Raw genomic sequence first — 54,189 nt, forward strand, 5'->3', positions numbered from 1 at the left:
TCGCAGGCGGCCATGGCCGGGTTATCGCCCAAATGCCGGCTCTTGTCATGCCGGACGGGCCGGCCGCCCGGCCGCGGGGGGTGTTTCACGTGAAACACCCCCCGCTCAAGGGGGGCCCGGCTCAGTGTTCGGCCGGGGTTTCCTCCAGCACCGACCAGGCCAGGGCGGCGAAGCCGAGCATCTGCAGCACGGTGTTGAAGGCATGGCCCAGCTCCCAGCGCAGCCGCCAGGATGCCCAATCCGGCGGGACATGGCCGCCCAGCCAGGTGGCGAGCTGGACATTCGCCGGCGCCACGAGGATGAACCAGAAGACCAGCGCCAGCAGGTACATCAAGGCCGCGAAGATGGCCAGCCAGCGCACGACGATGCGGTGGCGGTACAGCCGGATCGCCAGGGTGACGAGGACGATGACGTTCAGCACGACGATCACGGCGCCGAGGCTGCCGAACATCTGATACAGCCCGCCCTCCACCGTGCTGCCGACCCAGAGATCGGCGCTCCAGTTGATCCGGGCCGGCAATTCCATCAGATGGCAGAATCCCATGCCGAGGCTGAGCGCCGAGAGGATCAGGGCGGCGTAGCGCAGGGTTTTCAGAGACATCATGCGGTTTCTTCCGGTTTTCCAAGGATAACCCGGCTGGCCGAGGGGTGTTTCACGTGAAACAGCCCGGCCCGGCATGGTCCGGCGCGGCACTACTCGGCGGCGTCGGTCGCCGTCCCGGTCCGCCCGGGCGCCGGCCGGTTGCGGGCCAGCCGCCGGGTCTTTTTCACATAGCCGAGCAGCGCCGAGAGCGAGGCCGGCGTGACGCCGGAGATGCGGGCGGCCTGGCCCAGCGTGGCCGGCCTGTGCTCGGCCAGCTTGGCGCGGACCTCGTTCGACAAGCCGCCGATGGCGGCATAATCGAGGTCCTCCGGCAGGGCCAGCCCCTCGTCCCTGCGGAAGGCCAGAATATCGGCCTCCTGGCGCTCCATATAGCCGGCATAGCGGCCGTCGATTTCGAGCTGCTCGACGATTTCCGGCGCCAGCCCGCGCAATTCCGGCCAGATTTCCGCCAATTTCGCTACGGTCATGTCGGGATAGCCCAGCAGCATCGCCGCCGAGCGGACCTGGCCGTCCTGATTCACCGGCAGGCCGCGCCTGGCCAGTTCCGGCGGCGTCATCTTCAGGCCGCGGACCAGGTCCCGGGCGGCCTGCAGGGCGGCGGCCTTGGCGGTATAGGCTGTTTCACGTGAAACACCCACGCAGCCGATGGCCAGCCCGAGCGGGGTCAGCCGCTGGTCGGCATTGTCGGCGCGCAGGCTGAGGCGGTATTCCGCCCGGCTGGTGAACATGCGATAGGGCTCGCGGGTGCCGAGGGTGACGAGATCGTCGATCAGCACGCCGATATAGGCATCCGCCCGGTCCAGCACGAAGGTCCTGGCCTCCCCGCCCGGCGCGGCGCCGAGATGGCCGGCCGCCAGGGCCGCATTGATGCCGGCGATCAGGCCCTGGGCCGCCGCCTCCTCGTAGCCCGTGGTGCCGTTGATCTGGCCGGCGAAATAAAGGCCCGGCTGGCGCTTGGTTTCCAAGGTGGGCTTCAGCTCGCGCGGATCGACGAAATCATACTCGATGGCATAGCCCGGCCGCAGCATCACCGCCTTTTCGAGGCCGGGGATGGTCTTCAGCAGCTCGGCCTGCACGTCGCGCGGCAGCGAGGTCGAAATGCCGTTCGGATAGACGGTGTCGTCGTCCAGCCCTTCCGGTTCGAGGAAGATCTGATGCCGCTCGCGCTGGCCGAAGCGCACCACCTTATCCTCGATCGAAGGGCAATAGCGCGGCCCGGTGCTTTCGATCTGGCCGGAATACATCGGCGCGCGGTGCAGATTGGCGCGGATCAGCTCATGGCCCCGCGGCGAGGAATAGGTGATGCCGCATTCGATCTGCGGCGTGGCGATCGCCCGGGTCAGGAAACTGAACGGCACCGGCGGATCGTCGCCGGCCTGCATTTCCAGCGCGGCCCAGTCGATGGTCCTGCCATCTAGGCGCGGCGGCGTGCCGGTCTTCAGCCGGCCGAGCGAAAAGCCGCATGTCTCAAGGGTTTTCGACAGGCCGAGCGAGGGCGCCTCGCCGACGCGGCCAGCCGGGATCTTCTCTTCGCCAATGTGAATGAGCCCGCGCAGGAAGGTGCCGGTGGTGAGGATCACCTTGGGCGCGGCGATGAAAGTGCCGTCGGCGCAGAGAACCCCCTTCACCGCGCCGGCCTCGATGCGGATATCCTCCACGCTGGCTGCGCGGATGGTCAGGTTCGCCTGCTCCTGCAACATCGCCTGCATGGCCTGGCGATAGAGCCTGCGGTCGGCCTGGGCGCGCGGACCGCGGACCGCCGGGCCCTTCGAGCGGTTGAGCAGGCGGAACTGGATGCCGGCGGCATCGGCGACGCGGCCCATCACCCCGTCCAGCGCGTCGATCTCGCGCACCAGATGGCCCTTGGCCAGGCCGCCGATCGCCGGATTGCACGACATCTCGCCGATCGTCTCGATCCTGTGCGTAAGCAGCAGGGTGCGCGCGCCCAGCCGCGCCGCGGCGGCCGCGGCCTCGCAACCGGCATGGCCGCCGCCGATCACGATCACATCGAAGGCTGTCGGGAAAACATCCGTCATGGGCGCGGGTTTTAGGGCAGCCATCCACAGGCGTCAAAGGGATTCGCCGCCGGCTCGCATCAGGCTGTTTCACGTGAAACATCCCCCGCGTTCCGTTGGGTCCCGTCATCCCGGGCGAGCGCCATCGTTCATGGCGCGAGACCCGAGATTTCATTCAGGCTGACCGCTGCAAATAGGGTCCCGGCTCGCGCGGCGCAAACAGGCGCCGCTTGGCCGGGACGACGAAAAGCCGGGGGATGTTTCACGTGAAACACCCTGCAAAGAGCCGTATGTACCTGTTTTGTTCAAGATATTTATGCTCCTAAACACATCGTATAGCCCGGCAGGAACAAACCGCTATTTCGCCCGGCTGAACGCCAGCCAGAGCCCGCCGCCCATCAGCACCGCGCCGCTGCAGCGGCTGGCGAGCCGCAGCCGCCGGGCCGAAACGAACCGGCCCGCCCGCGCCGTCAGCACCGCATAGGCACTGTCGAAGACCAGCGCGCAGGCCATGGCCGTCAGCCCCAGCAGCAGGATCTGCGGCGCGGCGGCGGCATCGGCGCGGATGAATTGCGGAATGAAGGCGCCGAAGAACAGCAGCGTCTTCGGATTGCTGAGCGTGACGAGGAAGCCCTGCAGGAAAAAACCGCAGCGCGGCTTCGGCATCGCCGCCGCCGATCCCGCTTCCGCCGCCGGCGCGCGCAGCAATTTCCAGCCGAGCCAGATCAGATAGGCCGCGCCCGCCAGCCGCAACCAGTCGAACAGCGCGCCCATCGCCGCGATCACCGCCGCCAGGCCGGCCATGAGGATGCCGATGAAAACCGCAAGGCCGGCCTGCGTGCCGGCGACATTGGCAAGGCCGGCCCGCAGACCGTGATTGAGGCTGTTGGCGACGATGAGCGTTGCCGTCGGCCCGGGCACGATCACCACCGCAAGGCAGGCGGCGAGATAAGCGAGATACAGTTCGACGGGCATGGCTCCCCCCTTTTTTGCGGCCGGCCGAGAGTGATCGCGGGCGCGCGGTTATGCAAGCGCGCGCTTTGCGCGGTACCGGGCAGGAACCGCGGCGCGATCCAGCGGGTTTTCATTCCGATGCCGACAGCAAGGAGGCCCGCCATGCGCAATGCGTCCTGGTTCCTGCGCTTTTCCACGCGCACATCGCAGATCGCCGGCTCGTCCTGGACCTTCATGATCGCGGTCGGGCTGGTGCTGGTCTGGGCGCTGAGCGGCCCGGTCTTCGACTATTCCTCCGACTGGCAGCTCACCATCAACACCGGCACCACCATCGTCACCTTCCTGATGGTGTTCCTGATCCAGAACACGCAGAACCGCGATTCCGTCGCCATGCAGCTCAAGCTGGACGAACTGATCCGCACCTCGAAATCGGCGCATAATTACCTGCTCGATATCGAGAAGATGTCGGAAGCCGAGCTGGAGCGCCTGCGCGTCGCCTTCGGCAAGCTGGCGAAGCATACGCATCAGGCGGAGTCCGGAGCCGAAGGCCGCGGAGGCCGCTGACTTGGGCCGCGCCCGTCCGCGCCAGGCCGGGCATGCCGCCGCCAGGCGGGCCGGCCTGGTGCATGTCTCCGATGCGGCGCCGGGCCTGATCCGCCGCCGCGCCGGCAAGGGCTTCGCCTATCTCGACGATGAAGGCCGCGCAGTCCGCGCCGCCGCGACCCTGGAACGCATCCGCAAGCTGGCGATCCCGCCGGCCTGGAGCGAGGTCTGGATCTGCCGCGATCCGCAGGGCCATCTACAGGCGACCGGGCGCGATGCCCGGGGGCGCAAGCAATACATCTATCATCCGGAATTCCGCGCCCAGCGCGAGGCGACGAAATACCACGGCATCGCCGCCTTCGCCCGCCGCCTGCCGGCGCTGCGCCGGCGGCTCGCCGAGGACATGGCGCGGCCCGGCCTGCCGCGCGAAAAGGTGCTGGCCACGGTGGTGCATCTGCTGGAGACGACGCTGATCCGCATCGGCAATGCCGATTACGCCCGCCAGAATGACAGCTACGGCATCACGACTTTGCAGGACGAGCATGTCGCGGTGCATAACGGCGGCGGCGAGCTGCGCTTCCGCTTCACCGGCAAGAGCGGACGCTCCTGGCGCCTGCGGCTGCGCGACCGCCGGGTGACGCGCATCGTCAAGGCCTGCCAGGACCTGCCGGGCCAGCACCTGTTCCAGTATATCGACGCGGCGGGCGAACAGCGCAGCGTCACCTCCTCCGACGTCAACGCCTATCTGCGCGCGGTCGCCGGCGATGCCGTCACCGCCAAGGATTTCCGCACCTGGGGCGGCACGCTGCTGGCCGCCCTGGCCTTGCAGGCCTTCCCGGCGCCGGCGAGCAAGGCGGCGGCCCGGCGCAATCTGCGCGCCGCCATCGACCTGGTCGGCGGCCGGCTCGGCAACACGCCGACGATCTGCCGCAAATGCTACATCCATCCGGCGGTGATCAGCGCCTATGAGCGCGGCGCGCACCGCCTGCGCATCCGCGCCACCGGCGGCACGGCGCTGCGGCCGGAAGAAGCTGCCGTGCTGGCGCTGCTGGAAGGCGGGCGCGTCAGTAGGCGAGATCGAGCAGCACGCTTGCGACGGCGAACATCTGCACGCCGTTGATCGCCATGCTCAGGCGATGCAGCTTGCGGAATTTCGGCCGCGCATCGTCCTCGCCCCAGCGCACCGCGTCATGCAGGCTGTGCATGCGCGGCATCAGCCCCTGATGCACGAAGGCCGCCAGCACCGCGACGAAGCCCATGGTGCCGGCGAGAATGTTGTCCTGCAGCGCCACCAGGGCCAGCGCCGCCAGCGTCGCCATGCCGGCGATCACCATGTAATAGAGCGATAGCAACGCGCGGATGAATTTCAGCGCCGGCAGCGGGTCGAGCTTGAGGAAGACCATCGGAGTGATCAGGAAGGTATGGAACAGCATCGCGCCGAGCAGCAGCCCGGTGGCGAAGACGGCGACGATGATCAAGATTCCTTCGACGTACATGCCCTCTATCCGGCGGCATTATACAAATTTAGCCGCCGTGCAAGACCCCCTTAGCCGGGACCGCGCGCAGCTTCCCGAGCGAAAGCGCGCCATCCGCGCCATTTTGCCGGCAGCGGGCAAGGAGAGCGGTGGCAATGCTAAGACCAAACCCGCCGCGGTAGCAGAAAACGGCACCGGACGCGGCGGGATGGACGCTGGCATGAAAGTGCACCCGGACAATTCCGCCGCGGCGCGGCGATTGACCAAAACCGCGCCGTTGCGCATCGTCGCGCCATGACCGAGACCACGACCGCCACGCTCGCCCGCATCGTCCGCTTCCCCGTCAAGGGATTGACCGCACAGCCGCTCGACCAGGCCCTGCTCGCGCCGGACCGGCCGCTTCCCGGCGATCGCCGCTTCGCCCTGGCCCATGGCGCCTCGGCCTTCGATCCGGCGCAGCCCGCCTATCAGAAGAAGGGGCATTTCCTCACCTGGGTGCGCAATCCGCGGCTGGCCGCCCTGCATTGCAGCTTCGATCCGGCGGGCCAGCGCATCACCGTCGCCGATCCGGAGCCCGAAACCTCGGATGACGGCATCGACAATGCCGACCTGACCACGCCGTCCGGGCGCGCGGCGCTGGAAAAGCTGGTGCTGCGCCTGCTCGGCGAGGAAACCCGCGGCAGCGTGCGCGTCGCCGCGGCGCCAGACGTGTGGTTCACCGACAAGCAGCAGCCGTATATCTCGATCCAGAACGCGGCGACCATGGCCGATCTCGGCCGGCATCTCGGCCCGACGCATGGCGGCGCGCCGGCCGACTGGCGCCGCTTCCGCGCCAATCTGCTGCTCGACGGCTTCCCGGCCTGGGCCGAACTGGGCTGGATCGGCAAGCGGCTGCACATCGGCGAGGCGGTGCTGGAAGTGGCCGAAACCATCGGCCGCTGCGCCGCCACGCATGTCAATCCCGACACCGCCGAACTGGACGAGGACGTGCTCGGCGCGCTGCGCCGCCAATACGGCCATACGCAATGCGGCGTCTATGCCCGCGTCGTCCAGGGCGGCACGATCCGGCGCGGCGATGCCGTCGGCCTGGCCGATGCGTGACGCCGGCGCGTGAGACGGATCCGCCTCGCCACCCCTGCCGATATTCCGGCCCTGCCCGGGATCGAGCAGTCGGCGGGCGAGGCCTTCCGCGCCACCGCGCATGCCTGGGTCGCCGACGAGCCGAACCTGGCCGCCGAGGCCTATCCGCCGCTGATCGCCGCCGGCCGGGTCTGGGTCGCCGAGACCGATGGCGGCCTGGCCGGCTTTCTCCATGCCTGGCCCGCGGCGGACGGCGATTTCCATATCTGGGAATTGGCGGTGCGGCTGCCATGGCAGCGGCGCGGCTTCGGCCGGGCGCTGATCGACACGGCACGGCGCCAGGCCCTGGCGCAGGGCTGCACCGCCCTGACGCTCACCACCTTCCGCGACGTGGCGTTCAACGCCCCCTATTACAAGGGCCTCGGCTTCGCCATCCTGACCGATCCGCCGCCGCGCCTGGCGGCCATTCTCGCCGCGGAGGCCGCGCGCGGCCTGACCAGCCGCTGCGCCATGCGCGCGGCGCTGTCCTGAGCAGCGCGGATGACGGCGCGGAATTCGCAAAAAAGTCACATTAAAAGTCACACGAAAAGTCACGGCCGCGCCGACACGGTGCCGCAGCTATTGTGTTGAAGGATCGTCGTCCGATCCCATTTACCGGTGACCTGCCTCGCGATGAACCGCTTCGCCGCTCTCATTCTCATGGCTGTTCCAGCCGGCCTTGCCCTGCCGGCCCAGAGCCTGGCGCAGACACAATCCGCGCCGCAATCCGCACAGGCGGCCTCGCCGCCGCAGCCGCGGCTGGACGCGCCGGGCGGACCGCCGCTCGGCTCGCTGTCGCTGTCGCAGATCATCGTCAAGATCGAGGGCGAGCCGAATTTCGCCTATGTCAGCCGCCTGGACTGGAAGGACGGCAAATACGCCATCCGGTATGTCACCCGCGACGGCGAGACGCGCGACGAGCTGATCGATCCGCGCACCGGGAAGGATACCGGCAAGACGCCGGCCAGCGCGCCCTAGCTGCAGCCCTGGCCGCAGCCCCGGCGCCGCAGCCCGTCCGTTACGCCAGGGCCGTGCCGCCGCCCGCGCCCGGCGCCGCAGCGCGCTGCGGCCATTCCGCGCGCAGCAGCGCGAAGAGGTCGCAATCGCGCCACTGCCCGCGCACGAAGAAATTCTGCATCAGCCGGCCCTCGCGGCGAAAGCCCAGCTTTTCCAGCACCGCATGGCTGCGCGCATTCTCGACATCGGCCAGGGCCGTGATGCGATGCAGTTCCAGAACCTGGAAGCCGTAATCCAACAGGGCGCGCATCGCCTCCGAGGCATAGCCCCGGCCGCGGATCGCGCCGTCCAGCGAGAAGCCGATATTGCCCTGGCGATGCTCGGGCGAGGCGATGCTCAGGCGCACCATGCCAATGGCGCGCCGCATAGAGGTTTCCTCGACGGCGAAGACCCAGTCGCGCCCGGACGGATTCTCCGCCTCCGCCAGCCGCGCGGCGATGAAGCGCGTCACCAGCTCGGGCGTCAGCGCCGGCCCGGGCAGGAAGCGCCAGAAATCCTCCGCCGTGGCGAAGCCCTGGAACGCGGCTTCGTCCTCGGCCTTGAAGCCGCGCAGCAGCAGGCGGGCGGTACGCAATTCGGGGAAAGCGGATGCATGCATGTCCGGTGCCGCCTCGTCACTTCCCGATGCAGAAATCGCGGAAGATCACATCGAGCAGATCCTCCACCTCGATGCGGCCGGTGATGCGGCCGAGCGCGCGCGCCGCCAGCCGCACATCCTCGGCGGCGAGTTCCGCCGCGGAGGTATCGGCCAGAAAGCGGTCGAGCGAAGCGACGCAATCCTGCAGCGCCAGGCGATGGCGCTCGCGCGTCAGGCTCGCGCCGGCGCCGCCGCCAAGCCGCGCCGTCACCGCTTCCTGCAAGGCCGCGAGCAGGTCGGTCATGCCGGCGCCGGTCTTCACGGACAGCCTGATCGGCGCGCGGCCGGCAAAGGCCAGATCCGGCGGCAGGTCGGGCGCCGCATCCACCTTGTTGACGACGACGATGGCATTCTCGTCGATCAGGGCCGCCGTCTCCTCGGCCAGCGTCTCGCGCAGCCGTGCGGCATCCAGCACGACGAGTTTCAGATCGGCACCCTCGGCGCGCTTCAGGGCGCGGTGGATGCCTTCGCGCTCGATGCGGTCGGCGGCGGTCTCGTCCTTGGCGCGCAGCCCGGCGGTATCGGCCAGCACGACGGGATAGCCGCCGAGATCGAGATGCGCCTCGATCACGTCGCGCGTCGTGCCGGGAATCTCCGAGACGATCGCCACATCGCGCCGCGCCAGGGCGTTCAGCAACGACGACTTGCCGACATTCGGCGCGCCGAGGATCGCCACCATCAGGCCCTCGCGCAGAATCTCGCCGCGGCGGTTGTCGGCCAGATGTCCGGCGATCTCCTCGCGCAGCCGGGCGATCTGCGGCTTCACCTCGGCCGCCACGCCTTCGGGCAGATCCTCGTCGGGGAAATCGATCTCGGCCTCGAGATGCGCCAGCGCATGCGTCAGGCGGTTGCGCCAGCCCTCGTAGAGATTGCCCAGGGCGCCCTGCATCTGCTGCAGGGCCTGGCGGCGCTGCGCTTCGGTCTCGGCATTGATTAGATCGCCCAGCGCCTCGGCCTGCGTCAGATCGAAGCGGCCATGCTCGAAGGCGCGGCGGCTGAACTCGCCGGGCTCGGCCAGGCGCAGGCCGGGCAGCTTCGCCAGGGCGTCGAACAAGGCCGCCAGCACGGCGCGGCCGCCATGCACATGCAGTTCGGCGACATCCTCGCCGGTGAAGCTGTGCGGCTTCTCGAACCACAGCACCAGCGCCTCGTCGATCAGCACGCCGTCCGCGTCCCTGAGGCGGCGCAGGCTGGCGGTGCGCGGCTTGGGCAGATCGCGGCCGGTCAGCGCCAGCACGGCATCGGCGGCCTGCGGGCCGCTGAGGCGGATCACCGCCACGCCGGCCCGGCCCGGCGCGGAAGACAGCGCGTAGATGGTCTGCGGAGTCATCGCCAAAGCCCGAGCGCACCTTCGGTCATTCGTCCTCCCCCTTGCGCGGACGGCCGGGCCGGATGCTCGGGCTTGGCCCGGGCATGACGAGGCAGGGAAATGGAGAGGCTGGCCGTCACTTCTTCTTCGCGGAATGATCAGGGCCGTCTTCGGGTTGCAGCATCAGGCGGGCGACCCGGCCGCCATTCTTCACATGCACCTCCAGGATTTCGTCGATATCGGCGAAGGTCTCGGCGCGGTACCAGATGCCGTCGGGATAGATCACGACGGTCGGGCCCAGTTCGCAGCGCTCCAGGCAGCCGGCATTGTTGACCCGCACGCCGTCGGCGAGGTCGAGGCCGAGTTCCTTGGCGCGGGCCTTCATGTAATTGCGCAGCTTTTCCGAACCCTTGCGGGCGCAGGAGCCGCGCGGATGGTTCTCCGGGCGCTCGTTGGTGCAGACGAAGATATGGGCGCGGTAGAACGGCTTGGGATCGCCGGGCAAGGCTGTCATGGGCGGGCTGCTTTCACTGGAACCTATTCGAATACCGTCACTTCTTCTTATCTGACGCGCCGCCCGCGCCGGGAAACTGGCTGAAGAAGAATTTCTGGATCTGCTCCAGGTTCTGCAGGCCCAGCGGCGCCCAGGTCTTGAGCAGGGTTTCCGGGTCCATGGCGTTGAGCGACGACATCACGCGGTCCTGCATCTGCTGCATCACCGCCGATTGCAGCGGCTGGACATCCGGCAGGCCGAGAAAGGCGCGGGCTTCTTCTGGCGTGCAATCGACATTGACTGTTATTTTCATGGCTGCACCATAGATGGGGTGAAACGCCCGAAATCGACGGCAGGACAAATACCTAGCATGGCCGCAGACTCCTTGTCAGGAAACAATCGCGCAACTCCGGCCCGTGAGCGTCTGGTCCGGAACAACCTGGATCGGGCCGCCTCGCCCTATCTGCGCCAGCATCGCGACAATCCGGTGCATTGGCAGGTCTGGGGTCCCGAGGCGCTCGCCGCGGCGCAGGCGCTGGACAAGCCGATCCTGCTCTCGGTCGGCTATGCCGCCTGTCACTGGTGCCATGTCATGGCGCATGAAAGTTTCGAGAATCCCGAAATCGCGGCGGTGATGAACGAGCTGTTCGTCAACATCAAGGTCGACCGCGAGGAACGGCCCGATATCGACGCCATCTACATGAACGCGCTGCATCTGCTCGGCGAGCAGGGCGGCTGGCCGCTGACCATGTTTCTCACGCCCAAGGGCGAGCCTTTCTGGGGCGGCACGTATTTTCCATCCGAGCCGCGCTATGGCCGGCCCGGCTTCGTCGAGGTGCTGCGGAAAGTCTCCGAGGCCTATCATCAGAACCGCGCCGCCATCGCGCAGAACGTGAAGATGCTGGTCGGCGGCCTGCGCAACCTGGCCAAGCCGCAATCGCGCGACCGCCTCGCGCTCAGCAACGATGTGCTCGATCAGGTGGCGGCGCAGCTGCTGACCCATGTCGATCCCGAGCATGGCGGCATCGGCGGCGCGCCGAAATTCCCGCAGGTCGGCCTGTTCGACCTGCTCTGGCGCAGCTATCTGCGCACCGGCAGGACCGACTATGCCGAAGCGGTGATCAACACGATCACCCGTATGGCGCAGGGCGGCATCTACGATCATCTCGGCGGCGGCTTCGCGCGCTATTCCACCGACGCGGAATGGCTGGCGCCGCATTTCGAGAAGATGCTCTACGACAATGCGCAGCTGCTCTCGCATATGGCGCTGATCGACGCCGAGCTCGACAATCCGCTGCTGCGCCAGCGCATCTTCGAGACCGTCGGCTGGGTGCTGCGCGAGATGGTGGCGCAAAAGGACGGCGCGGCGGGCGGCGGTTTCGCGGCGACGCAGGATGCCGATTCCGAAGGCGAGGAAGGCAAGTTCTATGTCTGGCGCAAGCCGGAGATCGAAGCCCTGCTCGGCCCGGAGGAGGCCGCGCTGTTCTGCGCCGCCTACGACGTGACCGATGCCGGCAACTGGGAGCACAAGACGATCCTGCGGCGCTCGCTCGCGCCGGAACTGCGCGACGAGGCGACCGAGGCGAGGCTGGCGGCGGCGCGCGAGAAACTGTTCGCGGCGCGCGAGACGCGCATCAAGCCGGGCTGGGACGACAAGGTGCTGGCCGACTGGAACGGACTGATGATCGCGGCGCTGGCCGACCTCGCCATGCAATACGAGCGGCCCGACTGGCTGCAGGCGGCCGAACGCGCCTATGGCTTCGTCACCGCGACGATGACGGTCGGCGACAAGCTCGGCCATAGCTGGCGCGACGATCAGCTCGTCTTCCCCGGCCTGCTGGACGACTACGCCAACATGATGCGTGCGGCGCTGGCGCTGTTCGAAGCCACCGGCCAGCCGGATTATCTCGCGCAGGCCGGACGCTGGGGCGAGGTGCTGGAAAGCGATTACGCCGATACGGTCAACGGCGGCTATTTCTTCACCGCGAAGGAGGCCGAAAGCCTGGTGGCGCGCACGCGCAGCGCGGCCGACAATGCCACCCCCGCCGGCAACGGCACGCTGGTCGGCGTCTTCGCGCGGCTGTGGTATCTCACCGGCGAAGTGGTCTGGCGCGAGCGGGCGCAGAACCTGCTCGATGCCTTCGCCAGCGAGGTGGCGCGCAACTTCTTCCCGATGGGCGCCTATCTGAACGGCTTCGACCTGTTCAACAACGCCGTGCAGATCGCGATCATCGGCCAGCGCGGCGAGGCGAATACCGAGGCGCTGGTCAGCGCCGCCTACAAGGTCTCGCTGCCCAACCGCATCGTCGCCGTCACGCCGCCCGATGCGGCCCTGCCCGAGACGCATCCGGCGAACGGCAAGACCCAGGTGAACGGCGCGCCGACCGCTTACGTTTGCGTCGGCCCGACCTGCGGCCTGCCGGTGACGAGCCCGGGCGAGCTGATCGCCGCGCTGAAGGCGACCAGGGCGGTGTGACACAGCGCCGACAATCCGCCTGTTCCGCGCCAGAACCACCACGGCGAAAGCCTGCCCTTGTATTGCAAAACGCACTACAGGGCGGTACCATCCGGGACGAAGGGAGGACGTGGCGGCGATGCTGAAAAAAAAGGAATATCCGATCTCGATGCGGCTGCCCGAACCCGATGTGGCGCTGATCGATCGCGCAGCCGGCCTGCGCGGCCGCTCGCGCACCGATTTCCTGCGCGACGCCGCTGTGCGCGAGGCCGAGCAGGTCATCATGGAAAACACCCTGCTGCGCATGAACCCCGAAGGCTTTGCCGCCTTCAGCCGCGCGATAGCCGCGCCGGGCCGCGCCGTTCCCGCCATGGTCGACGTCTTCAAGCGCCAGGCACCCTGGGAGGCACCGCGCAAGACGGCCCGGAAAAAAGGCTAGCGCTTGACACTCTCGTCGCCGGAGCCGCTGAGTGCGGAGCATGACGTTGCGCCGTTTTCCTGCGGCAAGCCGGCGCTGGACACCTGGCTCAAGACCAGAGCATTGTCGAACCAGGAGAAGGGCTTCACCGCCGTCATCGTGGTCCACGACAACAAGCGTGTCGTAGGCTATTACGGCCTCGCCCCGACGGCCGTCCTGCCGGCCCGTTTGCCACGCGCAATCCGCACCGGGCAGCCGCCCGATCCCGTCCCCTGTCTTTTGCTCGGACAACTGGCGACCGATCGGACCTGGGCCGGCCGAGGCGTCGGCACCGGGCTTTTGCGCCATGCCCTGATCCGGTCGGTGACCGCCGCTCACCTGATCGGCGGGCGTGCCCTGGTGGTCAAGGCGCTGGATGCAAAAGCCGCCGGCTTTTGGGGCCGACGCGGCTTCCTGCCGTCCAAGGACGATCCGCTGACACTGTTCCGCTCGATGCGGGACATCGCCGCTTCGCTGGCGGCCAGCGGCATCAGGCCGCCGGCCTGACGATCCGGCATCATCCCGCCGCCATCGCCATGCGGCCCTTGGCGCCGCGGATCGCCAGGGCGATCAGCGCGGCCACCACGCCGGTTACGCCGGCGATGATGAAGGCATCGAAATAATTGCCCTGCTCGGTACGCAGGAAGCCGGCGAAATAGGCGGCCGAGGCGGCGCCGAGCTGGTGCCCGGCGGCGATCCAGCCGAATACGACCGGGCCGTCGCGCTCGCCGAAGGCCTCCACCGACAGCCGCACCGTCGGCGGCACGGTGGCGATCCAGTCGAGCCCGTAGAAGGCGGCGAAGATCGACAGCGAATAGAGCGAGAAATCCGAATAGGGCAGATAGATCAGCGACAGGCCGCGCAGCCCGTAATACATGAACAGCAGCTTGCGCGGATCGAAGCGGTCGGTCAGCCAGCCCGAGCCGGTGGTGCCGACCAGATCGAAGATGCCCATCAGCGCCAGCAGGCCGGCGGCCTGCACTTCGGCGATGCCCTGATCGCCGCAGAACGAGATCAGATGCGTGCCGACCAGGCCATTGGTCGTGAAGCCGCAGATCCAGAAGGTGGCGAACAGGAACCAGAAATCGCGCTTGGCGCTGGCGCGGCGCAGCGCGCCGAAGGCGAGATTGAGCGGATTCTGCGCCGCCGCCTGCGCCGGCGGACTGGCCGGATCGGCGCCGAAGGGAACCAGGCCGATATCGCCCGGCCGCTCGGGCAGGAAGAGCAGCACCAGCGGCACCATCAATGCCGTGCAGGCCGAGACCGCCAGCACCACCCAGCGCCAGCCGCCGGCTTCGGCCAGGGCGGCCAGGCCGGGCAGGAAGATCAGCGTGCCGGTCGCCGTGCTGGCGGTGAGAATCCCCATGACGAGGCCGCGATGGGAAACGAACCAGCGGTTGACCACGGTGGCGCCGAGCACGATGGCGACGCAGCCCGAGCCGATGCCCGACAGCACGCCCCAGGTGGCGATGAGCTGCCAGGGCGCGCTCATGAAGCTGCTCAGCGCCGTCGAGGCCGACATCAGAAGCAGCGCCAGCACCAGTGTGCGCTTGATGCCGAAGCTCTGCATCAGCGCGGCGGCAAACGGCCCCATCAGGCCATAAAGGAAAATGCCGATCGCCGCCGCCGCCGAGATGATCTCGCGGCTCCAGCCGAAGGCGCCTTCCAGCGGCAGGATCAGAACGCCCGGCGCCGCCCGCAGGCCGGCGGCGGAGAGCAGCGACAGGAAGATCACGCCGACGACGACGAAGGCGTATTTCTGGCCGAGGATCTTCTGGCCCAGAAAATGCCGGCCGGAGAAACGCCGGCCAGAGAGCGCTTGGTGCTGGGGCGGTTTTTGTGCTATGTTCATGTGACTAACCGGTACGTTGCGGGTTGCATCATATACGTACCGATCGGTTACATCGTCAAGTTCGAAAATTGCACCGGTGCAATAAAGCGATGGCAGGCAAGGGACAGGCAGCCGAGGAACGGATGGAGCAGAAGGCGGCAGCCGGCGGCAGGCCGCGCGCGGCCGACAAGATCCGCCGCACCGCCCGCGAGCTGTTCTACCGCGAAGGCATCCGCGCCGTCGGGGTCGACGAGATCGTCACCAAGGCGGGCGTGACCAAGCCCAGCCTGTATCGCAGCTTCCCCTCCAAGGATGCCCTGGCGGCGGCCTATCTGCGCGATTACGAGACGGAATTCTGGCGCCGCTTCGATGCCGCCCTGACGGAAACCGGGAGCGGACCCGGCGCGCCGGATTTGCGCCAGCGGCTGCTGGCCTATCTGTCGCAACTGGGCGAGCGGGCGGCGACAAGCGGCTATCGCGGCTGCGGGCTGACCAACGCCGCGGTCGAATATCCCGCCGCCGGCCACCCGGCCCGCCAGGTCGCGGTCGAGCATAAGCGCGCGCTGCGCCGCCGGCTGACCGAGATGGCGGCGCAACTGGGCGCGGACGATCCTGCCCTGCTCGGCGATGGCCTGCTGCTGCTGATCGAAGGCGCCTTCGTCAGCGGTCAGCTCTTCGGCGCCGGCGGCCCGGCGCGCTCGGTCGCCGCCGCCGCCGATCGGCTGATCGAGGCGAGCGTCAGGCGCTAGGGCGATCCGGCCAACCGGCTAGAGCGCCGCCTTGGCCAGACCGGCCGCGCCGAGCCCCGCGGCGCGCAGGCCGCCCGCCAGCACCGGCAAGCCGGATGCCGGCAGGCCGCCGCTGAATACGGCGCGATGGTTGCTGCGGTCGGCGGCCTTGAGGATATCCTCCGCCGGATTGCCATCGACCAGCAGAAGATCGGCGCGCGCGCCCACGGCCAGCACGCCATGCTGCGGCAAATCGAGGAGTTCGGCCGCCAGGCTGGTGCCGGCGCGCAGGGCGTCGAGCGGCGTCACGCCGCAGGCGACCATGTATTCCAGCTCGCGCGCATTCTCGCCATGCAGGTTGAACGGCGTGCCGGCATCGGTGCCCAGCGCGACCTTGCCGCCCGCCTCGTAGAAGCGCTTGAAGTTCTTGCGGTGGATTTCGAAGACGCGCTCGGCCTTCTCGACCGCCCAGGGCGGAATGCCCTTGTCGCGGTTGTTCACGATGTTGCGCACGGCGGCCAGGGTCGGCACCAGGAAGGTGCCGCGTTCCAGCATCGCCTTGAGGCATTCGTCATTCATGAAGATGCCATGCTCGATCGAGCTGACGCCGCCCAGCACCGCGTTCAGGATGCCTTCGGCGCCCTGCGCATGGCTGGCCGAGCGCTTGCGGAAGCGCCTGGCCTCGGCCAGGCCGGCCGCCATCTCCTCGCGCGTGTAATGCGCATCCTCGGGATCGACGCCGGGCGTCATCACGCCGCCGGTCGCCATGATCTTGATCACATCGGCGCCGGCATGGATCTGCTCGCGCACCGCCTTGACCACCTCGTCGACGCCGTCGGCGATCCGGCCGGTGCGGTTGCCGTGGCCGCCGGTCATGCAGATGATGCGGCCCGAGGCGCGGATGGTCGGGCCGGGAAATTCGCCGCGCTTGATCGCATCGCGCACGGACAGCTCGATGTAATCCTTGCCGCCGCAATCGCGCACCGCGACGACGCCGGCACGCAGGGTTTCCTGGGCGCGCTCCAGCGTCTTGAGCGTCAGCGCCGCCGGGCCGAGCTTGGATTGCGCCGTGCCGGGATCGCCCTCGCCGCCCATGGTCAGATGCACATGGCAATCGATCAGGCCGGGCATCAGCGTGCCGCCGCTGGTATCGACCGTCGCGCCGGCGAAGCCGGCGAATTCCGCTGCCGGGGCGATCTTGGCGATGCGGCCGTCCTCGACCAGAACGGCCAGCCCGGGCTGCGGCGCCGTCCGCCCGTCGAAAACCAAACCGCCGGAAAACAGTGTCTGAGGCATCGGAGCCATCCTGATGGGGAAATACCCCGACAGGTTCGTCCGATTGCTTGACGGCGTCAACTACTGCTTCGCATGCGGATGAATCACCGCCAATTTATTCTGCCGGCTTCATTCCGCCGGCGCCGCCATGGCCGCCGCCCGCCGGCTCTTCTGGCGCTCCAGCCCGAGCGCCAGCAGCGCGAGCATTTCGATGCCGGCCGCGACCCAGCCGAGCATCTGGCTGCCGGCCTGCGCGATCACCGCGCCGCCGACCGCCGCGCCGAGGGCGCAGCCGAGATACAGCGCCGAGGCGTTGAGCGCGAGCAGCACCGGCGCGCTTTGCGGCGCCAGGCCGATCAGCAGGGCCTGCCGCGCCGGCGCCGCCGAGAAGCCGCAAAGCGGCCAGAGCGCCACCAGCCCGACGCTCAGCCAGGCGGCCAGGCCGGGCGTCGCCGGGATCAGGCTGAAGGCGGCGAAGATCGGCAGCATCAGCAGCACGGAATTGCGCGTCGTCGTCCAGGCGCCGATCCGGTCGGTGCTCCAGCCGCCCAGCAGGTTGCCGGCGAAGGCCATGCAGCCGAACACCGCCAGCACGGCGGCGAAAGCCAGCCCCGCGATGCCGCGCGGCACGAAATAGGCGGCGAGATAGGTATAGAGCACATAGGCGCCGCCGACCCAGAGCAAGGTGACCAGAAGCGCATACCGCACGGCGGCCTGGCGCAGCGGCAGGAGGCGCTGGCGCAGGCTCAGCACGACGGGCGGGGCCATTTTCGGCAGGCCGAAGGCGATGCCCAGCAGGGCGAGCCCGCCCAGCACGGCCACGGCGATGAAACTGGCGCGCCAGCCGAACAGATCGCCGATGGCGGTGCCGAAGGGCACGCCGATCGCGGTCGCCACCGTCAGGCCGGCCATGACGATGCTGAGCGCGCGGCCGCGCCTGTCGGCGCCGACCATGCTGCCGGCCAGGGCCGCCGCCGCCGGCGTGTAGAGGCAGGAGAACACCGCCATCCCGACCCGCAGCCCGACCAGGCTGTGGAAATCCGGCGCCACGGCCGCGGCGGCATTGGCCAAGGTGAAGACGGCAAGGCTGAGCACAAGCACGGCGCGCCGGTCGACGCGGCCGGTCAGCGCCGTCATCACCGGCGCGGCGACCGCGTAGGTGCCGGCGAACCAGCCGATCAGATGCCCGGCGGTATCGATGTCGACGCCGAGATCGGCGCCGATGGCGGGCAGCAGCCCGGCCACCAGGAAGGATTCGGTGCCGATGGCAAAGGTGCCGAGGGCCAGCCAGAAGAGCGCGGAGGGCATGCAAAGACTCCGTCGGGGGGATTTGGCGATGTTATAGTTCAAGACTTTTTGAACTATTGGAGCGGAGCTGCCGCGACGTCAAGTACAAATATGTTTGAATTATTGGAACAGGCCGCCGAAGCCCTTACATTGGAGGCATGAGCCGTCCCCTCTATCACCCCGAGCGCGACCAGATCAGCCTGCCGGCCGTGCTGGACGCCATGTCGGACCCGACCCGGCTGGCCATCGTGCTGTATCTCGACCGGGTCGGCGAATCGGTCTGCGGCGCCCTGACGCCCTGGGCGTCGAAAACCAGCCTGAGCTACCATTTCGCCCGGCTGCGCGAGGCCGGCATCACCCAATCCCGCATCGAGGGCACCTATCGCCGCATCTCGCTGCGGCGGGACGATCTGGAAGCGCGTTTTCCCGGTCTGCTGCCCCAGCTCATCGATGCCGCCAAGCAGGACCCGGCAATCGCCGCTTTGGAAGACATGGTCGCGCATCAGGACGGGCCGGCCGCGGAGCCCCGGCGCAAGGCCGCCCGTCCGCGCGCCAAATGACGGCGGGGCCGGCGCCGCGGCGGAGGAATCGATACAGCCATCGCCGGCTCCCGAAAGAAAAACAAAGATACGGCCACTCATTGCCGGGCAGCCTAGTCCCTGGCTGCTGACAACACGGTGTCAGCAGCCGTCCGCCAGCATGGCAGCATGACGACGCGCCACAGCGACAGCAGTCACAATCCCGCCGGCCACAATTCCGCCGACGCCGGACAGGCCGCCGGCGGCTCCGGCGGAAAACCCGGCAAGACACCGGCCGCCGCCCGCCGGCGGCGGCCGGCGCGCGGGTTTGCGTTTGCCCTTTTGCGGCATTGCCATATTTCCGTCGCAGCCCGCGGGTTAGTCTCGCTCTGTCTCCAACCGGCGGGAACCGAACTCGTACTCGTTTCGTTATCCTGCCATCCGCGCTGAGTGCCGAACCTAAGGAGAGCCGTGGATGAACCAGACCCTCGTGATCGGAGCCGGCGCCAGTGGTGATGCCGTGAGCGCAGATACCCCCGCACATACTCTCGGCGGCGGCGAAGCCGACCGCCGCGCCGCGGCGCAGACCAGCGCCGTGGCCGGCCCGCCGCCTGGCCTGCACGATGCCGATCCGGCGGAAACGGCGCAGCGCCGCAGAGCCGAGCGCGACGATGACGGCACCCGGGCGGCGCTGCTGCGCAGCTACCACGCCGTGCGCCAGCTGACCGAGCAACTCGCCGAGCCGCTGTCGCCGGAGGATCAGCTTTTGCAATCGATGCCCGATGCCAGCCCGACCAAATGGCATCGCGCGCATACCAGCTGGTTCTTCGAGACTTTCCTGCTGCAGCCCTATCAGAGCGGCTATTGCGTCTTCGACGATCACTACAACTACATGTTCAATTCCTATTACGAGGCGGTCGGCGCGCGCCAGCCGCGGCCCGAGCGCGGCATGCTCAGCCGCCCCAGCGGCGGCGCGATCGCGCAATACCGGCGCTATGTCGATGCCGCGATGACCGAGCTGATCGGCCAGGCCGACGATGCCGCGCTCGAAACGCTCGCGCCCCTGCTCGCGCTCGGCCTGGCGCATGAGCAGCAGCATCAGGAATTGCTGCTCACCGATATCAAGCATGCCTTCTCGCGCCATCCCTTCGCGCCGGCCTATCTGCCGCGCAAGAGCTTCGTGCGCGAAGAGGCGCCGGCGCTCGATTTCGTCGCGTTTCCCGGCGGCATCGTCGAGATCGGCCATGACGGCCGCGGCTTCGCCTTCGACAACGAACAGCCGCGCCATCCCGTGCTGCTGCGGCCTTTCCGTCTCGCCACGCGGGCGATCACCTGCGGCGAGTATCTCGCCTTCATGGAAGATGGCGGCTATCGCCGGCCGGAATTGTGGCTGTCGGACGGCTGGGCGATGGTGCAGGCGGAGAACTGGCAGGCGCCGCTCTACTGGTCGCAGGATGCCCGCGGCCATTGGCAGATTTTCACGTTGCATGGCCGGCGCGCCGTCGATCCGGCCGAACCGGTCTGCCATGTTTCCTTCTATGAAGCGGCCGCCTTCGCCGCCTGGGCCGGAAAACGACTGCCGACCGAGGCGGAATGGGAATATGCCGCGACCTCGGGGCAATGCCGCAGCCATGGCCATTTCCTCGATCCCCGGCATCCGCATCCGCGCGCCATCCAGGCGCCCGACGGCAGCCTGCAGATGTTCGGCGAGGTCTGGGAATGGACGCGCTCGGCTTACGAACCCTATCCCGGCTTCCGGCCGGCGGCCGGCGCGGTCGGCGAATATAACGGCAAATTCATGGTCGGCCAGATGGTGCTGCGCGGCGGCTCGTGCGTTACGCCGCAGGGCCATGTGCGCCCGACCTATCGCAACTTCTTCCCGCCGGCCGCGCGCTGGCAATTCTCCGGCATCCGCCTGGCAGACGACGCGTAAATAAAAAGAGGTAGCTTATGACCTGGGCCGTTTCGCACCGTCGCCGCATGGCGGCGGAGCCCGAGCCGACTGTCCCCGAATCCGATTTTGCCGCCGCCGATTTCGCCGCCGATGTGCAGGCGGGCCTGAGCGGACAGCCGAAAACGCTGCCCTCGAAATACTTCTACGATGCGGCGGGCTCGGCGCTGTTCGAGCAGATCTGCGAGCTGCCGGAATATTATCCGACCCGCACCGAACTGGCGCTGCTGCAAAGCCAGGCGGAGGTCATCGCCGGCACGATCGGCCCGGATGCCGAGCTGATCGAGTTCGGCGCCGGCGCGCTGCGCAAGGTGCGCCTGCTGCTCGATGCCCTGCAATCGCCGCGGGCCTATCTTCCCATCGACATCTCCGGCGCGCATCTGGCCGCCCAGGCCGAGACGCTGGCCCGCGACTATCCGGACCTGGCGATCATGCCGATAGCCGCCGACTACACGGCAGCGCTGAGCATGCCGCCGGCCGCCGCCGGCAGCCGGCGCCGCGTCGGCTTCTTTCCCGGCTCGACCATCGGCAATTTCACGCCGCCGGAAGCGCTCGGCTTCCTGTGCCATGTCGCGCAGATCCTGAAGGGCGGCAATCCGGCCGGCGCGCCGCCCGCCGGGCTGCTGATCGGCGTCGATCTGGTCAAGGCGCCGGAAATCCTGCATGCCGCCTATAACGACGCGGCCGGCGTCACCGCCGCCTTCAACCGCAACCTGCTGCGCCGGATCAACGACGAACTCGGCGGCGATTTCGATCTCGACCGCTTCGCGCATTACGCCTTCTATCAGCCGCGGCTGCAGCGCATCGAGATGCATCTGGTCAGCCTCGCGGCGCAAACCGTGCGGATCGGCGGCGAGCGCTACGGCTTCGCCGAGGGCGAATCGATCCATACCGAGAATTCCTACAAATACACGCCGGACGGCTTCCGCCGCCTGGCGCGGCAGGCCGGCTTCCAGCCGACCGCGCTCTGGTGCGATCCGCAGAAGCTGTTCAGCCTGCACTGGCTGACATTGCCGGCCTGAGCCGCCCGCCCCCTGGCGGAGGGCGGGGGCGGGGTGCGCGGCATATCGGACAGCCCGGGGGCGGTTTTTCGCCCATCATTGCCACTGGACGGCGGCCGCGAACCGGGTTTGTGATGGCGTCATGCCGATCGAGGGGGTGATCCAGCATTTCGAGGAACAAGCCGAGGCCTGCCGCAGGCTCGGCTCGCCGTTCACCGCCGCGGTACTCGCCGCGACGGCGCAGGCCCTGGCGGGCCGGCCTTTCTGGGCCGAAACGATCCTGGCCTGGCCGAGCGATCCGCGCCCGGCGGCTCTGGCGCTTCGGCTGGCCGGCGCGCTGCATCGCCTGGTGCTGGACCGGGCCGATCACGATCTCTTCGAGGCCTATCGCCGCCAGCGCATCGATCCCGCGCTGATCGACAGCGTCCTCGCCCGGCATGGCGAACTGCTCGAGGAATATCTGCGCATTCCGCCGCAGACCAACGATCCGCAGCGCTCCGCCGTCCTGCTCGGCGGCTTTCTGATGATCGCCAGCCGCACGCGGCTGCCTCTGGCCATCGCCGAAATCGGCGCCAGCGCCGGCCTCAACCAGCTCTGGGATTGCTACGGCTACAGCTTCGGCAGCTGGCAATGGAGCCTGCACGAGCCGGTGCCCCTGCGTCTGCGCGCCGAATGGGAGGGCAAGCCGCCGCCGATGGCGGCGCTGAGCGTGCATAGCCGCGCCGGCTGCGATATCGCGCCGATCGATCCGCGCGACGAGGCGCAGCGGCAGCGGCTGCTCTCCTACATCTGGGCCGATCAGCCCGCCCGCCTGCGCCGGGTGCAGACCGCCCTGGCCTGCGCCGCCGAGCGCAAGCTGCAGGTGGAGAAGCAGCGCGCCAGGACCTTCGTCGCCCGCCAGCTCGGGCGTCGGCCGGCCAAGACCGCCTTCGTGCTCTACCACTCGATCGTCTGGCAATACATCCCGCGCGACGAGCAGCGCCATATCGAACGCAGCATGCAACAGGCCGGCGCCGCGGCGACGCCGGACGCGCCGGTCGCCTGGCTGCGCTTCGAGCCCGGCACCGCGAAGGACGGCGCCGACCTGACGCTGACGCTCTGGCCGGAGGGCGATACGCAAATCCTGGCGGCCGGCGATTATCATGGCCGCTGGATCCGCTGGCGCGGCGGCGGCGATCCGCGCCGCATCCCGCGCCTGGTCGGCGAACGCTGACCGATCGGCGAATGCGCAAGCGTCAGCCGGCCGCGGCCGATGCCGCGGCGGCGGCGCGGGTGCGGGCCTTCAGCTTGCCGATGAAGCTGCGCATCGCCGGCTCGAATTCGGCGAACAGCGGATCGCTGCGCCGCTTCAGCATCACCTCGGTGAACAGCTTCAGCCCGACCGCCATCGCGGCGGCTTCCTCTTCCTCGAACTCGCCGCCGGCGCGGGCGCGCTCGACGATGCCGATGATCTCGTCGTGATTGATCACCTCGAAGCTGAGCGGCGGCTGAACCGGCTGGTCGTTCCGGGGCGCGGCAAGATGCTCGACGGTAACGCGGTAGCGGTGGCCCTGCATGTCATGCCCCTTCCATTGCTCGATATCGCTGATCCATTTCAGGCCGGGCGGCTTGCCGCGCGGCGGCGTGCGGGGCGCAGTCGTCGTCATCGGCGCCGTCATCAGCCGCGGATTTCCTTGATGGCGCGGGCGAGAATGTCGATCACCCGGCGCTGTTCCTCCGGCGCGGCCTCGGCCTTGTCGTAGAGGATGCGCTTCAGCGCATGGCGGACGTCGCGCAGGCTGTTCATCTCGCCCGCCGGCGCATGGTCGACCTCCTCGCCCCAGGCGAAGAACTGCTTGGCCCGCGCCATGCGCTCGCCGATCCGCGCCAGTTCCGCCAGCATCGCATCGGCCTGGGCGCGCCGCTCGGCGAGATGGGCCAGGCCGGCCTCGGTGATGCTGTAGAGCTTCTTGGCGCCCGCGGCGGTCACCGTGGCATAGCCGATCTCTTCCAGATAGGTCAGCGCCGGATAGATCACGCCGGGGCTCGGCGCGTAGAAGCCGTGGCTGCGCTCTTCCAGCGCCTTGATCAGCTCATAGCCATGGCTCGGCTTCTCGGCCAGCAAAGCCAGGATCAAAAGCTGCAGGTCCTCGGCGCTGACCAGCCGGCTGGCGCGGAAGCCGCGGCCGCCGAAGCCGGCCTCGCCGAACAGGCCGGCGGCGAAGCCGCCCGGGCCGAAACCATGCCGGCCGCGCCGGCGATGCATCATCTTATGCTCCAGATGCTCGCGCAGGGCGGCCTTGAAATGGGAATGCATGGCGCGTTCCTATCATCCGTTGTGTCATTTGATGTATCGTACGATACAGCGGCGGATATGGGAGTCAATCCGGTTTCGACCGGCAGCCGGTGTGACGGCGATCACAAACCGGGCTGGCGTTTCGGGGCCGGGCGATCTGCTAGGTCAGTCAGGCGGGTCTGGCGGAAGCGGGATGTTGTCGATCAGCCGGGTCCTGCCGATGCGCACCGCCAGCGACAGCAGCGCGCCATCAATGACGGCATCCAGTTCCGCCAGGCTGTCCGGATGCGCGACCGAGACATACTCGATCTCGGCCAGCGGCTCGCCCGCCAGCGTATCGCGCATGATCCGGCGCAGGCTGGCGGCAGCGCGCTCGCCGCCGCGATAAGCCGCCTCGGCCTGGCGCAGCGCGCGATACAGCACCGCCGCCGCCCGGCGCTCCTCGGGCGCCAGATAGACGTTGCGGCTGCTCATCGCCAGGCCGTCCGGCTCGCGCACCGTCGGGCAGACCACGACCTCCAGCGGCATGGCGAGATCGCGCACCATGCGGCGGATGACGACGGTCTGCTGGGCGTCCTTCTGGCCGAAATAGGCCCGGGTCGGCTGCACGATGTTGAACAGCTTGCAGACCACCGTGGCGACGCCGCGGAAATGCCCGGGCCGCACGGCGCCTTCCAGCCGCTCGCTCACTTCGCTGACCTCGACCGCCGTCACGCTGCCGGGCGGATACATCTCGGCGACGCCGGGCGTGAAGACCAGGTCGGTGCCGAGATCGCGCAACAGGGCCAGATCGCGCTCCATGTCGCGCGGATAGCGGCTGAAATCCTCATGCGGCGCGAACTGCGTCGGATTGACGAAGATGCTGGCGGCGACGGCGCCGCATTCCGCCCTGGCTTGGCGCACCAGACTGAGATGGCCGTCATGCAGATAGCCCATGGTCGGCACGAAGCCGAGCCGGCCGAAGCGGCCGCGCGCGCGGCGGAAATCCTGGATGGTGGCGATCACATCCATCAGCGGCACTCCTCCGCGCCTGGCCGATTCAACGGCACCCCGATTCAACAAAGCCGACGGGTGAAAAGCTGGTGCCCACTGCCGGACTCGAACCGGCACGGCCTTGCGGCCTCGGGATTTTAAGTCCCGTGCGTCTACCAATTCCGCCAAGCGGGCAGGCGCGCTTCTCCTAGCACAGACCGCCGCCGCCGTCAGGAGGCGGGCGGCGCGGCGCAACCCATGCCAACGTATGCAATGACGCGTAATCGCGATCACAACCTTCGGCAGCCGCCGGACAGGGATTGTAGCGACAATCACACCACCCTATATGCTGGCGCGATGGACCCTTCCGCCTTCATTCACATTGCCCGCCGCGTTTCCGATGCTTCCCTGAACGGCCTGAACGAAGGCGAGATTCTCGCCAGCTTCTGCACGGCGCTCAACGAAGCCGGCATCCCGGTCACGCGCGCCATGCTGGGCGCCGACACGCTGCATCCGGTGCTGGCCGGGCGCATCTTTCTGTGGCACCGCGATGTCGACGACATCGTGCTGCATGAATTCGGCCGCTCGATCACCGAAGACGGCGAGCGCAAATGGCGCGAAAGCCCGTTCTATTATCTCGAGAGCACCGGCCAGGATCTGCTGCGCTTCCGCATCCTCGGCCATAACGGCGACTTTCCCTTCCCGGTGATCGGCGAACTGGCGGCGCAGGGCTTCACCGATTATCTCGTCACCATGACGCGGTTCGGCGAGAGGGGCATCATCGGCCAGCTCGACTCGATCTACGCCTCCTGGACCACGGAACATGCGGAGGGCTTCAGCGAGGCGCAGATCAATACGCTGACCGCCCTGCTGCCTTTCGCGGCGGCTGCGGTGCGCTCGGCCAGCCTGCGCCGCATCGCCGACACCCTGGCGGAAACCTATCTCGGCCGCGATGCGGCCCGGCGCGTATTGAGCGGCACCATCGGTCGCGGCGACGCCGAGCGCATCTCCGCCGCCTTGTGGTTCAGCGACCTGCGCGGCTTCACCAAGCTGGTCGATACGGTATCGCCGGAACTGATCGTGCCGCTGCTGAACGATTATGCCGGCGCGGCGGTCTCGGCCATCCACCGCTATGGCGGCGAGGTGCTGAAATTCGTCGGCGACGGCGTGCTGGCGATCTTCCGCAGCAAGGACCACGAAACCGCGTCGCGCCACGAATCCTGCCATGCGGCGCTGCAGGCGCTGAGGCTGTGCCGGCAGAATCTGCGCGAGGTGCGCAACCGCCGCGCCAATGCCGGCCTGCCGGTGATCGACATGTCGGTGGCGCTGCATATCGGCGACGTGCTGTACGGCAATTTCGGCGGCGAGGATCGCCTCGACTTCACCGTGGTCGGTCCGGCGGTGAACGAGCTGTCGCGCATCGCCGGCATGGCGCGTTCGGTGGATCAGCCGGTGATCCTCTCGGCCGCCTTCCGCCAGGCCGCCGGCGGCCTGCACGAGAAGGCGGTGTCGCTCGGCCGCTACGCGCTGCGCGGCGTCGAAACCCCGCAGGAGCTGTTCACCATCGATCCGACATTGCTGCGCGCCACGGATTGACGCCGCGGCGCGGTGGTGGCCCGCTCCGCCGCATGCGTGTTGAAGCCCTCGAGCGCGGCCAGCACGCGCTGCGCCAGCATCTGCGCCGAGGCGGGATTCTGTCCGGTGATCAGGTTGCCGTCCTGGACGGCATGCGGCTGGAAATCCGGGCCGGCGACGAAATCGCCGCCCAGGGCGCGCAGCCGGTCCTCCAGCAGGAACGGCACCGTCTTGGCGAGGCCGACCTTTTCCTCCTCGGCATTGGTGAAGCCGTTGACCTTGCGGCCCGCCACCAGCGGCACGCCGTCGCGCCGCCTGGCCGCAAGCAGGCCGGCCGCGCCATGGCAGACGGCGGCGACGACCCGGCCTTGTGAATCGAGCGTTGCGATCCGCTCGGCCAGCGCCCGGCTGGCGGGCAGATCCCACATGGAGCCATGCCCGCCGGGCAGGAAGATCGCATCGACGGTGGCGATATCGACCTGCGCGATGGCCGGCGTGGTCTGCACCGCCTGCATGGCGGCGCGGTCGGCCAGAAAGCGCGTGACGCCGTCCGGCTTGGGTTCCTCGCCGTTGACGCTGCGCGGATCGAAGGGGATCGGCCCGCCCTTGATGGAGGCCAGCGTGACGGTATGTCCCGCATCGAGGAAGGCGTAATAGGGCACCGCCAGTTCCTCCGCCCATACGCCCGTGATCCGACCGTTGCCCATGCTGTTATGCGACGTGGTCACGATCAGGATATGAGCAGTCATGGCAGTCTCCCCTTTGCAATCGAGCAATTCGGAAAAGCAAACCGCGTGAAGGACTTGCCGTAGATAAGCAGCGGCCGGCCCGGTTCAACCGGAACGAAGCGGGGCTGCCCTGAAGAAGCGAGTCGATAAAAAAAGATCATGCCCGGATTAAAGTCCGAGCATGATCCCGTTTCAGTATTGCACCGGTGACATCGGCGGGGCGGCCGCCGGCGAAACCGTCACTCGGCCTGCGGCGTATGTCCGGTCTGCTGCAGCGCCGGCGGCAACTGGCGGCGGCGGCCACGCGTGAAAGCCCGCAGCACGACATAGAAGACCGGCGTCAGGAACAGGCCGACGAGGGTGACGCCGATCATGCCCGAGAACACCGCCGTGCCCAAAGCGCGCCGCATCTCGGCGCCGGCGCCGCTGGCGGTGACCAGCGGCAGCACGCCGAGGATGAAGGCGAAGGCCGTCATCAGGATCGGCCGCAGGCGCAGGCGGCAGGCCTCGACCACGGCGGGGATCGGATCCTTGCCCTCGATTTCCTGCTGGCGGGCGAATTCGACGATCAAGATCGCGTTCTTCGCCGCCAGGCCGATCAGCACGACAAGGCCGATCTGCACCAGGATGTTGTTGTCGATGCCGACCAGATGCACGCCGAACAGCGCGAACAGCATACTCATCGGCACGATCAACATGATCGCCAGCGGCAGCACCCAGCTTTCATACTGCGCCGACAGCGCCAGGAAGACGAAGACGATCGACAGCATGAAGATGTACAGCGCGGTATGGCCGGTGGAGCGTTCCTGCAACGCGATTTCCGTCCACTCGAAGGTCTGGCCCGGCTGCAACACCTCCTTGGCCACCTGCTCCATCGCATCCAGCGCCTGGCCGGTGGAATAGCCCGGCGCGGTGTTGCCCTGCAGCGGCACCGACACATACATGTTGTAGCGCTGCACCAGGTCCGGGCCGGCGGTTTCGTTGATCTGCACCAGCGTGCCGAGCGGCACCAGGTCGCCGGTGGCCGAGCGCACCTTCAGCCGCAGGATATCGTCCTCGCTGATGCGATACCTGGCATCCGCCTGGGCGCGCACCTGGAAGACGCGGCCGAAGGCGTTGAAGTCGTTCACGTAGGCCGAGCCCAGATTGACCTGCAGCGCGTTGAAGATGTTGGTGATCGGCACGTTCAGCATCTGCGCCTTGGCGCGGTCGATATTGAGGAAGACCTGCGGCGTGTCGGCGCTGAAGGTGGTGAACACGCCGGTGATCCCCGGCGTCTTCATGGCGCGGCCCATGATCTGATAGGCCGCGGCCAGCAACGGCCGGATATCGTCGCTGCTGCGGTTCTGCAGTTGCATCTTGAAACCGCCGCCCGAGCCGATGCCCGGCACCGAAGGCGGCGGCACCGCGATGACGAACGCCTCCTCGATCGACTGCAGCCGGCCGATCATCTGGCCGATGATGGCCTGGCCGGTCAGGCCCTTGGCCATGCGCTCCTCGAACGGCGCGAAGGTGGTGAACATCACCGCCGCCGAGGTCGAGTTGGTGAAGGTGGCGCCGCTGAAGCCGGGGATCGCCACGACATGGGTGACGCCGGGCATGTTCTCGATCAGCTTGGTCGCCTTCTGCACCACCGCGTCGGTGCGGTCCAGCGTCGCGCCGGACGGAAGCTGCACCACCACGATGGCGTAGCCGCGGTCCAGCGGCGGGATGAAACCCTGCGGCACGGCGGTGAAGATCCACACCGTCGCCGCCACCAGGGCGCCGTAGACGCCGAGCATGATGAAGCGGTGCCGCACGATGCCGCCGACGCCGCGGGAATAGCGGTCGCTCGCCCTGTCGAAGCCGGCGTTGAACTTGTCGGCGAAGAGACGGCCGAGCCGCGCCAGGAAGAAACGCGGGCGATGCGCGGCATCCTTCTGATGCGCGCGCAGCAGCACGGCGCCCAGCGCGGGCGACAGCGACAGCGAGACGATCACCGACAGGATCGTCGCCACCGAGATGGTCAGCGCGAACTGGCGGTAGAACTGGCCGGAGATGCCGGGGATGAAGGCGGTCGGAATGAACACCGCCGACAGCACCACGCCGATCGCCACCACCGCCGTGCCGACCTCGTCGATCGTCTCGTGCGCCGCGTCGCGCGGCGACATGCCGAGGGCGATGTTGCGTTCGATATTCTCCACCACGACGATGGCGTCGTCGACGACGATGCCGATCGCCAGCACCAGGCCGAACAATGTCAGCACGTTCAGCGTGAAGCCGAAGGCCGACATCACCGCGAAGGTGCCGATCATCGAAACCGGAATGGCCAGAATCGGGATGATCGCCGCGCGCCAGTTCTGCAGGAAGATCAGCACCACCAGCGCGACCAGCAGGATCGCCTCGATCAGGGTCTTGTAGACCTCATGCAGCGATTCCGCGATGAACTCGGTCGGATTGTAGATGATGGTGTATTCCAGGCCCGGCGGGAAATCCTTCTGCAATTCCTCCATGGTCTTGATGACCTCTTCGGAGGTGTCCAGCGCATTGGTGCCGGGGCGCTGGAAGACGCCCATGGCGATCGCGGTCTGGCCGTCGAGATAGCTGCGGCTGGTATATTCGCGGCCGCCAAGCTCCACCTTGGCGACATCCTGCAGCCGCACCAGCCGGCCGCCTTCGCCCGACTTGATGATCACGTTGCGGAACTGCCGCACGTCGTCGAAGCGGCCTTGCGTGGTGACGATGGCCTGCAGCGGCGTGGTGGCCGGCGCCGGCTGCTGCCCGAGGCTGCCGCCGGAGACCTGCACGTTCTGCGCCTGCAGCGCGGTCACCACATCGGTGCTCGACAGGCCATAGGCGGCCAGGCGGGCCGGATCGAGCCAGATGCGCATCGCGTATTCCGAGCCGCCGAACACGATGACGTTGCCGACGCCGTCGAGACGCAGAAGCGCCTCGCGCACGCGCAGGTTCATGTAATTGGCGATGAACAGCTCGTCATAGCGTTTGTCGGGCGAGAGCAGATGCACGACCATGAGGAAGTCGCCGTTCTGCTTCTGCGTCGTCAGGCCCTGGCGCCGCACTTCTTCGGGCAGGCGCGGCTCGGCGATCGAGACGCGGTTCTGCACCTGCACCTGGGCGGTGTCGAGATCGGTGCCGGGACGGAAGGTCACGGTCAGCTGCAACTGGCCGTCCGCGGTCGAATAGGACGACATGTACAGCATGTTCTCGACGCCGTTGATCTGCTGTTCCAGCGGCGTCGCCACCGTGCGGGCGATCGTCTCGGCATCGGCGCCGGGATAGCGCGCGGTGACGTTGATCTGCGGCGGCGCGATCTCCGGATATTCGGTGACCGGCAACTGGAAGAAGGCGATCGCGCCGACGATGGCGATCACGATGGAGACGACGGCGGCAAAAATCGGCCGGTCGACGAAGAAATGTCCGATTTTCATATCCTGGCTCCGGCCCCGTTACTTCGCCGCCTGCTTCTCGGCCGTCTGGCCCTGAGCCGCCTTGCCATGCTGCTGCTGCTGCATCTGCGCGACAAAGGCCATCAGGCCCGGCCAGGCGGGCGGCAATTGCACCGGCTGGGGCGTGACATGGCCGCCGCCGAGCCGCACGCGCTGCAGGCCGTCGATGACGACCATTTCGTCACCCTTCAGGCCCTGGCGGATGATGCGGTAGCGGTCGGTATGCGAGCCGATCTTGACCGGCTGCTGGCGCACGGCGCCGCCTTCGCCGACGACATAGACATAGCGGCGGTCCAGCTCGGCGAGGATCGCCTCGTCCGGCAGCAGCACGCCCTTGTATTCCGGGCTGCCCGGCACGGCGATGCGGCCGAACAGGCCCGGCGTCAGAAACAGGTCCTTGTTGTCGAGCCTGGCGCGCATCCGCATCGTGCCGGTGCCGGCATCGAGGCGGTTGTCCATGAAATCGAGGACGCCCTTGTGGAGGAAATCATCTTCGTCGGTGAGCGAGACCGAGATCGGCAGGCCCTTGGTGTCGCTGCTGCGGCCGCCGCCATCGGCGATGCGCTGATAGGCGAGGAAGGACCGCTCGTCGATATCGAAATAGAAATAGATCGGATCGAGCTGCACGATGGTGGTCAGCACCGTGCTGTTTTCCTGCACCAGGTTGCCCTCGGTCACCAGCTTGCGCGAGATGCGGCCGGAGATCGGCGCCCGGATTTCGGTGAAGCTCAGATTGAGCTTGGCGGTCTCCAGCGCGGCGCGCAGCGAGGCCAGATCGGCCTGCGCCTGCTGGAAGGCCTGGCGCTTCTGTTCGAGATCGCGTTCAGCCGCGGCGCCGGTGCGGGTCAGCTTGGCATAGCGCTCATAGTCGCGGCGGGCGAAGTCGAGCCGGGTCTGCTGCGCATTGAGATTGGCCTGCGCCTGGTTGACCACCGCCTGATAGGGCCGGGGATCGATGGTGAACAGCAGATCGCCCTGCTTGACCAGGGCGCCATCGGTGAAATGCACGCTCTCGAGATAGCCATTCACGCGCGAGCGGACGTCCACGGCGCCGACCGCATCGAAGCGCCCGGTATATTCGTCCATTTCGACGATCGGCTTCACCACCGGCTTGGCGACCGTCACCGGCGGCGGGCCACCCGGTCCGCCCTGGGCCTGCGCAGTCAAGCTGAGGCCGGCAGCAAGAAGCATACTGAAGACAGCGCCGACAGCCTGACGGCCATGCCGACGGACAAAAGCAAAAGACATTGAGGTTCCCCCGGTTTTTCGCATGCGCGAAGAGGTAGGCGTATCGTGACGGAAGGACAAGCAAAAGTGATGTGACCGCCGCCACGAATCCTTGACGCGGCGGCACATTAGCCATCTGCGCCCGACTATGCCGCTGGAAAATTGCACCCGGACATTGGGGTGCCACCTGTAAGGGATTCGCTGCCCGAACGGCAGCAATCAGAACGGCTTCAGCACCACCAGCAGAACGATGCCGATCAGCAACAGCGTCGGGATTTCGTTGACGATGCGGTAGAAACGCTGGCTATGCGCATTCCGGTCCTCGGCGAACTGCCGGCGCCAGCGCGCCAGCAGGACATGGACGATCTGCATACAGATCACTAATGCCAGCTTGCCATGCAGCCAGCCCTGGCTCCAGAGATTGCCCATCGTGGCCAGCGACAGGCCGAAGATCCAGGTGGCGATCATCGCCGGATTGATGATGGCCTGCATCAGCCGCCGCTCCATCACCTTGAAGGTTTCCGATTCCGACGAGCCCGGCTTGGCGGCGGCATGGTAGACGAACAGCCGCGGCAGATAGAGCATGCCGGCCATCCAGGCGATGACCGAAATGATGTGCAGGGCTTTCAGCCAGAGATACATCGGTGTCCGTCCGTCTAAGGATGCATAATATCATGATGCGCAGGTGCAGCGGCGCCAGGCATTGCCGCAGGGCTTCTCGCCGCTGCCGCTGACCGGATCGCCGTCGTAATTCGTCGCATTGCGCACCAGGCGCGCCAGGCCGACGATGAATTCCGGCTGCGTGCCGACGGTGGGCACGCGCGTATAGCTCGCCGCCCCCGCCCGCATGGCCAGATGCGCGTATTCGATATCGAGCTCGACCAGGGTTTCGGAATGCTCGGATACGAAGGCGACCGGCACCACCACGATGGCGCAACCATCTTTAGCGGCGCGTGCGACTTCCGCCTCCGTCGACGGGCCGATCCATTCCAGCGGGCCGACGCGGCTTTGATAGCAGATCACACTGTCGATCTCGGGCCGGTTGAGCTGCCGCAGAATGGCGGCGACGCTGCGTTCGACCTGCATCTGATAGGGATCGCCATCCAGCACCACGCGTTTCGGCAGGCCATGGGCGGAGAAAAGAATACGCAGCGGGCCGCGTTGTGCGGGCTCAGCCTCGACGGCGGCCAGCGCCTGCCGCAGCAAGGCGGTCTGGGCGACGATGAAGCCCGACTCCTCCGGATAGCAGCCGATCGCCGCCATCGGCACGTCCAGCCCGGCCTTGGCCGCCGCGCGGCGCCAGTCCTTCAGCGAGGACGCCGTGGTGGTGGTGGAGAATTGCGGATAGAGCGGCAGCAGCAGCACGCGATCCGCGCCCCAGGCCAGCGCCTCGCGCGCGGCTTCGGATGCGAAGGGATGCCAATAGCGCATCGCGATCAGCACGCGGTAATCGTCGGAGCCGAGCGAGCGCTTCAATTCGCGTGCCTGCGCTTCCGTCTCCGGCAGGATCGGCGAACGGCCGCCCATCCGGGCATAGATCTGCGCCGCCTTGGGCGCCCGGCGCGACGAGATCAGCCGCGCCAGCAGATAGCGCAGCGGCTGCGGCAGACGGATGATGGCCGGATCGTTGAACAGGTTGAACAAAAACGGCCGCACCGCCGCCTGGCTGTCGGGCCCGCCGAGATTGAACAGAATGACTGCCGTTTTGGCCATTCAGCTACGATGTAGACGAACAGCCGAAACCGCAATGCTTTGGGCGCCGCCCAACGGGCAATGTCCTGAATTATGGCCGAATATGGCCGGTTTTGCCGTTATCAGACGGCAGTTCAGGCCGAGACTTCCGCGCCCTTCACCAGCCGCACCAGCTCCTCGACATGCCGGATCGGCGTTTCCGGCACGATGCCGTGGCCGAGATTGAAGATGAAGCGGCGCTCGGGGAAGCTGCGCAGCAGGCGGTGCACGCCTTCGGCCAGCGCCGGGCCGCCCACCACCAGCAGGCGCGGATCGAGATTGCCCTGCAGCACCGTCTTCGGCCAGAGATGATCGCGCGCCCAGCCGAGCGGCACGGTGTAGTCCAGCCCCAGGACGTCGGCGCCGGTTGCCGCCGCATAGCCGTCGTAAAGCACGCCGGCGCCGCGCGGAAAGGCGATCACCGGCACCTGCGGGTATTTGTCCTTCAGCCGGCCGATGATGCGCCGCGCCGGCTCGATGCAGAAGCGGCGGAATTCCTGTTCCGGCAGGACGCCGGCCCAGGTATCGAAGAGCTGCACGGCCTCGGCGCCGGCTTCGATCTGGCGCTCGAGATACGCGGCGGTGGCCTCGATCAGGATCTCCATCAGCGTGTCCAGCCCGGCCGGGTTGCCGAAGGCCCAGGTCTTGGCGGCGGCATGATCGCTCGAGCCGCGGCCTTCCAGCATGTAGGTCGCCACCGTCCAGGGCGCGCCGGCAAAGCCGATCAGCGCGCAGTCCTTGGGCAGCCCGGCCTTGATGCGGCTCACCGCCTCGTAGACCGGCGCGAGCTTCTGATGGATGCCCTTCGGATCCAGCCGGACCAGTTCGCCGGCCGTGCGGATCGCCTCCAGCACCGGGCCTTCGTTTTCCCTGAAGGCCAGCCCCTGGCCGAGCGCCTGCGGCACCAGCAGAATGTCGGCGAACAGGATCGCCGCATCGAAGCCGAACCGGCGGATCGGCTGCAAGGTTACTTCGGTGGCCAGTTCCGGGCTGTAGCACAGTTCGAGGAAACTGCCGGCCTTGGCTCGGATTTCCCGGTATTCCGGCAGATAGCGGCCTGCCTGCCGCATCAGCCAGAGCGGCGGGCGGGAGCTTGGCAGGCCGGCCAGGGTGCGCAGGAACGGCTTGTCCGGCGTGGACGGCGATGTGTTGCGACTTGGCGGCGCGGCCTGAGGAAAGGACGTCATGTCCTTATTCCTTTCCTATTTTATTTAAAAATAAAAGAGATGGAGTGGTTTGTTGTGCGGTGTTTATCGGGGATAAGCCATTGTCTACGCGCTATGCCGGATTCCATCCCGGACTGGCGGCTTCCCCGGGCGGCGGCTGCCGGCCGTGGAAAAGTCGGGCATAAGCGGCCTGCCGCCGTCATTGTTCCGCCGCAAGAATTATGGGGATAATGCGAGTAGAATCCAAATTGTGACTTTGCCGTGGCCAATCCCCGCGATTCACAGGGGGAAGGGAAAAATGATCCTCCGGTGACAGGCTGGTTGCAGGAAAACCGGCTTGCGGGCATGAAAATGACGATCCTGGGGACAAACGCCGCCTTATCCACTTTATCCACGGAATTCGACCGTCGATCCGATGCCTAAAACCGCCCGTCCCCATATCCATCTGGTCTCCGACGCGACCGGCGAGACGCTCAAGTCGGTCGCCAAGGCGGCGCTGGTGCAGTTCCAGAAATCCCAGGAGGAAGTCGAGGTCCATACCTGGGCCCTGGTGCGCAAGCCGCTGCAGATGGAACGCGTCATCGAGGCCATCGCCGCGATGGGCGGCCTGGTGCTGTTCACCGTGGTCGATCAGCAATTGCGCGAGATCCTGATCAAGGGCTGCGCCGCGGCCAAGCTGCCGCTGGTGCCGGTGCTGGATCCGGTCATCCATGCCTTCGGCAAGTATCTCGGCGAGAAGGCGCAGAACCTGCCGGGCCGGCAGCATGAACTGGACGCGGAATATTTCAACCGCATCGACGCGATGCATTTCACCATCGCCCATGACGACGGCCAGCATCTCGGGGATCTGGAAAAGGCCGATATCGTGCTGGTCGGCGTGTCGCGCACTTCGAAGACGCCGACCTCGATGTATCTCGCCAATCGCGGCTTCAAGACCGCCAACGTGCCGATCGTGCCAGGTCTTGCGGTGCCGCATGAGCTGGAAATCGTGAAGGGGCCGCTGGTGGTGGGCCTTACCACCTCGCCCGACCGTCTCGTCTCGATCCGCAAGACGCGCCTGATCGCCATGAATCAGGGTACCAGCAGTTCCTACGTCGACGAAGAACGCGTGCGCGAGGAACTCAACATGGCGCGCAAGCTCTGCACGCGGCATAACTGGCCGATGATCGATGTCACCCGCCGTTCGATCGAGGAGACCGCGGCGGCGATCATGACACTGCATGCCCGCCGGATGGAGCAGCGCCGGCAGCAGGAACTCGGCTTCGGCGAGGCCAAAGCTGCAACCAGGACTTCTGGGGATATCGGTCAATGACATTGGTTCTCGCTTCCGCCAGCGCCTCGCGCGCCGCCATGCTGCGCGCCGCCGGCCTCGAATTCACCACGCAGCCGGCGAAGATCGACGAGCAGGAGATCAAGCTCAGCCTGAAGGCCGAGGGCGCCAGCGCGCGCCAGGCGGCGGAGGCTCTGGCCGAGCTGAAGGCGCGGCGCGCCATTGCCGATCCGGAAGATTTCGTCATCGCCGCCGACCAGATGCTGACCTGCGAAGGCCGCTGGTACGACAAGCCGGAGAATCTCGCCGCGGCACGCGAGCAGCTGCTGTCCCTGCGCGGCCGGACGCATGAGCTGACCTCGGCGGTGGTGCTGGCGCGCGGCGGCAGCATCATCTGGCGGCATATCGATCAGGCCAAGCTGATCATGCGGGATTTCTCCGAGGGATTCCTCGACGCCTATCTGGCCCAGGCGGGCGAAACGGTGCTGCACAGCGTCGGCGCCTATCAGCTCGAAGGCCTCGGCGTGCAGCTGTTCAGCCGTCTGCAGGGCGATTTCTTCACCATCCTCGGCCTGCCGCTGCTGCCTTTGCTCGACATTCTGCGGCAGAATAAGGTGCTGCGGGCCTGAACATTCCCGATGCGACCATGAGCGAACAAGACGACATCATCCCGCGCGCCGGCGTGATCGGCTGGCCGGTGGCGCATTCGCGCTCGCCCAGGCTGCATGGCTTCTGGCTCCGGCAATACGGCCTGAACGGCCGCTACGACAAACTGCCGGTGCCGCCGGAAGAGCTGGAGGCATTCCTGCAGGCCCTGCCGAAGGAGCCCGGCTTTCGCGGCATCAATGTCACGCTTCCCCACAAGATGGCCGTATTGCCGCATCTCGCGACGATCGATCCGACGGCGCGGCGCATCGGCGCGGTCAACACCATCGTGGTGCAGCCGGACGGCAGCCTGCACGGCAGCAATACCGATGCCTTCGGCTTCATCGAGAATCTGAAGGCGCAGGCACCGTCCAACTGGTCGGCGGCGGCCGGGCCGGCCGTCCTGCTCGGCGCCGGCGGCGCGGCGCGCGCCATCATCGTCGCGCTGCTCGATGCGGCGGCGCCGGCCCTGCGCCTGATCAACCGCAGCCGCGGCAAGGCCGAGGCCCTGGCGGCGGAATTCGGCCCCCGGCTGGAGGTGATCGATTGGGAGCGGCGCGCGGAGGCTCTGGGCGGCGCCGGTCTGCTGGTCAATACCACCAGCCTCGGCATGAGCGGGCAGCCGCCGCTCGAGATCGCGCTCGACGACCTGCCGCGCAATGCGCTGGTCAACGATATCGTCTACAGCCCGCTGGAAACCGATCTGCTGGCGCGGGCCAGGGCGCGCGGCAACCCGGCGGTGGATGGTCTCGGCATGCTGCTGCATCAGGGCCGCCCCGGCTTCGAAGCCTGGTTCGGCGTCGCGCCGGAAGTCACGCCGGCGCTGCGCGCCGCCATTCTGGCCGATTGACGGATGCCATGCTGAAAATCGCACTGACCGGATCGATCGGCATGGGCAAGTCCACCGTCGGCAAGATGCTGCAGGCGATGGGCGTGCCGCTCTTCGATGCCGATGCCGCCGTGCATGCGCTGTATGCCAGGGGCGGCGCCGCGGTCGAGCCGCTGCGCGCCGCCTTTCCCGAGGCCGTTATCGACGGCGCCGTCGACCGCGCGATCCTGTCGCGGCTGGTGCTGGGCAAGCCGGCGGAAATCCGGCGCCTGGAGGCGATCGTGCATCCGCTGGTCGGCCAGGTACGGCAGGACTTCCTCGCCAAGGCCGAGGCGCAGGGCGCGCCCTTCGTGGTACTCGACATTCCATTGCTGTTCGAAGGCCGCGGCCGCAGCGGCGTCGATGCTGTCGTCGTGGTCAGCGCGCCGGCGCATAAGCAGCGCCAACGCGTGCTGTCGCGGCCGGGCATGACGGAGGAGAAATTCGCCGCCATCCTGGCGCAACAGGTGCCGGACGCGGAAAAACGCCGGCAGGCCGATTTCATCATCGATACCGGCGGCACGCTCGATTATACAAAGAATCAGGTGCGCGATCTGGTGGCGAAACTCGAGGCGATGGCGGAGGGCAGGCGGTAATGCGCGAAGTGGTGCTGGATACCGAAACCACCGGGCTGGACGCGCAGAATGGCGACCGCGTGGTGGAAATCGGCTGTATCGAGCTGGTCAACCACATTCCGACCGGGCGGCATTACCACGTCTATATCAATCCCGAGCGGCCGATGCCGGAAGAGGCCTTCAAGGTGCACGGCCTGTCGGATGAATTCCTCAGGGACAAGCCGCGCTTCGCCGAGATCGCCGCGGCCTTCTGCGATTTCATCGGCGAGGATCCGCTGGTGATCCACAATGCCGCCTTCGATATCGGTTTCCTGAATGCGGAGCTGGCCCGGCTGGAGGGCTTTCCGCATATCGCCATGGAGCGCGCCGTCGATACCGTGCGCCTGGCGCGGGTCAAATTCCCCGGCGCGCAGATCAACCTCGATGCGCTCTGCAAGCGCTTCAACATCGACAACTCGGCGCGCACCAAGCATGGCGCGCTGCTCGACGCGGAATTGCTGGCCGAGGTCTATCTCGAACTGATCGGCGGCCGCCAGCAGGGGCTCGGGCTGGCCGGCATCGACATCGATGCCATGTCAGTGGTGGCGGTCCAGGCGCCGCGCGGGCCGGCGCGCCCGCCGCGGCCGCATGCGGCCAGCGAGGCGGAGCTGGCCGCCCATGCTGCGTTCATCGCCAAGCTGAAGGATCCGCTCTGGCTGCGCAACGCCTGACCGTCCGGTCAGGGAAAAGCCGGACCGTCAGGCCGGATCCTCCCGTCAGGCCAGATTCTGCTGTGCCGCCTCGGCTTCCTTGCTGCGCTGATACTGCTGCAGGAAATCGATCGGATCGAGCATCAAAGGCGGCATGCCGCCGTCGCGGGTGACATCGGCGACGATGCGGCGCGCGAAGGGGAACAGCAGGCGCGGCGCCTCGACCAGCAGCAGGGGCTCGACATGCTCCTGCGGGACATTCGCCAGGGTGAACAGGCCGGCATAGTAAAGATCGACCACGAAGGCGGTCTCCTCGCCATGCTTGGCTTCGCACAGGATGCGCAGCACCACCTCGAACAGGCTGTCGTTGACGCGTTCCGCCTGGGTACCGACATTGACGGAAATCTGCGGCGCGCCGCTCATGCTGAAGCTGCGTGGCGCCATCGGATGCTCGAAGGAGAGATCCTTGGTGTATTGTGCATTCAGTCCGAAACGCGGCGCGGTGTCAGGATTGAAATCCGGCGTATTGCTGTTATCGGTCATGACCGGCGGTCTCTTGCTAGCGAAAAGGGCGGGCAGTCCCTAGCACGCTTGATGGCAAGCCACAAGGCGAGCGTCCGGCCCGGATGATCCCGGCCGGCGCAATGCCCGCCGGCCGCACAGCTACAACACCGGCATGTCTCCAAGGGTTGCGAAACGGTGCGCAGCATGGTTGCGCCGGGAATTGCCATGCGCGGGCCGCTTTTGCCGGTTGTAAAGCCGGTATTTCGGCCTATCTGTTTGATTCTGGGGCAAGCGCGTCTGGACCGGCACTGCGCCAGGGTTTAAGGTCTCGGATAGAAGGGAACAGGCAATTTACGATGGGTGAAGGCACCGGGTTTCTCGATATTGTCCTGCTGGGGGCCGTGGCGGCTTTCATCGCATTGCGTCTGCGCTCGGTGCTGGGCCAGCGGACCGGGCACGAGCAGCGCCGCCGGCGTCCGCCCTTCCTGCAGACCGGGAAAGACACCGAAGCCGGAGCCGACGAGCGCGACAATCGCGACAATATCGTAACCCTGCCGCGCCGCGAGGCCGAGGCCGGCGCCGCCGGCGAGGTGCCGGCCGGCGACGACAAGCTGGCGCGCCTGCGCGCCGCCGATCCGAAATTCGATGCCGCGGAATTCATCGCCGGCGCGAAGGCGGCCTACGAGATGATCGTCACCAGCTATGCCGCCGGCGACAAGGAGACCCTGCGGCCCCTGCTGTCGCGCGATGTCTTCGCCGATTTCGCCGGCGCCATCGACGAGCGCGCCAAGCGCGGCGAAACCATGCAGACCACCTTCGTCGGCATGCGCTCCGCCGAAATCGTCGACGCGCAGGTGAACGGCCGCATCGCCGAGGTGACGGTGAAATTCGAAAGCGAATTGATCAGCGTCACCAAGAACGCCCAAGGCGGTGTAATCGCCGGCAATGCCAGCGCGGTGGATCAGGTGACCGATATCTGGACCTTCGCGCGCGATACCGGATCGCGCGATCCGAACTGGACGCTGATCGCGACTTCGTCGCCGGACTGATTTACGCCGGCCGTGCTGCGTCCGCTACTCGCCGCCCTTCTCCTTCTCACCGCCGCGGCCTGCGCGCCGAAGCCGCCGCCGATTGCCTTCCGCGCCGCCGGCTTCGATGACCTGCCGGGCTATGGACAGGACCGCATCGGCGAGGCGAAGCCCGCGCTCGAGCGCTCCTGCGCGCGCATCTCGGCGCGCAGCCCCGAGCGCAGCCTGGACGGCTTCGACCGCTATGGCAGCGTCGCCGAATGGCTGCCCTTCTGCGCGGCCCTGGCCAGCCTGCCGCGCGGCGACGATGCCGCCCTGCGGCGGCTGATCGAAGCCGAGCTGCAGCCGGTCGCCGTGCTCGGCGAGGGCAAGGCGCAAGGCCTGTTCACCGGCTATTACGAGCCGCTGGTGCGGGGCAGCCGCAAGCGCCACGGCGCCTATCAGGTGCCGCTGTACAGACAGCCGCCCGATCTGGTGCAGGTCGATCTCGGCGAATTCCGCGACAGCCTGAAGGGCCAGCGCATCGCCGGGCGCGTGCGCGCCGGACGCCTGCACCCTTATGACGACCGTGCCCGCATCGATGAAGGCGCGCTGGCCAACCGCAACCTCGAACTGGTCTGGCTGGACGATGCCAGCGACGCCTTTTTCCTGCAGGTCCAGGGCTCCGGCCTGGTGCAGCTCGACGATGGCGGCCAGATCCGCGTCGGCTTCGCGGCGCAGAATGGCTTCCCCTATGTGGCAATCGGCAAGGTGATGATCGAACGCGGGCTGCTCGATCGCGCGGATGTCTCGCTGCAAAGCATCCGCGCCTGGCTGCGCGCCCATCCCGACGCGGCGCCGGAATTGCTGCGGCAGAATCCGTCCTATGTGTTCTTCCGCGAATTGCCGCCGCCGAAGGACGATACCGACGGGCCGCGCGGCGCCGGCGGCGTGGCGCTGGTGCCGGGCCGCAGCCTGGCGGTCGACCGCAGCCTGTTCGCCCTCAACCTGCCGGTCTGGCTGGCGGCGAGCGCCCCCGATGCGGCGGCGCCCTTCGCGGACCGGCCGCTGCAGCGGCTGATGGTGATGCAGGATACCGGCGGCGCCATCCGCGGCGCGGTGCGGGGCGACGTCTTCTGGGGCCATGGCGATGCGGCGGAAGCCATCGCCGGCCGGATGAAGAATCCCGGCCGCTACTGGCTGCTGCTGCCCAAGGCGGTGGCGGCGCGGCTGACGGCGACGACCTCCTGATCCGGCCGGTAGTAAGCCACCGGCGGCGATGGCATACTGCGGGCATCGCCGATGACATATTCCAGCTTCCCATGACCGCTCAACCGACCCTAATTGTCCGCCCCTCCACCGAGGACGACATTCCCGCCATCACCGCGATCTACGCCCATCATGTCCGCCATGGCCTGGGCAGCTTCGAGGAAGTGCCACCGAGCGAAGCCGAAATGGCGCAGCGCCGCCGCGATGTCCTGGCCAAGGGGCTGCCTTATCTGGCCGCCGAACTGGACGGCAGGGTGGCGGGCTATGCCTATGCCAATCTGTACCGGCCGCGCATCGCCTACCGCTTCACCCTGGAGGATTCGATCTACGTTGCGCCCGATGCGCCGCGCCGCGGCATCGGCCGCGCGCTGCTCGGCGACCTGCTCGCCCGCAGCGCCGCCCTGGGCTATCGGCAGATGGTCGCGGTGATCGGCGATACCGCCAATCTGGGCTCGGTCGGCCTGCATGCCGCGCTGGGCTTCCGCGTCGTCGGCACCCTGCCCTCGGTCGGCTTCAAATTCGGCCGCTGGGTCGACAGCGTCTTCATGCAGCGCCCCCTGGGGCCGGGCGATACCACCCTGCCCGGTGCGCAACTGGAGCCTGATATAGGCTGACCCGACACAAACACAGTTTGATCACCGCCCGGTTGCGCCGCGGTCGGGAAAATACCTCGGCAGTTTTGCTTCTCGATACAAGCAGAAGAGGAGAAGAGACATGTCGACCGAGTTCAGGAACAGACCGCAGAACGGCCCGGCCGGGGCCGATGAAGCGCGGCGCAAATTCCTTGCCATCTGCGGCAAGTTCGCCGTCGCCACGCCGCCGGCGATCACACTCATCCTGGCTGAAAGTGAACGCAATTTCGCTGTTGCGGGGTCCGGCCATGGAGGTGGCCGGCACCATACCTTTCACCCCAACAACGGATTCGGCAACGGGCCATTTGATGGCGTGCCCGGACGCTCACACCATTCCGACCATAACCGGTGAAGACCCTTTCGGGCCGCCGACCTGCCTGCCGCTGCCGCCGCGGGCGCGCAAGAGCCCCCGCCTGCCGGCGAAGCATTAGCCTTCAATAGGCTTTGAACAGGCGCGCCACCACGCCGTTGCGGTTGCTCTTTTTGAGGAACTGCGCGGCGTGGCGGAGCCGCCGGCGCAGCAGCGATTGCCGCTGGCCATACAGCCCATCCATGCGATGCGGCGCGAAGGCGGCGCAGAGATTGGCAAGCGGCAGGCCGAGCCGCTCCAAAAAGGGCGCGCGGATCTGCATGAGACAGCGTCGCAATTGCCGCCGCGCGGCCGCCGAGGGAGCCTCGTCCAGCGGCCAGTCCAGCCCGAACAACCCCGCCGCCAGCAGATAGCTTTGCAGCGTCAGCGTCAGGCGATGGCGCGCGCAATGCGCGGCCAGGGCCGGCCAGTCGATGCCGTCGCGATGGCGGCGCGCCAGCATCGTGAAATCGTGCAGCTGCCGCAGCTCGATGCTGCCGCGGTAGAACGCGCCGATGTGATGGATCTGCGCATGCAACAGATTGTGCAGCAGACGGTCGGCCAGCGAAGGGATGAAGCAGCGGCCCGCCGCAAGCTCGAGACGGTCCGCCCGCTGCCACACGTCCGCGGCCGGCAGCAGATAGGGCGCGTCGATCAGTTCGAAATGCAGATCGACGGCGCCGGCATCGCCGGCGCGGGCGAAATCGCCATAGGCATTGTGGCCGGCGGGATAGAGCGCCATCGCCGCATAGCCGAGCCGGCGCAGGACCGCCAGCGCGGCTTCGGCCTGCACCGCCGGCACCAGCAGGTCGAGATCGCGGATCATGCGCGCCGCCGGATCGGGATAATGGTCGAGGAACAGCGCCAGCCCGCCTTTCAGCAGCATCGCCCGGACGCCGGCGGCATTGCAGGCGGCGAACAGTTCCTCGGCCTGCTGCCGCAGGCGGCGGTTGCGGCTGTTATTCTGCCGGTGCAGCAGCGCCAGGTAATCGCGCAGCTCCGCCGGCAGCATCGGCCAGTCTTCCGCCTGCGACAGCGCCGCATACATGGCCGGCCCGAGATAATGCGTATTGGCCAGGGCCAGCACGGCCGGCCAGTCGCGCACCTCGCGCCGATGCGCGATGGCGGCCGCGCCGCCGGCATCGGGGCTCAAGGCCTCGCAGAGAATCCGCAGCGCCTGCGCGGAATGAACGCGGCGCATGCGGTTCAGGCGGCGAGGCGGCGGAGCAGTTCGACCCCGTCTTCGACGGCGCCGAAGCGCAGCGTGAAACAATCGATGCGCCGGATCCAGCCGATGAGCTGCGCCACCCGCCCCGCATCGAAGCCGTCCGCCAGGGGATAGCATTCCGCCATCAGGCGGCTGAGCGCTTCCGGCCGCGGCAGCGGCGCAAGGCTTGCCTCGGCATCCGGCACGTGATCGGGAAACACGATCCAGCCGACCGGCTGGCGGCTGGCGGGATCGGCCCATAGCGCGCGGTTTGGCGGCAGCAGATAGCGTACGCGCTTGCCATCCAGCCGGTGGTGGATCGGCGCCAGCGCAAGCTGCGGAAAGCGCGGCTGCAGCAGCGCCCAGGAGCCGGATTTGAGGCAGATGGCAAAGGGCAATGGCCGCGCCTGCAGCGCACCATCGTCCTGCCCGGCCGGCGCGTCATGATCCGCCAGGACAATGGTATCGTCGCCCAGCAGCGGCAGGCCGGTGCCGACCAGTGCGGCTGCAAGCGTGCTTTTGCCGCGCCCGGAGCGGCCGGGCAGCAACAGGCAACGGCCGCCGAGACTGATCCCGGCCGCGTGAATGGCGCAGAAATCCTTGCTGCGCTCCAGCGCGAGGCGGATCAGCGCGGTCTTCACCGCCGGCACCAGCTGCGCCCGGCTGCTGCACTGCTCCAGCACCTGGCCGGCCGCGCGGATGCTCAGGTCGCCGCCGATCTCGATTTCCAGCGCCGTCTCCGCGGCGATGCCGGGGCCGACCAGCGGCTCCAGCAGCGTGGCGAGATCCTCGAGCATGTCCGGTGCGGACAGCCGCAGCCGGAACGGCATGTCGAGCAGCCGATACGGCCCGGCGCAGACCCCGCCATGGGCCGCGTTCTGCCAGGACCGGCCCGCCGTTTCGTCGAGCAGGCCCAGGCTGCGCCATTGCTGCAGGGCGGTCTCCAGGCCATGCGCGGCCTCGCTCGGGCTGAAGCCGAAGACCCGTTGCAGCTCGAGCAGGATTTCGTCGAAACAGGCGCCCTCCTCCAGCTGGCACCAGATGAACGTCCCGGTGGTGTTCAGCGCGAAGAGCTGCTTGGTGCCGGCACAGAAGAGCGCGCCCGCCTCGTCGAGACAATGCAGGCTGATATCCGGGCGAATGCCGAGAAGGCGAAGGCGGGTCGGAGTGGCGGCGGCAATGTTCATGGGGGAACCTGACGGCGAGAGGACGGCTGCATTAAAAGGCAGCCCGCAACGTCTGGCTGTGAGCAAACGATGACCGCCGGTCCGCAGAAAGCCCGGGGCCGGCCACAGAATGGTGCCCGATGGTCGATCCGGCCGCCGGGCCCGGACCGCCGCCCTCGGACCGCCTGCTTCTGGCGGGCTCCGGGTCTAAAACTCCGCTCGGCCGCGCGCCTGGTCGGCCTGAGTCAGGCCGATATCGGCCAGCAGGTGATCGCTCAGCTCGCGCAGGTCATGCAGGCTGCGCCGGTAGGCGGCCCAGGCCGCATAGCGGGCCCATGCATTGTTGAGCAAACGGCAAAGAAAGGACGTGCTGCCCTGCGCCTTGCGCAGCGGCAGATCGACGCTGGTAGCCACGAGATCCTCGTAAAAATCGAGCTTGTTTCGACATCAGGATACGCAGCATGGCTTGCATGATAAGCCTCATTATGTTGACCTGCCTGTGAGTAAAGCTGACAGATGCGCCCCCTGCCCCCGCTCAATGCCCTGCGCGCCTTCGAAGCCGCCGCGCGGCTCGGCAGCTTCAGCCGGGCGGCCGAGGAGCTGGGCGTCACCCATGGCGCCATCAGCCGCCATATCCATACGCTCGAGCAGTTTCTCGGCACCGAGCTGTTCCGGCCCGCCGGCCGCGGCCGCGTACCGACGCCGCGCGCCGCGACCTATCTGGCGGAAGTCAGCGCCGCGCTGGACCGCCTCGCCGGCGCCACCGAACGCATGCGCGAGCCGGCGGCGACCCGCGTTCTGCAGGTCAATACGCTGGCGACGCTGGCCATGCGCTGGCTGATTCCGCGGCTGTCTTCCTTCCAGATCGCGCATCCGCGCATCGAGGTGCGGCTGATCACCTCGACCGTTGCGGTGGAGGATCTGCACGATCCTTTCGATGTGGTGATCCGGCGTCATCCGATGCACCGGCCCGGCTTTCTGTGCCGCCCCTTCCTGGTCGAACGCAATCTGCCGGTGGCGGCGCCGGCCTTGCTGGAGAAGCATCCGATCGCCGCGCCGCGCGATCTGTTGAAGGCGCCGCTGCTGCATACGGATTCGAAGCCGAATGCCTGGAGCGAATGGTTCCACGCCGCCGGTTTCGGCACGCGCCAGATTCCGACCGGCGGGCAGCGTTTCGAGAATTACTTCTTCACCCTGGAAGCGGCGATCCGCGGCCTCGGTTTCGCCGTCGGCTCATTGCCGCTGATCGCCGACGACCTTGCCGCCGGACGGCTTCTGGCGCCGCTGGACGGCCCGATCTCGATCTCGGAAGGCTATCACGTCCTCTATCCGGCCAACCGCGACAAAGGCAGCGTGATGCAATTCGTCGACTGGCTGATCGAACAGGGCAAGGGCGCCTAGCTCATCCGAGCCCGGCGGCCCGCGCGATCAGCAGCAATCCGGCCGCGAGCAGGACGGCGCCGATGCTGCGCGCGATGCCGTCGCCGGCAAGGCGTTCGGCGGTGATCGCCGCCATGATCAAGGCCATGGCGCGCAGGTCCATCACCCCGATGGCCAGCAGGACCGCGGTGAAGCCGGCGCAGCTACAGGTGCAATGCCGCCCAAGGCGCAGGCCGCGGCGCAACGCCGCGCCCGCACCCATCGGCAGACGATCGTCGGCCATTCTGCGGCAGCGGGCGAGATGGCGCGCCTTCCAGGCGGTGAATTGCAGCAGGCCGGCGCCGGCGACGACGCAGCCGGCCAGGACAGGCACGGCGCGCGCCAGCGCCGGGTGGCGCTGCAGCAGTTCGGCGAAACCCGCTCCGACCGGAAAAACGATCGCGCCCGGCAGAATCCAGACCAGGAAGTAGCCCATGGCCATGAGCAGGAGCGGCCGCAGCGCGCCGGAAGCCGGCCGGCCGCGCCACAGCGCCGGCGTCAGCGAGGGCAGCATCATCGCCACCATCATCACGGCCCACATGCCGATGAAGGATGCGGCGGCGCCGGCCCAGGTCTGGCCGCAGATCGGCAGCCAGGCCATCGACAGGCTCCAGCCGCCGGGCATCGGCAGCGCGCCCATCCGCACCATCGCCGTGCACCAGGCGATGGTGATGGCCATGCTGGCGCCAAAAAGCAGGACCGGAAAGAGCAAGGCCGGAAAGAGCGGGACCGGCGCGCCGAGGAAGGCGCGCCGGGAGGCCGTCTTTGCGCTATTGCCGCGCGGCAGGATGTCAGCGGCAGCAGGCATGCTCATCCGCATCGCCGGCCTCGTATTCGTCATGCAGCTTCAGCCAGCTCATGATGCCGCCGGCCTCGTTGCGGCCCTTGGGCGTGAGATCGAGCCAGCTATGGGCGCCCATCAGCACCTCGTCGCCGCGGGCGAAGGTCGAATAGGTATGGAAGACCTCGCCCGCGTCGTTCCTGGCGAAGATGCTGGTGCCGTGCATGTCCTCGCTCTGCCTGACCGGCGTGCCGTAATTGTAGATGGCGCGGCCGGCGGCGATGTCCTCCTTGCGGAACGAGACGCCGAAATCGAAGTTGAAATCCGTGCCCTGCGACGACACCCAGGGGAATGTCCAGCCCAGGCGCCGCCGAACCTGCTCGATGCGCTCAAGCGGCACGCGCGAGATCGCCGCGAAGGCGAGATCGGCCTGCCCGAAATGTTGCCGCGCGCCGTCGATATGATCGGCGATATAGGCGCAGCCGTGGCAGATGCGGTCGGAGCCCGGCGTCAGCATGAAGTGATAAACGGCAAGCTGGCTGCGGCCGCGGAACAGATCGGCCAGCGTGCATCGGCCGTGCGGCCCTTCGAATACGTAGTCCTTCTCGACCCTGACCCAGGGCAGCTGGCGGCGCTCGGCGCGCAGGGCGTCGAGCTCGCGGGTCATCGCCTTCTCCTTGGCCAGCAGGGCCTTGCGGGCGATGAGCCATTCCTCGCGCGATGCGATCTTCGGCTGGGGCTGCGTGAATGTCGTCATGATCGTTTCTCCTGTGCTTGCGGTCCCGGTCGGGTGAGGGGATTTCAGCGCGCCTCATACTCGTCGCGGCGGCGCCACCAGATGCCGCTTTCGTTGCGGCCCTTCGGCGCCCGGTCGAGCCATTGATAGGCGCCCCAGAGGCCGTCGAGGCCGCGGGCATAGGTGGAATAGGTGTGATAGATGACGCCGTCCTCGCGCAGAAAAGCGCTCATGCCCGGCCGGTCGCGCGTGAAGCTGCCGGCATCGGTGCCGCAAGTGGCGGCGAAGGCGGCGACCGTCGGCGGCACCGGCTGCATGTCCATCTCGTGGCCGCCCCGGCGATAGTTGTATTCGATGCCGCCATCGCGCTGCTGCTGCTCGGTGAACGAGACGTTGAAGTCGAAATTGAAGTCGTTGCTGAGCGCGGAAGCCCAGGGGAAGCTCCAGCCCATGCGCTTCTTGTAGGCCTGCAGCTTGGCGAGCGGCGCCCGGGAAACCGCCATCAGCATCACGTCATGGTTGGCCAGATGCACGGCGAAACCGTCGAAGCCATCGGCGATCATCGAGCAGGACGGACATCCCGCCGCCCAGTCGGGGCCGAACATGAAATGGTAGACGAGAAGCTGCGAGCGGCCCTGGAACAGGTCTGCCAGCGTGGCGCTGCCCTGGTCGGTATCGAAGGTATAGCTCTTGTCGATGCGCAGGCGGGGCAGCGCCTGCCGCATCCGCGCTACCTCGTCGCTCTGCCGCGTCAGCGCCTTTTCGGCCTCCAGCAGCCTTAGCCGCGCCTGCAGCCATTCCACGCGTTTCGCGGTGTTGTGCATGGTCATCGTCGTTCTCCTTCGCCGTGCTGGTTGTCGCTCGCCAGTTACACTAGGATCGGCCGGCGACAGGGCGGGAGTGACAAGTGTGTCGGGATTCGCATGGACTCGTTGATCGCAGCCGCGGCGCACGCCCTTGCGGCGGGTGATCCGCTCGCCGCCCTGAACCGCGTCGCCCTGCGCGAGGATCCGCCGGCGGTGGCGCTGCGTGGCATCGCCATGGCGCAGCTGGGCGAGCTTGCCCGCGCCAAGACGCTGCTGCGCAAGGCGGCACGCGGCTTCGGCGCCAGGGAGGCGCTCGCCCGCGCGCGCTGCGTCGTGGCGGAGACCGAGATCGCGCTCGCCGCCCGCGATCTGGCCTGGCCGGACAAGGCGCTGGATGCGGCGCGGGCCGTGCTCGAAGCGCATGGCGATCTGGCCAATGCCGCGCATGCCCGCTATCTCGAGGTCCGCCGCCTGCTGCTGATCGGACGGCTCAACGAGGCCGAGCGGCGCCTGAGCCAGCTCGACCCCGCGCCGCTGCCGCCGGCCCTGCGCGCCGGCCATGACATGGTCATCGCCGGCATTGCGATGCGGCGCCTGCAGACCAAGGCGGCGCGCGCCGCGCTGGAACGGGCCGCCCGTGCCGCGCGCCTGGCCGGCATAGCGGCGCTGACGGCGGAGGTGGAAGGCGCTTTCCGCCTGCTGAGCGAGCCGGCGGCGCGGCTGATTGCGCGCGGCGTCGAACGCCCGCTGCTGCTCGAAGAGGTGGAGAGCCTGCTGGCATCGAAAACGCTGATCGTCGATGCCTGCCGCTATGCCGTGCGCGCGCAGGATGCCGTCGTTGCGTTGACGACGCGGCCGGTGCTGTTCGCGCTCGCCCGCGCGCTGGCCGAGGCCTGGCCCGGGGATGTGTCGCGGGATGCGCTGGTCAGATACGCCTTCCGCGCCAGGCATGCCGATGAATCGCATCGCGCGCGCCTGCGTGTCGAGATCGGCCGCCTGCGCGCCGCGCTGCAGGGCCTGGCCGAAATCGGCGCGACCCGGCAGGGCTTTTTGCTGACGCCGCGCCGTGCCGCCGCCGTGGCGGTGCTGGCGCGGCCGGTGGAGGAGGAGCATGCCGCGATCCTCGCCTTCCTCGCCGATGGCGAATCCTGGTCGAGCTCGGCGCTGGCGATCGCGCTCGGCGCCAGCCAGCGCACGGTGCAGCGCGCGCTGGACGAACTCGCCGCCGCCGGCAAGGTGCAATCCTTCGGCCGCGGCCGGGCGCAGCGCTGGACCATGTCGCCGCTGCCGGGTTTCACGACCACATTGTTACTCCTTGCGCCGCTGCCGAACGGCTAGGCTGAAGCCAACCAGAGGATGACGCCATGAAGCGCTCGCATGCCGAAATTCTTCGCGAATACGGACCCTATCCGGACCTGACCCATGTCGGCGGGGTGAGCTACGACGGAAAGCGGGTCTGGTTCGCCGCCGGCGGCAGGATGAACAGTCTCGATCCGGAGAGCGGGGAGACCACCGGTTTTCTCGATATTCCCGCCAATGCCGGAACCGCCTTCGACGGGCGGCACCTGTTCCAGATCGCGACCGATCGCATCCAGAAGATCGACCCGCAAACCGGCCGGGTGCTGGCGACGATCCCGGCCCCGGAAGGCGGCGCCTCGGGGCTGAGTTGGGCCGAGGGCTCGCTCTGGGTCGGGCAGTACCGCAACCGCAAGATCCACCAGGTCGATCCGCAGACCGGGAAAATCCTGCGCACCATCGAATCGAACCGTTTCGTGACCGGCGTGACCTGGGTGGACGGCGAGCTGTGGCATGGCACCTGGGAGGGCGAGGAAAGCGAGATCCGGCGCCTCGAGCCGCAGACCGGCCAGGTGCTGGAACGGCTCGACATGCCGCCGGGCACCGCCGTGTCGGGACTGGAATCCGATGGCGGCGAGCGCTTTTTCTGCGGCGGCGGCGAAGGCGGCAAGCTGCGCGTCGTGCGCCGGCCCAGGCGCGGCTGATCAAACAGCCGGCAAAACCATGTTGAATATAAAAGGAAATCGGACTAACCTGTCAGGCAGGTATTCCGATGACCGCCCTGTCCAGCCTTTCCCTGCCGGCCGCCTCGCTGACCGAAACCCTGGCCGAGGCCCTGCTGCAGCCGATTCTGTCCGGCGCCTGGCGGCCGCATGACCGGCTGCCGTCCGAGCATGATCTGGCCGAACGCCACGGCGTCAGCCGCGCCGTGGTGCGCGAGGCGATCGCCCGGCTGAAATCGGACGGCTATGTCGAAACCCGCAAGGGCAAGGGCGCCTTCGTCGCCGCCGCGCCCGGCGCCAATGCCTTCAGGCTGTCGGCCGGCAAGGACGGCGGGAAAGACGGCGATCTGCTGGAATTGCGCGCGCTGATCGAGGCCGATTGCGCCGAACTGGCGGCGCTGCGGCGCAGCGATGCCGATCTGGCCGGCCTGCGCGCCGCCCAGGAGGCGATGCGCCGGGCGATTGCCGGCGGCGGCATCGGCCTGGCCGAGGATATCCGCTTTCACGACACGCTGGCGGCGGCGGCGCATAATCCTGCTTTGCGCCGTTTCGCTGCTTTCGTCGGCCGGCATGCCCGCGAGGCGATGCAGATGGCGCGGCTGTCGCGCCTGCGCTACGAGGACCGGCTGCAGGACATCGCCGCCGAGCATGAGGCGATCCTCGCCGCCATCGCCGCCGGCGATGCGGCGGCGGCGCGTCAGGCGGTGTTGCGGCATATTGCCCGCGGCCTGCAGCGGCATGGGTTGCCCGACCGCCACGGCCCGTTAAAGTGACGTCCAGGGAGAGAAAGACCAGCCCATGAATGCCCCCGCCAAGCCCCGCGTCGCCCTGTTCGTGACCTGTCTGGTCGACCTGTTCCGCCCCAGCGTCGGCTTCGCCGCCATCAAGCTGCTGGAAGATGCCGGCTGCCAGGTCGAGGTGCCGGAGACCCAGGTCTGCTGCGGCCAGCCGGCCTACAATTCGGGCGACCGCAGGGACACCACCGAAATCGCCAGACAGGTGATCGCGGCGTTCGAGAATTACGATTACGTGGTGGCGCCGTCCGGCTCCTGCGGCGGCATGATCAAGGATCACTATCCGGCGCTGTTCGCCGCCGATCCGGCCTGGCAGGCGCGCGCCGAGCGCCTGAGCGCGCGCAGCTTCGAACTGACCAGCTTCCTGGTCGACGTGCTGAAGGTCGAACGCCTGCCGCCCGTCAGCCTGGATGCCAAAGCCACCTATCACGATTCCTGCTCGGGCCTGCGCGAGCTCGGCGTCAAACGGCAGCCGCGCATGCTGCTCGACAATGTCGAAGGGCTGCAGCTCGTCGAGATGAAGACGCCGGAGACCTGCTGCGGTTTCGGCGGCACCTTCTGCGTCAAATACGGCGAGGTCTCGACCGACATCGTCAGCCGCAAGACGGAGGACATCGCCCAGACCGGCGCCGATCTTCTGCTCGCCGGCGATATGGGCTGCCTGCTCAACATGGCCGGGCGGCTGCAGCGCGAGGGCCGCGACATCAAGGTGCGCCATGTGGCGGAAGTGCTGGCCGGCATGACGGATACGCCGGCCATCGGCGAGCCGCCGCTGGGCGAGAGAAAGGCGTGAGGGCGCGATCATGAGCATGCCGGTCACCGCCCAGGATTTCGAGGCCAATGCGCGCAAGGCGCTGCGCGATCCGAACTTGCGCAAGGCGATGGGCATCATCGGCGGCGCGATGGCGAGCCGCCGGGTCGAGAGCGCCGCGCAACTACCGGAATTCGATGCCCTGCGCGACGAAGCCGTGAAGATCAAGAACCATGTGCTGGCGCATATCGATCTCTATCTGGAGAAATTCGAAAGCCAGGTGAAGGCGCGCGGCGGCCATGTGCATTGGTGCCGCACGCCGCGCGAGGCGCGCGAGACCATCCTGGCGCTGTGCCGCGCGCGCGATGCCAGGACGGTCACCAAGGGCAAGTCGATGGTGACCGAGGAGATCGGGCTGAACGGCTTCCTCGAGCAGCATGGCATCCAGCCGGTCGAGACCGATCTGGGCGAATACATCATCCAGCTGGCGCACGAGCCGCCGAGCCATATCATCGGCCCGGCCCTGCACAAGACGCGCGAGCAGATCGCCGAGCTGTTCGAGAACCATCATCCGGATTACGAAGTGAACGGCGTCAAGCCGGGGCCGCGCTCGACCGATCCGCAGACGCTGGTCACCGAGGCGCGCGCCGTTCTGCGCGAGCGCTATTTCCAGGCCGATGTCGGCATCACCGGCGCCAATTTCCTGATCGCCGAGACGGGCGCCACCGTGATCGTCACCAACGAGGGCAACGGCGACCTGACGCAGTCGCTGCCCAAGATGCATATCGTGGTCTCCAGCATCGAGAAGGTGATCCCGAACCTGGAAGACCTTTCCACCATCCTGCGCATTCTGGCCCGTTCGGCCACCGGCCAGGAAATGAGCGTCTATACCACGATGTCCTGCGGGCCCAAGCGGCCGGAGGACCGCGACGGGCCGGAAGAATTCCATGTCGTGCTGCTGGATAACGGGCGCAGCGAAATGCTCGGCACCGCCTTGCAGCCGCTGCTGCGCTGTATCCGCTGCGGCGCCTGCATGAACAATTGCCCGGTCTATCATTCGGTCGGCGGCCATGCCTATGGCTGGGTCTATCCCGGCCCGATCGGCGCCGCGCTGGATCCGCATATGATCGGTCTGGAAACCGCGCGGCATCTGCCCAATGCCTCGACCTTCTGCGGCAAATGCGAGGAGGTCTGTCCGATGCGCATTCCGCTGCCCGACATCATGCGCTGGTGGCGCGAGCAGGCGCATGAAAAGCGCATCACGCCGCCCTTGCAGCGCTGGGGCGTAGAGCTCTGGGCTTTCGCCGCCAAGGCGCCGTGGCTCTACCGCCTGGGCGCTGCCGCCGCGATCGCCATCCTGAATACCGCCGCCAAGGGCAAGGGCCGCTTTGCCAGGCTGCCCTTCGCCAGGAGCTGGACCGATGGCCGCGACCTGCCGGCGCCGCAGGCGGCCGAGACCTTCATGCAGCAATGGAAAAAGCGGAAGGGCGCGCGATGAGCGATTCCACGGCCAGCAATTCCGAAGCGGGCAATTCCGAAACCGGCAATTCCCGGGCCCGCATCTTCGCCAGCCTGCGGCGCGGCCTGGGCGAGACGGCCAATGACGATATACGTCACACCGCCGTGGCGGCGCGCATCGCCAATCATCCGCGCAACCGCATCCCGCTGCGCGCGCAGCTTCCGCATGCCGAGCAGGTCGCGCTTTTCGTCGCCAAGGCCGAGGCGCTGACCGTCAGCATCGACAGCGTCGCCGGCGAAGCCGACGTGCCGGCCAGGATCGCCGATTACCTCACCCGGCATAACTTGCCGGCGCATCTGCGCGTCGCGCCCGATCCGCTGCTGCAGAACCTGCCCTGGTCCGAGCGGCCGATGCTGCAGGTCGAGTACGGTCCCGGCCGCAGCCAGGATCTGGTC

58 protein-coding genes and 1 tRNA gene (1 of these 59 only partly in view) are annotated in these 54,189 nt (G+C 67.7%); 31 read left to right on the forward strand and 28 right to left on the reverse strand.

Annotation, left to right across the window (positions count from 1 at the left end; all coding sequences use genetic code 11):
* Window positions 1-121: 121 nt before the first annotated feature.
* The 3 genes from VF194_RS08455 to VF194_RS08465 all read right to left on the reverse strand — a co-directional run bounded on the left by VF194_RS08455 (window position 122) and on the right by VF194_RS08465 (window position 3,594).
* Window positions 122-604: a hypothetical protein gene (locus VF194_RS08455; protein WP_330889952.1), complete on the reverse strand. Its 483-nt coding sequence runs from the start codon at window positions 602-604 to the stop codon at window positions 122-124.
* 89 nt (window positions 605-693) lie between these two features.
* Window positions 694-2,640, reverse strand: a complete 1,947-nt coding sequence (mnmG, locus tag VF194_RS08460; RefSeq protein WP_330889954.1) for a tRNA uridine-5-carboxymethylaminomethyl(34) synthesis enzyme MnmG — start codon at window positions 2,638-2,640, stop codon at window positions 694-696.
* A gap of 336 nt (window positions 2,641-2,976) precedes the next feature.
* Window positions 2,977-3,594 carry a LysE family translocator gene (locus tag VF194_RS08465; RefSeq protein WP_330889956.1) on the reverse strand — a complete coding sequence of 206 codons (618 nt, stop codon included), beginning with the start codon at window positions 3,592-3,594 and terminating at the stop codon, window positions 2,977-2,979.
* A gap of 141 nt (window positions 3,595-3,735) precedes the next feature.
* Here VF194_RS08465 and VF194_RS08470 point away from each other — a divergent pair, with 141 nt between their 5' ends.
* Window positions 3,736-4,137 carry a low affinity iron permease family protein gene (locus tag VF194_RS08470; RefSeq protein ID WP_330889958.1) on the forward strand — a complete coding sequence of 134 codons (402 nt, stop codon included), beginning with the start codon at window positions 3,736-3,738 and terminating at the stop codon, window positions 4,135-4,137.
* 1 nt (window position 4,138) lies between these two features.
* Window positions 4,139-5,236 carry a DNA topoisomerase IB gene (locus VF194_RS08475; RefSeq protein WP_330889960.1) on the forward strand — a complete coding sequence of 366 codons (1,098 nt, stop codon included), beginning with the start codon at window positions 4,139-4,141 and terminating at the stop codon, window positions 5,234-5,236.
* Here the strand turns inward: VF194_RS08475 and VF194_RS08480 are convergent.
* Window positions 5,181-5,612: a DUF4149 domain-containing protein gene (locus VF194_RS08480; protein WP_330889962.1), complete on the reverse strand. Its 432-nt coding sequence runs from the start codon at window positions 5,610-5,612 to the stop codon at window positions 5,181-5,183. The genes VF194_RS08475 and VF194_RS08480 overlap by 56 nt on opposite strands.
* Between VF194_RS08480 and VF194_RS08485 the strand changes: the two genes are divergently transcribed.
* The 4 genes from VF194_RS08485 to VF194_RS08500 all read left to right on the forward strand — a co-directional run bounded on the left by VF194_RS08485 (window position 5,587) and on the right by VF194_RS08500 (window position 7,688).
* Complete coding sequence (locus VF194_RS08485) at window positions 5,587-5,889, forward strand: hypothetical protein (protein ID WP_330889964.1); 303 nt, start codon at window positions 5,587-5,589, stop codon at window positions 5,887-5,889. The genes VF194_RS08480 and VF194_RS08485 overlap by 26 nt on opposite strands.
* Entirely contained in the window at window positions 5,886-6,692 is an 807-nt protein-coding gene (locus VF194_RS08490) for an MOSC domain-containing protein (RefSeq protein WP_330889966.1), read from the forward strand. The genes VF194_RS08485 and VF194_RS08490 overlap by 4 nt, the downstream gene beginning before the upstream one ends.
* A gap of 9 nt (window positions 6,693-6,701) precedes the next feature.
* The gene (locus VF194_RS08495) at window positions 6,702-7,202 is read left to right on the forward strand and encodes a GNAT family N-acetyltransferase (RefSeq protein ID WP_330889968.1); all 501 of its coding nucleotides are present in this window, start codon (window positions 6,702-6,704) and stop codon (window positions 7,200-7,202) included.
* Between the two features lie 141 nt (window positions 7,203-7,343).
* Window positions 7,344-7,688, forward strand: coding sequence for a hypothetical protein (locus tag VF194_RS08500; protein WP_330889970.1), 345 nt, complete (start codon window positions 7,344-7,346; stop codon window positions 7,686-7,688).
* A 40-nt stretch (window positions 7,689-7,728) separates the two neighbouring features.
* On the opposite strand, the gene VF194_RS08505 is transcribed toward VF194_RS08500, so the two are convergent.
* The 4 genes from VF194_RS08505 to VF194_RS08520 form a co-directional block, all read right to left on the reverse strand.
* Window positions 7,729-8,325, reverse strand: a complete 597-nt coding sequence (locus VF194_RS08505) for a GNAT family protein (protein ID WP_330889972.1) — start codon at window positions 8,323-8,325, stop codon at window positions 7,729-7,731.
* Between the two features lie 16 nt (window positions 8,326-8,341).
* The gene (gene mnmE / locus VF194_RS08510; RefSeq protein ID WP_330889974.1) at window positions 8,342-9,694 is read right to left on the reverse strand and encodes a tRNA uridine-5-carboxymethylaminomethyl(34) synthesis GTPase MnmE; all 1,353 of its coding nucleotides are present in this window, start codon (window positions 9,692-9,694) and stop codon (window positions 8,342-8,344) included.
* 115 nt (window positions 9,695-9,809) lie between these two features.
* Window positions 9,810-10,187 (reverse strand): (2Fe-2S) ferredoxin domain-containing protein, encoded by a 378-nt coding sequence (locus VF194_RS08515; RefSeq protein ID WP_330889976.1) that lies wholly within the window; start codon window positions 10,185-10,187, stop codon window positions 9,810-9,812.
* A gap of 37 nt (window positions 10,188-10,224) precedes the next feature.
* Window positions 10,225-10,479, reverse strand: coding sequence for a DUF6489 family protein (locus tag VF194_RS08520; protein WP_330889978.1), 255 nt, complete (start codon window positions 10,477-10,479; stop codon window positions 10,225-10,227).
* Window positions 10,480-10,536: 57 nt separating this feature from the next.
* Here VF194_RS08520 and VF194_RS08525 point away from each other — a divergent pair, with 57 nt between their 5' ends.
* From VF194_RS08525 to VF194_RS08535, 3 genes are all read left to right on the forward strand, one after another.
* Window positions 10,537-12,642 (forward strand): thioredoxin domain-containing protein, encoded by a 2,106-nt coding sequence (locus tag VF194_RS08525; RefSeq protein WP_330889980.1) that lies wholly within the window; start codon window positions 10,537-10,539, stop codon window positions 12,640-12,642.
* A 118-nt stretch (window positions 12,643-12,760) separates the two neighbouring features.
* Complete coding sequence (locus tag VF194_RS08530) at window positions 12,761-13,060, forward strand: DUF1778 domain-containing protein (protein ID WP_414656083.1); 300 nt, start codon at window positions 12,761-12,763, stop codon at window positions 13,058-13,060.
* Between the two features lie 3 nt (window positions 13,061-13,063).
* Window positions 13,064-13,585: a GNAT family N-acetyltransferase gene (locus tag VF194_RS08535; protein WP_330889983.1), complete on the forward strand. Its 522-nt coding sequence runs from the start codon at window positions 13,064-13,066 to the stop codon at window positions 13,583-13,585.
* A 10-nt stretch (window positions 13,586-13,595) separates the two neighbouring features.
* Here VF194_RS08535 and VF194_RS08540 read toward each other — a convergent pair whose 3' ends face one another.
* A complete protein-coding gene (locus VF194_RS08540) occupies window positions 13,596-14,930 on the reverse strand; it encodes an MFS transporter (RefSeq protein WP_330889985.1) in 1,335 nt (444 codons plus the stop codon).
* A gap of 89 nt (window positions 14,931-15,019) precedes the next feature.
* Here VF194_RS08540 and VF194_RS08545 point away from each other — a divergent pair, with 89 nt between their 5' ends.
* Entirely contained in the window at window positions 15,020-15,658 is a 639-nt protein-coding gene (locus tag VF194_RS08545) for a helix-turn-helix domain-containing protein (RefSeq protein ID WP_330889987.1), read from the forward strand.
* A gap of 18 nt (window positions 15,659-15,676) precedes the next feature.
* Here the strand turns inward: VF194_RS08545 and VF194_RS08550 are convergent, their stop codons facing one another.
* Window positions 15,677-16,933 carry an amidohydrolase family protein gene (locus VF194_RS08550; protein ID WP_330889989.1) on the reverse strand — a complete coding sequence of 419 codons (1,257 nt, stop codon included), beginning with the start codon at window positions 16,931-16,933 and terminating at the stop codon, window positions 15,677-15,679.
* 108 nt (window positions 16,934-17,041) lie between these two features.
* Window positions 17,042-18,220 carry an MFS transporter gene (locus VF194_RS08555; protein WP_330889990.1) on the reverse strand — a complete coding sequence of 393 codons (1,179 nt, stop codon included), beginning with the start codon at window positions 18,218-18,220 and terminating at the stop codon, window positions 17,042-17,044.
* Window positions 18,221-18,357: 137 nt separating this feature from the next.
* On the opposite strand from VF194_RS08555, the gene VF194_RS08560 reads away from it, so the two are divergent.
* From VF194_RS08560 to VF194_RS08575, 4 genes are all read left to right on the forward strand, one after another.
* Entirely contained in the window at window positions 18,358-18,759 is a 402-nt protein-coding gene (locus tag VF194_RS08560) for a helix-turn-helix transcriptional regulator (protein ID WP_330889992.1), read from the forward strand.
* Between the two features lie 433 nt (window positions 18,760-19,192).
* On the forward strand, window positions 19,193-20,650 hold the full coding sequence (gene egtB, locus VF194_RS08565; protein ID WP_330889994.1) for an ergothioneine biosynthesis protein EgtB: 1,458 nt from the start codon (window positions 19,193-19,195) through the stop codon (window positions 20,648-20,650).
* Window positions 20,651-20,667: 17 nt separating this feature from the next.
* Window positions 20,668-21,690 (forward strand): L-histidine N(alpha)-methyltransferase, encoded by a 1,023-nt coding sequence (gene egtD, locus VF194_RS08570; protein WP_330889996.1) that lies wholly within the window; start codon window positions 20,668-20,670, stop codon window positions 21,688-21,690.
* 121 nt (window positions 21,691-21,811) lie between these two features.
* Window positions 21,812-22,882, forward strand: a complete 1,071-nt coding sequence (locus VF194_RS08575) for a DUF2332 domain-containing protein (RefSeq protein ID WP_330889998.1) — start codon at window positions 21,812-21,814, stop codon at window positions 22,880-22,882.
* Between the two features lie 22 nt (window positions 22,883-22,904).
* Here the strand turns inward: VF194_RS08575 and VF194_RS08580 are convergent, their stop codons facing one another.
* From VF194_RS08580 to VF194_RS08595, 4 genes are all read right to left on the reverse strand, one after another.
* Entirely contained in the window at window positions 22,905-23,327 is a 423-nt protein-coding gene (locus VF194_RS08580; RefSeq protein ID WP_330890000.1) for a DUF3861 domain-containing protein, read from the reverse strand.
* Window positions 23,327-23,965 carry a PadR family transcriptional regulator gene (locus VF194_RS08585; RefSeq protein WP_330890002.1) on the reverse strand — a complete coding sequence of 213 codons (639 nt, stop codon included), beginning with the start codon at window positions 23,963-23,965 and terminating at the stop codon, window positions 23,327-23,329. Before VF194_RS08585 ends, VF194_RS08580 begins: the two co-directional genes overlap by 1 nt.
* A gap of 144 nt (window positions 23,966-24,109) precedes the next feature.
* Window positions 24,110-24,955, reverse strand: a complete 846-nt coding sequence (gene panC / locus VF194_RS08590) for a pantoate--beta-alanine ligase (protein WP_330890004.1) — start codon at window positions 24,953-24,955, stop codon at window positions 24,110-24,112.
* Window positions 24,956-25,024: 69 nt separating this feature from the next.
* Window positions 25,025-25,111, reverse strand: a tRNA-Leu gene (locus VF194_RS08595).
* Between the two features lie 162 nt (window positions 25,112-25,273).
* Here VF194_RS08595 and VF194_RS08600 point away from each other — a divergent pair.
* Window positions 25,274-26,512, forward strand: a complete 1,239-nt coding sequence (locus VF194_RS08600) for an adenylate/guanylate cyclase domain-containing protein (protein WP_330890006.1) — start codon at window positions 25,274-25,276, stop codon at window positions 26,510-26,512.
* Here the strand turns inward: VF194_RS08600 and VF194_RS08605 are convergent.
* The 6 genes from VF194_RS08605 to hemE all read right to left on the reverse strand — a co-directional run bounded on the left by VF194_RS08605 (window position 26,437) and on the right by hemE (window position 34,810).
* Window positions 26,437-27,240 (reverse strand): type 1 glutamine amidotransferase domain-containing protein, encoded by an 804-nt coding sequence (locus tag VF194_RS08605; protein ID WP_414656084.1) that lies wholly within the window; start codon window positions 27,238-27,240, stop codon window positions 26,437-26,439. The genes VF194_RS08600 and VF194_RS08605 overlap by 76 nt on opposite strands.
* 218 nt (window positions 27,241-27,458) lie before the next feature.
* Window positions 27,459-30,647 (reverse strand): multidrug efflux RND transporter permease subunit, encoded by a 3,189-nt coding sequence (locus VF194_RS08610; RefSeq protein WP_330890008.1) that lies wholly within the window; start codon window positions 30,645-30,647, stop codon window positions 27,459-27,461.
* Window positions 30,648-30,665: 18 nt separating this feature from the next.
* The gene (locus tag VF194_RS08615) at window positions 30,666-31,832 is read right to left on the reverse strand and encodes an efflux RND transporter periplasmic adaptor subunit (RefSeq protein ID WP_330890009.1); all 1,167 of its coding nucleotides are present in this window, start codon (window positions 31,830-31,832) and stop codon (window positions 30,666-30,668) included.
* A gap of 279 nt (window positions 31,833-32,111) precedes the next feature.
* Complete coding sequence (gene hemJ / locus VF194_RS08620) at window positions 32,112-32,534, reverse strand: protoporphyrinogen oxidase HemJ (RefSeq protein WP_330890011.1); 423 nt, start codon at window positions 32,532-32,534, stop codon at window positions 32,112-32,114.
* Window positions 32,535-32,564: 30 nt separating this feature from the next.
* Complete coding sequence (gene hemH, locus VF194_RS08625; RefSeq protein WP_330890013.1) at window positions 32,565-33,605, reverse strand: ferrochelatase; 1,041 nt, start codon at window positions 33,603-33,605, stop codon at window positions 32,565-32,567.
* A 113-nt stretch (window positions 33,606-33,718) separates the two neighbouring features.
* Entirely contained in the window at window positions 33,719-34,810 is a 1,092-nt protein-coding gene (gene hemE, locus VF194_RS08630; RefSeq protein ID WP_330890015.1) for a uroporphyrinogen decarboxylase, read from the reverse strand.
* A 394-nt stretch (window positions 34,811-35,204) separates the two neighbouring features.
* On the opposite strand from hemE, the gene VF194_RS08635 reads away from it, so the two are divergent.
* Genes VF194_RS08635 through dnaQ form a run of 5 tightly spaced genes read left to right on the forward strand, consistent with a single transcriptional unit; the run spans window position 35,205 to window position 38,857 of the window.
* Window positions 35,205-36,101 carry a pyruvate, water dikinase regulatory protein gene (locus VF194_RS08635; RefSeq protein ID WP_330890017.1) on the forward strand — a complete coding sequence of 299 codons (897 nt, stop codon included), beginning with the start codon at window positions 35,205-35,207 and terminating at the stop codon, window positions 36,099-36,101.
* Complete coding sequence (locus VF194_RS08640; RefSeq protein WP_330890019.1) at window positions 36,098-36,688, forward strand: Maf family protein; 591 nt, start codon at window positions 36,098-36,100, stop codon at window positions 36,686-36,688. Before VF194_RS08635 ends, VF194_RS08640 begins: the two co-directional genes overlap by 4 nt.
* A gap of 17 nt (window positions 36,689-36,705) precedes the next feature.
* Entirely contained in the window at window positions 36,706-37,554 is an 849-nt protein-coding gene (locus tag VF194_RS08645; RefSeq protein WP_330890021.1) for a shikimate dehydrogenase, read from the forward strand.
* A gap of 8 nt (window positions 37,555-37,562) precedes the next feature.
* Window positions 37,563-38,168: a dephospho-CoA kinase gene (coaE, locus tag VF194_RS08650; protein WP_330890023.1), complete on the forward strand. Its 606-nt coding sequence runs from the start codon at window positions 37,563-37,565 to the stop codon at window positions 38,166-38,168.
* Window positions 38,168-38,857, forward strand: coding sequence for a DNA polymerase III subunit epsilon (dnaQ, locus tag VF194_RS08655; RefSeq protein ID WP_330890025.1), 690 nt, complete (start codon window positions 38,168-38,170; stop codon window positions 38,855-38,857). The genes coaE and dnaQ overlap by 1 nt, the downstream gene beginning before the upstream one ends.
* 45 nt (window positions 38,858-38,902) lie before the next feature.
* Here the strand turns inward: dnaQ and secB are convergent, their stop codons facing one another.
* Window positions 38,903-39,379: a protein-export chaperone SecB gene (secB, locus tag VF194_RS08660; RefSeq protein ID WP_330890026.1), complete on the reverse strand. Its 477-nt coding sequence runs from the start codon at window positions 39,377-39,379 to the stop codon at window positions 38,903-38,905.
* 317 nt (window positions 39,380-39,696) lie between these two features.
* Between secB and VF194_RS08665 the strand changes: the two genes are divergently transcribed.
* From VF194_RS08665 to VF194_RS08680, 4 genes are all read left to right on the forward strand, one after another.
* Window positions 39,697-40,389, forward strand: a complete 693-nt coding sequence (locus VF194_RS08665; RefSeq protein ID WP_330890028.1) for a Tim44/TimA family putative adaptor protein — start codon at window positions 39,697-39,699, stop codon at window positions 40,387-40,389.
* 12 nt (window positions 40,390-40,401) lie between these two features.
* Entirely contained in the window at window positions 40,402-41,598 is a 1,197-nt protein-coding gene (locus VF194_RS08670) for a murein transglycosylase A (RefSeq protein WP_330890030.1), read from the forward strand.
* Between the two features lie 71 nt (window positions 41,599-41,669).
* Entirely contained in the window at window positions 41,670-42,230 is a 561-nt protein-coding gene (locus tag VF194_RS08675; RefSeq protein WP_330890032.1) for an N-acetyltransferase family protein, read from the forward strand.
* 100 nt (window positions 42,231-42,330) lie between these two features.
* Complete coding sequence (locus tag VF194_RS08680; protein WP_330890034.1) at window positions 42,331-42,600, forward strand: hypothetical protein; 270 nt, start codon at window positions 42,331-42,333, stop codon at window positions 42,598-42,600.
* A gap of 82 nt (window positions 42,601-42,682) precedes the next feature.
* On the opposite strand, the gene VF194_RS08685 is transcribed toward VF194_RS08680, so the two are convergent.
* The 3 genes from VF194_RS08685 to VF194_RS08695 form a co-directional block, all read right to left on the reverse strand.
* Window positions 42,683-43,798 (reverse strand): nucleotidyltransferase family protein, encoded by a 1,116-nt coding sequence (locus VF194_RS08685; RefSeq protein WP_330890037.1) that lies wholly within the window; start codon window positions 43,796-43,798, stop codon window positions 42,683-42,685.
* A 5-nt stretch (window positions 43,799-43,803) separates the two neighbouring features.
* Window positions 43,804-44,991: a PqqD family peptide modification chaperone gene (locus VF194_RS08690; protein WP_330890039.1), complete on the reverse strand. Its 1,188-nt coding sequence runs from the start codon at window positions 44,989-44,991 to the stop codon at window positions 43,804-43,806.
* A gap of 186 nt (window positions 44,992-45,177) precedes the next feature.
* The gene (locus VF194_RS08695) at window positions 45,178-45,384 is read right to left on the reverse strand and encodes a DUF1127 domain-containing protein (protein WP_330890041.1); all 207 of its coding nucleotides are present in this window, start codon (window positions 45,382-45,384) and stop codon (window positions 45,178-45,180) included.
* A 102-nt stretch (window positions 45,385-45,486) separates the two neighbouring features.
* Between VF194_RS08695 and VF194_RS08700 the strand changes: the two genes are divergently transcribed.
* Entirely contained in the window at window positions 45,487-46,371 is an 885-nt protein-coding gene (locus tag VF194_RS08700; protein WP_330890042.1) for a LysR substrate-binding domain-containing protein, read from the forward strand.
* A gap of 1 nt (window position 46,372) precedes the next feature.
* Here VF194_RS08700 and VF194_RS08705 read toward each other — a convergent pair whose 3' ends face one another.
* From VF194_RS08705 to VF194_RS08715, 3 genes are read right to left on the reverse strand one after another with little or no spacing between them, the layout of a single operon-like run.
* Complete coding sequence (locus tag VF194_RS08705) at window positions 46,373-47,197, reverse strand: DUF2182 domain-containing protein (protein WP_330890044.1); 825 nt, start codon at window positions 47,195-47,197, stop codon at window positions 46,373-46,375.
* Window positions 47,181-47,927 (reverse strand): thioredoxin family protein, encoded by a 747-nt coding sequence (locus tag VF194_RS08710; protein ID WP_330890046.1) that lies wholly within the window; start codon window positions 47,925-47,927, stop codon window positions 47,181-47,183. Before VF194_RS08710 ends, VF194_RS08705 begins: the two co-directional genes overlap by 17 nt.
* Window positions 47,928-47,971: 44 nt before the next feature.
* Window positions 47,972-48,736, reverse strand: coding sequence for a DUF899 domain-containing protein (locus tag VF194_RS08715; protein WP_330890048.1), 765 nt, complete (start codon window positions 48,734-48,736; stop codon window positions 47,972-47,974).
* Between the two features lie 93 nt (window positions 48,737-48,829).
* On the opposite strand from VF194_RS08715, the gene VF194_RS08720 reads away from it, so the two are divergent.
* The 6 genes from VF194_RS08720 to VF194_RS08745 form a co-directional block, all read left to right on the forward strand.
* A complete protein-coding gene (locus VF194_RS08720) occupies window positions 48,830-50,050 on the forward strand; it encodes a hypothetical protein (RefSeq protein ID WP_330890050.1) in 1,221 nt (406 codons plus the stop codon).
* Window positions 50,051-50,076: 26 nt separating this feature from the next.
* Entirely contained in the window at window positions 50,077-50,712 is a 636-nt protein-coding gene (locus tag VF194_RS08725; protein WP_330890052.1) for a hypothetical protein, read from the forward strand.
* A 68-nt stretch (window positions 50,713-50,780) separates the two neighbouring features.
* On the forward strand, window positions 50,781-51,503 hold the full coding sequence (locus tag VF194_RS08730) for a FadR/GntR family transcriptional regulator (RefSeq protein ID WP_330890054.1): 723 nt from the start codon (window positions 50,781-50,783) through the stop codon (window positions 51,501-51,503).
* 25 nt (window positions 51,504-51,528) lie between these two features.
* Entirely contained in the window at window positions 51,529-52,317 is a 789-nt protein-coding gene (locus tag VF194_RS08735) for a (Fe-S)-binding protein (protein WP_330890055.1), read from the forward strand.
* 10 nt (window positions 52,318-52,327) lie between these two features.
* Window positions 52,328-53,773: a LutB/LldF family L-lactate oxidation iron-sulfur protein gene (locus VF194_RS08740; RefSeq protein WP_330890056.1), complete on the forward strand. Its 1,446-nt coding sequence runs from the start codon at window positions 52,328-52,330 to the stop codon at window positions 53,771-53,773.
* On the forward strand, window positions 53,770-54,189 hold the 5' portion of the coding sequence (locus VF194_RS08745; protein WP_330890058.1) for a lactate utilization protein C. It continues 333 nt past the right edge of the window; the window shows 420 of its 753 coding nt (coding positions 1-420); it begins with the start codon at window positions 53,770-53,772; its stop codon lies beyond the right edge, outside the window. The genes VF194_RS08740 and VF194_RS08745 overlap by 4 nt, the downstream gene beginning before the upstream one ends.

This window comes from Ferrovibrio sp. (genome assembly GCF_036381655.1).
In the GTDB taxonomy this organism is placed as follows: Bacteria; Pseudomonadota; Alphaproteobacteria; order Ferrovibrionales; family Ferrovibrionaceae; genus Ferrovibrio.

What these genes read in the sequence shown, in the direction of transcription:
- VF194_RS08455 (WP_330889952.1), bottom strand. Translation starts at nt 604, where the DNA reads ATGATGTCTCTGAAAACCCTGCGCTACGCCGCCCTGATCCTCTCGGCG.
- mnmG (WP_330889954.1), bottom strand. Translation starts at nt 2,640, where the DNA reads ATGACGGATGTTTTCCCGACAGCCTTCGATGTGATCGTGATCGGCGGC.
- VF194_RS08465 (WP_330889956.1), bottom strand. Translation starts at nt 3,594, where the DNA reads ATGCCCGTCGAACTGTATCTCGCTTATCTCGCCGCCTGCCTTGCGGTG.
- VF194_RS08470 (WP_330889958.1), top strand. Translation starts at nt 3,736, where the DNA reads ATGCGCAATGCGTCCTGGTTCCTGCGCTTTTCCACGCGCACATCGCAG.
- VF194_RS08485 (WP_330889964.1), top strand. Translation starts at nt 5,587, where the DNA reads ATGATCAAGATTCCTTCGACGTACATGCCCTCTATCCGGCGGCATTAT.
- VF194_RS08480 (WP_330889962.1), bottom strand. Translation starts at nt 5,612, where the DNA reads ATGTACGTCGAAGGAATCTTGATCATCGTCGCCGTCTTCGCCACCGGG.
- VF194_RS08490 (WP_330889966.1), top strand. Translation starts at nt 5,886, where the DNA reads ATGACCGAGACCACGACCGCCACGCTCGCCCGCATCGTCCGCTTCCCC.
- VF194_RS08500 (WP_330889970.1), top strand. Translation starts at nt 7,344, where the DNA reads ATGAACCGCTTCGCCGCTCTCATTCTCATGGCTGTTCCAGCCGGCCTT.
- VF194_RS08505 (WP_330889972.1), bottom strand. Translation starts at nt 8,325, where the DNA reads ATGCATGCATCCGCTTTCCCCGAATTGCGTACCGCCCGCCTGCTGCTG.
- mnmE (WP_330889974.1), bottom strand. Translation starts at nt 9,694, where the DNA reads ATGACTCCGCAGACCATCTACGCGCTGTCTTCCGCGCCGGGCCGGGCC.
- VF194_RS08515 (WP_330889976.1), bottom strand. Translation starts at nt 10,187, where the DNA reads ATGACAGCCTTGCCCGGCGATCCCAAGCCGTTCTACCGCGCCCATATC.
- VF194_RS08520 (WP_330889978.1), bottom strand. Translation starts at nt 10,479, where the DNA reads ATGAAAATAACAGTCAATGTCGATTGCACGCCAGAAGAAGCCCGCGCC.
- VF194_RS08525 (WP_330889980.1), top strand. Translation starts at nt 10,537, where the DNA reads ATGGCCGCAGACTCCTTGTCAGGAAACAATCGCGCAACTCCGGCCCGT.
- VF194_RS08530 (WP_414656083.1), top strand. Translation starts at nt 12,761, where the DNA reads ATGCTGAAAAAAAAGGAATATCCGATCTCGATGCGGCTGCCCGAACCC.
- VF194_RS08540 (WP_330889985.1), bottom strand. Translation starts at nt 14,930, where the DNA reads ATGAACATAGCACAAAAACCGCCCCAGCACCAAGCGCTCTCTGGCCGG.
- VF194_RS08545 (WP_330889987.1), top strand. Translation starts at nt 15,020, where the DNA reads ATGGCAGGCAAGGGACAGGCAGCCGAGGAACGGATGGAGCAGAAGGCG.
- VF194_RS08550 (WP_330889989.1), bottom strand. Translation starts at nt 16,933, where the DNA reads ATGCCTCAGACACTGTTTTCCGGCGGTTTGGTTTTCGACGGGCGGACG.
- VF194_RS08555 (WP_330889990.1), bottom strand. Translation starts at nt 18,220, where the DNA reads ATGCCCTCCGCGCTCTTCTGGCTGGCCCTCGGCACCTTTGCCATCGGC.
- VF194_RS08560 (WP_330889992.1), top strand. Translation starts at nt 18,358, where the DNA reads ATGAGCCGTCCCCTCTATCACCCCGAGCGCGACCAGATCAGCCTGCCG.
- egtB (WP_330889994.1), top strand. Translation starts at nt 19,193, where the DNA reads ATGAACCAGACCCTCGTGATCGGAGCCGGCGCCAGTGGTGATGCCGTG.
- egtD (WP_330889996.1), top strand. Translation starts at nt 20,668, where the DNA reads ATGACCTGGGCCGTTTCGCACCGTCGCCGCATGGCGGCGGAGCCCGAG.
- VF194_RS08575 (WP_330889998.1), top strand. Translation starts at nt 21,812, where the DNA reads ATGCCGATCGAGGGGGTGATCCAGCATTTCGAGGAACAAGCCGAGGCC.
- VF194_RS08580 (WP_330890000.1), bottom strand. Translation starts at nt 23,327, where the DNA reads ATGACGGCGCCGATGACGACGACTGCGCCCCGCACGCCGCCGCGCGGC.
- VF194_RS08585 (WP_330890002.1), bottom strand. Translation starts at nt 23,965, where the DNA reads ATGCATTCCCATTTCAAGGCCGCCCTGCGCGAGCATCTGGAGCATAAG.
- panC (WP_330890004.1), bottom strand. Translation starts at nt 24,955, where the DNA reads ATGGATGTGATCGCCACCATCCAGGATTTCCGCCGCGCGCGCGGCCGC.
- VF194_RS08600 (WP_330890006.1), top strand. Translation starts at nt 25,274, where the DNA reads ATGGACCCTTCCGCCTTCATTCACATTGCCCGCCGCGTTTCCGATGCT.
- VF194_RS08605 (WP_414656084.1), bottom strand. Translation starts at nt 27,240, where the DNA reads ATGACTGCTCATATCCTGATCGTGACCACGTCGCATAACAGCATGGGC.
- VF194_RS08610 (WP_330890008.1), bottom strand. Translation starts at nt 30,647, where the DNA reads ATGAAAATCGGACATTTCTTCGTCGACCGGCCGATTTTTGCCGCCGTC.
- hemJ (WP_330890011.1), bottom strand. Translation starts at nt 32,534, where the DNA reads ATGTATCTCTGGCTGAAAGCCCTGCACATCATTTCGGTCATCGCCTGG.
- hemH (WP_330890013.1), bottom strand. Translation starts at nt 33,605, where the DNA reads ATGGCCAAAACGGCAGTCATTCTGTTCAATCTCGGCGGGCCCGACAGC.
- hemE (WP_330890015.1), bottom strand. Translation starts at nt 34,810, where the DNA reads ATGACGTCCTTTCCTCAGGCCGCGCCGCCAAGTCGCAACACATCGCCG.
- VF194_RS08635 (WP_330890017.1), top strand. Translation starts at nt 35,205, where the DNA reads ATGCCTAAAACCGCCCGTCCCCATATCCATCTGGTCTCCGACGCGACC.
- VF194_RS08640 (WP_330890019.1), top strand. Translation starts at nt 36,098, where the DNA reads ATGACATTGGTTCTCGCTTCCGCCAGCGCCTCGCGCGCCGCCATGCTG.
- VF194_RS08645 (WP_330890021.1), top strand. Translation starts at nt 36,706, where the DNA reads ATGAGCGAACAAGACGACATCATCCCGCGCGCCGGCGTGATCGGCTGG.
- coaE (WP_330890023.1), top strand. Translation starts at nt 37,563, where the DNA reads ATGCTGAAAATCGCACTGACCGGATCGATCGGCATGGGCAAGTCCACC.
- dnaQ (WP_330890025.1), top strand. Translation starts at nt 38,168, where the DNA reads ATGCGCGAAGTGGTGCTGGATACCGAAACCACCGGGCTGGACGCGCAG.
- secB (WP_330890026.1), bottom strand. Translation starts at nt 39,379, where the DNA reads ATGACCGATAACAGCAATACGCCGGATTTCAATCCTGACACCGCGCCG.
- VF194_RS08665 (WP_330890028.1), top strand. Translation starts at nt 39,697, where the DNA reads ATGGGTGAAGGCACCGGGTTTCTCGATATTGTCCTGCTGGGGGCCGTG.
- VF194_RS08675 (WP_330890032.1), top strand. Translation starts at nt 41,670, where the DNA reads ATGACCGCTCAACCGACCCTAATTGTCCGCCCCTCCACCGAGGACGAC.
- VF194_RS08680 (WP_330890034.1), top strand. Translation starts at nt 42,331, where the DNA reads ATGTCGACCGAGTTCAGGAACAGACCGCAGAACGGCCCGGCCGGGGCC.
- VF194_RS08685 (WP_330890037.1), bottom strand. Translation starts at nt 43,798, where the DNA reads ATGCGCCGCGTTCATTCCGCGCAGGCGCTGCGGATTCTCTGCGAGGCC.
- VF194_RS08690 (WP_330890039.1), bottom strand. Translation starts at nt 44,991, where the DNA reads ATGAACATTGCCGCCGCCACTCCGACCCGCCTTCGCCTTCTCGGCATT.
- VF194_RS08700 (WP_330890042.1), top strand. Translation starts at nt 45,487, where the DNA reads ATGCGCCCCCTGCCCCCGCTCAATGCCCTGCGCGCCTTCGAAGCCGCC.
- VF194_RS08705 (WP_330890044.1), bottom strand. Translation starts at nt 47,197, where the DNA reads ATGCCTGCTGCCGCTGACATCCTGCCGCGCGGCAATAGCGCAAAGACG.
- VF194_RS08710 (WP_330890046.1), bottom strand. Translation starts at nt 47,927, where the DNA reads ATGACGACATTCACGCAGCCCCAGCCGAAGATCGCATCGCGCGAGGAA.
- VF194_RS08715 (WP_330890048.1), bottom strand. Translation starts at nt 48,736, where the DNA reads ATGACCATGCACAACACCGCGAAACGCGTGGAATGGCTGCAGGCGCGG.
- VF194_RS08720 (WP_330890050.1), top strand. Translation starts at nt 48,830, where the DNA reads ATGGACTCGTTGATCGCAGCCGCGGCGCACGCCCTTGCGGCGGGTGAT.
- VF194_RS08725 (WP_330890052.1), top strand. Translation starts at nt 50,077, where the DNA reads ATGAAGCGCTCGCATGCCGAAATTCTTCGCGAATACGGACCCTATCCG.
- VF194_RS08730 (WP_330890054.1), top strand. Translation starts at nt 50,781, where the DNA reads ATGACCGCCCTGTCCAGCCTTTCCCTGCCGGCCGCCTCGCTGACCGAA.
- VF194_RS08735 (WP_330890055.1), top strand. Translation starts at nt 51,529, where the DNA reads ATGAATGCCCCCGCCAAGCCCCGCGTCGCCCTGTTCGTGACCTGTCTG.
- VF194_RS08740 (WP_330890056.1), top strand. Translation starts at nt 52,328, where the DNA reads ATGAGCATGCCGGTCACCGCCCAGGATTTCGAGGCCAATGCGCGCAAG.